Source organism: Streptomyces sp. NPDC050535 (assembly GCF_044457665.1).
GTDB lineage: Bacteria > Actinomycetota > Actinomycetes > Streptomycetales > Streptomycetaceae > Streptomyces.
On record NZ_JBITHE010000001.1, the window covers coordinates 1,035,317 to 1,092,778 of the forward strand.

Sequence of the window (57,462 nt, forward strand, 5' to 3'; positions counted from 1 at the left end):
TATCCGGTCTGGACGGGCGCAGAACCAACACTCATTGCGTGGTGACAATCGAGCGCAAGGGTGGCGACCGGACGATGGAGAACCGCGGGCGGGGGTCCGCTTCGAGTCCTGAGGGGGGCGTGGAGATGCCTCCCGAAGACAGACCTCCGGGCCCTCTTCCCTATGAGGGGGTGTGGCGATTCACCGCCCCCGCCATCGACGCCTCGGTGCCGCAGGCGCGGCACGCCGTACGGGATCTGCTGGTCCGCCAGGGAGTGCCCGTCGCGGACGACATCGTCCAGGGGCTCCTGCTGATCGTTTCCGAACTGGTCACCAACGCGGTCCGGCACGCGGCGCTCCTCTCGCCGGTGCTTGCCGTGGAGGTCGCCGTCGGCGCGGAGTGGGTGCGGGTCTCCGTGGAGGACAAGCACCCCTACCGTCCGACCGCCCTGGAGGCCGACCACGGCCAGACCGGCGGCCGTGGCCTGCTGCTCGTGCGCGAGGTCACCAGGGAGGCGGGCGGGGTGTGCGACGTGGAGCACACAGCGAGCGGCGGCAAGGTGATCTGGGCCGCCCTGCCGCTCACCCCGAGCGTGACCTAGGGGGTGTCGTTTGGATCAGCCAGGCGTCGCGGACCCGGGCTGATCCAAACGACATCCCCTGGCCCGGCGGGATCCTCACCAGCCGGCGGCGGGGCCCGTCAGTTCCCTGACCGCCGGACGGGCCGCGTCCAGGACCGTCATGAACCACGAGGAGAAGTTCTCCTTCGCGTGCCGCTCCGCCAGCTCGGCGGCGCTCACGAAGGCCGTCGCCTCGACCTCCTCCGGGTCGGGGCCCAGCGGCGACTGCACCATTCCGACGAAGAGGTGGTTGTACTCCTGCTCCACCAGGCCCGAGTCGGGGTCCGGGTGGTTGTAACGGACGGTGCCCGCCTCGGCGAGGAGCGACGGGGAGACGCCCAGCTCCTCGTACGTCCGCCGGGCCGCCGCCGCGAACGGTGCCTCGCCCGGGTAGGGGTGGCCGCAGCAGGTGTTGGACCACACACCGGGGGAGTGGTACTTGCCGAGGGCGCGCTGCTGGAGCAGCATCCGCCCGCGCTCGTCGAAGAGGAACACCGAGAACGCCCGGTGCAGCTGCCCCGGCGCCTGGTGGGCGGCGAGCTTCTCCGCCGTACCGATCGTGTTGCCGTCCTCGTCGACCAGTTCCAGCAAGATCGCTTCAACGGTGCCGTTCGACGAACTGTGCGTCGCGGTGGCAGGTGTGATCGGCATACCCATCCTTCGCATCGGTCTTCGATCCCCAAGTCTGCCGTACGAAACCGGCACTCCCGGCACTTCGCGGCTCCCCGCATGTCCCGCTCCGGGAGCCCGGAACGGGGCGAGCGGGCCGACGTACGTCACACACCGCAAGCGCCGGACACCTGATCGTGCCCATGGTCGTGGACGAGGAACCGCTCCGGACGGGGGCGGTCAGATGTTCGGACGGCACTCCGAATCCGGGCCGGATGCCGTACGCCGAAGGGGGCGGACGGCGTATCGCGGGTACCGCCCGTGCGTCGTACCCGAACGGTCAGTGGCAGAGCTTCGCCTCGTGCTCGGCGTGCCCGCTCGGCTCGAGCTGGAACGTGCAGTGTTCGACGTCGAAGTGGTCGCCGAGGCAGACCTGGAGCTCGTGGAGCATCTTCTCGTGGCCGATGGCGTTCAGGATCTCGGAGCTGACGACCACGTGGACGGAGAGGACCGGCATACCGGAGGTGATGGTCCAGGCGTGCAGGTCGTGGATGTCCTCCACGCCGGGCAGCGCCAGTAGGTGCGCGCGCACCTCCGTCATGTCGACGTCCTTGGGGGCCGCCTCCAGGAGCACGTTCAGCGTCTCCTGGAGCAGCTTCCAGGTGCGCGGGACGATCATCAGGCTGATGACGATCGAGGCGATCGGGTCGGCGGCCTGCCAGCCCGACGTCATGATGACCACCGCGGAGATCAGCACCGCGAGCGAACCCAGCGCGTCCGCGACCACCTCGAGGAACGCGCCGCGCACGTTCAGGCTGTCCTTCTGTCCTCGCGCCAGCAGGGTGAGCGAGATCATGTTCGCGACCAGACCGACCAGGCCGAACACGATGGTCAGACCGCCCGCGGTGTCGGAGGGCGTCACGAAGCGCTGGATCGCCTCGTACAGCACGTAACCGCCGACGCCGAGCAGCAGCAGACAGTTCGCGAGGGCGGCGAGGATCTCGGCACGCGCGTACCCGAAGGTGCGGTTCTTGCTCGCCGGGAGGTTGGCGAAGTGGATGGCGAGCAGGGCCATGCCGAGGCCCAGGGCGTCCGTCGCCATGTGGGCCGCGTCCGCGATGAGCGCGAGTGAGTCGGCGAGGAGACCTCCGACGATCTCGACCACCATGACGGTGAGCGTGATCGACAGCGCGATGCGCAGCCTCCCGCGGTACGCCGCGGCCGCCGTACCCGTCGGGGGAGCGCCGTGCGCGTGCCCGTGGTCGTGCCCAGCCCCCATGAAAGCCGCCTCCCTGGTTCTCCGCGTTCCCCGCCCTGAATCACAGTGAACTACGGGCCGGGGGTATCCGGCAACGCGGGACTGAACACCGTTGTCATGTGCTCTGACCTGCGGAAACGTTTCGCAGGTCAGAGCACCGGCAAGATCACCGAACTGGTGTCCGGGCGGGCTGGGTCTGCCTGCCCCGCCACGCCGACGCGACCATTTCGCGCACCCCGCGGCGCGCGCTCCAGCCCAGTTCCCGCGCGGCCCGCTCGGCCGAGGCGACCGCGCGCGGCGCGTCACCGGGGCGGCGCGGCTCCACGATCGCGGGGGTGCTGTCACCGCTCACTTCCGCGATGAGCGTGATCAGTTCACGTACGGAAACACCTTCCCCGCGGCCGATGTTGACCGTCAGGTCGCCCGTCGGTCCCTCGGTGAGACGCCGGGTCACGGCCAGGTGGGCCTCGGCGAGATCGGCGACATGGATGTAGTCGCGTACGCAGGTGCCGTCCGGCGTCGGATAGTCGGCACCGAAGATCCGCGGGGCCTCGCCGCGGCTGAGCCGGTCGAAGACCATCGGGATGACGTTGAACACGCCGGTGTCGGCCAGCTCGGGCGCCGCAGCCCCCGCCACGTTGAAGTAACGCAGACACCCGGTCGCGATGCCGTGCGCCCGGCCCGCCGCCCGGACCAGCCACTCGCCGGCGAGCTTCGTCTCGCCGTAGGGGCTCATCGGGGCGCAGGGGGTGTCCTCCGTGATGAGATCCACATCCGGGTTCCCGTAGACGGCCGCCGACGAGGAGAAGAGGAAGCGGCTGACGCCGGCCTCGGCGACCGCTTCCAGGAGCGTCGCGAGAGCGCCCACGTTCTCCTGGTAGTAGTACGCCGGCCGTTCCACGGACTCGCCGACCTGCTTGCGGGCGGCGAGATGCACCACACCCGTCACGGCGCGTTCGGCCAGGACCTTCCTCAGAAGTTCCCCGTCCAGTGTCGAGCCCCGCACGAGCGGGATGTCCTCCGGGAGCCGGTCCGGAACGCCCGTCGAGAGGTCGTCGAGCGCGACGACACGCTCCCTGGCCTCGGCCATCGCCCGCGCCACGTGAGCGCCGATGTATCCGGCTCCGCCTGTGATCAGCCATGTCATGGGCGACAACCCTATGCCGGTACCGCCGCCCGGCAGCTCCACGCTCGCGGAGGGAGGGGCTGAACCCGATGCCGAAAATAGGACGATATGGCGGCACGGTTTGTGGCGTGGACCCCGAATCCCTGATGATGATCGCGGCGGAGGCGACTAGGCAGATCTGGTTGATCGGGCCTGAACGGTCGGTGAACAGCCGCTTCCATTCATCCGGTAGCCTCGCCGACACGCCGCCCGGACCAGCCCCTGGGCGCCCCAGATACGTACACGCCCGGCGCCAGGCCGCGCCGGCCACCCAGGGAGTGAGTTCGCTGTCGACCGCCATCCTCACCGGTCAGCCGGTACCCGGATCATCGCTCGAGGGCGATCTGCGGTCGCTAGGGTTCGACGTGCGGTTCGCCCACGACGCCGGTGATGCCGAGGCACTCCTGGCCGCCGTACCGGCCGACCGGCGGGTCGCGGTGGTCGACGCCCGCTTCGTGGGGCATGTGCACGCGCTGCGGCTGGGCCTCACGGACCCCCGGTTCCCCGTCGCCGCACTGCCCGGCGCCGTCTCCGTGCGGCCCGCCGCCCGCTCGGCGCTGACCAGGGCGGTTGCCCGCGAGACCTCCGCCGCGGGCGGCGTCGCCGTCGCCACGGAGAACCTCGCCGACCGGGTCACCGCGACCCTCGACGCCGATGGCGTGGCCGTCCACCGCACCGAACTCGGCACACTCGTCGCCGTCGTCCCGGCCGACCCGCAGGAGCGCAACGAGGCCCGCCAGGCCGTCGCCGCCGTGGACGACGAGGCCGTACGGCTGCGCGGCGCCGTGAAGGCCCGCGACGGCTTCTTCACCACCTACTGCGTCAGCCCGTACTCGCGCTACCTGGCCCGCTGGTGCGCCCGCCGCGGCCTCACCCCCAACCAGGTGACGACCGCCTCACTGCTCACCGCCCTGATAGCCGCGGGCTGCGCCGCCACCGGCACCCGCGCCGGCTTCGTCGCGGCCGGCCTGCTGCTCCTCTTCTCCTTCGTCCTGGACTGCACCGACGGGCAGCTCGCCCGCTACTCACTCCAGTACTCCACGCTCGGCGCCTGGCTGGACGCGACCTTCGACCGCGCCAAGGAGTACGCCTACTACGCGGGCCTCGCCCTCGGCGCCGCCCGCGGCGGTGGCGGCGACGACGTGTGGGCCCTCGCGCTCGGCGCGATGATCCTCCAGACCTGCCGCCACGTCGTCGACTTCTCCTTCAACGAGGCGAACGCGGACAGTACTGCCGTCACCGGCAACACCAGCCCCACCGCGGCCCTCTCGGACCGGCTCGACAGCGTCGGCTGGACGGTCTGGGTGCGCCGGATGATCGTCCTGCCCATCGGCGAACGCTGGGCCATGATCGCCGTCCTCACCGCGCTGACGACCCCCCGCGTCACCTTCTACGCGCTCCTCGTCGGCTGCGCCTTCGCCGCGACGTACACCACGGCGGGCCGCGTACTGCGCTCGCTCACCCGCAAGGCGCGTTACACGGACCGCGCGGCGCGGGCGCTGGCGGACCTCACCGACTCCGGGCCCTTCGCCGAACTGCTGGCACGCCTCACGCGACGGGTGAACCTGCGGGCACCGGCATGCGTCGCGCTGGTCGCCGGCGCCGTCGTGGTGCTCACCGCCTGGATCGCCCCGTACGGAAGCTGGTGGCCCGTCCTGGGCGCCGTCATCTACGTACTCCTGTCACCCGTGGCCATCGCCCGCCCCCTCACGGGCGCCCTCGACTGGCTGGTCCCGCCGGTCTACCGCGCGGCCGAATACGGCACCGTTCTGGTGCTGGCCGCCAAAGCGGAGGTGAACGGAGCGCTTCCCGCAGCTTTCGGCCTGGTGGCCGCCGTCGCCTACCATCACTACGACACGGTGTACCGCATTCGCGGTGGCGCCGGCGCCCCACCGCACTGGCTGGTACGGGCGACCGGCGGTCACGAAGGCAGGACACTGCTGGTCACCGTCCTTGCCGCACTGCTCGCCGCCGCGCAGTTCGAGGTCGCGCTCATGGCCCTCGCCGTGGCCGTGGCCCTGCTGGTGCTCGTCGAGAGCATCCGCTTCTGGGTGACCGCCCATCTGGGCGGTGCACCCGACGTACACGATGAAGGAGAACCCGCATGATCGGCCTCGTGCTGGCGGCCGGCGCCGGACGGCGTCTGCGCCCCTACACCGACAGCCTTCCCAAGGCTCTCGTGCCGGTCGGCCCCGCGGGCGCGGAGGACGGCATCACGGTCCTGGACCTGACCCTGCGCAACTTCGCGGAGATCGGTCTCACCGAGGTCGGCATCATCGTGGGCTACCGCAAGGAAGCCGTGTACGAGCGTCAGGCGGCCCTTGAGGAGAAGTACGGCCTCAAGCTCACCCTCATCGACAACGACAAGGCCGAGGAGTGGAACAACGCCTACTCCCTCTGGTGCGGCCGTGACGCCCTCAGGGGCGGCGTCATCCTCGCCAACGGCGACACCGTGCACCCGGTCTCCGTCGAGCGGACGCTGCTCGCCGCCCGCGGCGACGGCAAGAAGATCATCCTCGCCCTCGACACGGTGAAGAAGCTCGCCGACGAGGAGATGAAGGTCGTCGTGGACCCCGAGAAGGGCGTCCGGAGGATCACCAAGCTCATGGAGCCCGCCGAGGCCACCGGCGAGTACATCGGCGTCACCCTCATCGAGGGCGCCGCCGCCGACGAACTGGCCGACGCCCTGAAGACGGTGTGGGAGACGGACCCGCAGCAGTTCTACGAGCACGGCTATCAGGAGCTCGTCAACCGCGGCTTCCAGATCGACGTGGCACCGATCGGCGACATCCCCTGGGTCGAGATCGACAACCACGAGGACCTCGCCAAGGGACGTGAGATCGCGTGCCGGTACTGACGAGGCTCATCCCCTCGCCGGTCGTCGTCGACATCCGCCCGGGCGCCCTGGACGACCTGGCGGGAGTGCTCTCCGACGAGCGGATCTCGCACTCGGGGAAGCTGGCCGTCGCGGTGAGCGGCGGCTCCGGCGCCAAGCTGCGCGAGCGGCTCGCTCCGGACCTGCCCGGCGCCACCTGGTACGAGGTCGGCGGCGGCACCCTCGACGACGCGATCGAGCTGGCCGGCGCCATGAAGGCCGGGCACTACGACGCGGTCGTGGGCCTCGGCGGCGGCAAGATCATCGACTGCGCGAAGTTCGCCGCGGCTCGCATCGGCCTCCCCCTGGTCGCCGTGCCCACGAATCTGGCGCACGACGGCCTGTGCTCACCGGTCGCGACGCTCGACAACGACGCCGGGCGCGGCTCCTACGGTGTGCCCAACCCCATCGCGGTCGTCATCGACCTCGACGTGATCCGCGAGGCCCCCGTGCGCTTCGTGCGCGCCGGCATCGGCGACGCCGTCTCCAACATCTCCGCGATCGCGGACTGGGAACTGGCCAACCGCGTGAACGGCGAGCGGATCGACGGCCTCGCCGCCGCGATGGCGCGCCAGGCCGGTGAGGCCGTGCTGCGGCACCCCGGCGGCATCGGCGACAACGACTTCCTCCAGGTACTCGCCGAGGCCCTGGTCCTCAGCGGCGTCGCCATGTCCGTGTCGGGCGACTCGCGCCCCTCCTCCGGCGCCTGCCACGAGATCAACCACGCCTTCGACCTCCTCTTCCCCAAGCGCGCGGCGAGCCATGGCGAGCAGTGCGGCCTGGGCGCCGCCTTCGCGATGTACCTGCGCGGTGCGCACGAGGAGTCGGCGTACATGGCCGAGGTGCTCCACCGGCACGGGCTGCCGGTGACGCCGGAGGAGATCGGATTCACCGTCGACGAGTTCTGTCAGGTCGTGGAGTTCGCTCCGCGGACCAGGCCGGGCCGCTACACGATCCTCGAACACCTAGACCTGAAAACCCACCAGATCAAGGACATCTACGCCGACTATGCCAAGGCCATCAGTAGCTGAACTCCGCCCCGTCGTTCATCCCGAAGGGGTGAAGGACCGGCGCAGCGGTGAGCACTGGGCGGGACGCCTGTACATGCGAGAGATCTCGCTGCGGGTGGACCCGTTCCTGGTCAACGCCAGGATCACGCCCAACCAGCTCACGTACCTGATGGTCGTCGCGGGCGTCCTGGCCGGCGCGGCGCTGCTCGTGCCCGGACTGACCGGGGCGCTCCTCGGCGCGGTACTGATCCAGCTCTACCTGCTCCTCGACTGCGTCGACGGCGAGATAGCCCGCTGGCGCAAGCAGACCTCGATAACGGGGGTCTATCTCGACCGCGTCGGTCACTACCTGTCCGAGGCGGCCCTCCTGGTGGGCTTCGGACTGCGCGGCGCGGACCTGTGGGACGGCTCCGAGAGCCCCGAGTGGCTGTGGGCGTTCATCGGAACCCTGGCCGCGCTCGGCGCGATCCTGATCAAGGCGGAGACCGACCTGGTCGATGTGGCGCGGGCCCGCAGCGGCCTGCCCGCGGTCAAGGACGAGGCGGCCGCGCCGCGCTCCGCCGGGCTCGCCCTGGCCCGTCGGGCGGCCGCGGCCCTGAAGTTCCACCGGCTGGTGGGCGGCGTCGAGGCCAGCCTCTTCATCCTCTTCGTCGCGGTCCTCGACCTGATCGGCGGCGACCTCTTCTGGACCCGCCTCGGCATCGCGGTGCTGGCCGGTATCGCACTCCTCCAGACCCTGCTGCACCTCGTGTCCATCCTCGCCTCGAGCAGGCTGAAGTGAGCGCGGCGATGAGGGTCGGGGCGGTCATCATCACCATGGGCAACCGCCCCGACGAACTCCGGGCCCTCCTCGACTCGGTCGCCAAGCAGGACGGCGACGCGATCCAGGTCGTCGTGGTCGGCAACGGCTCGCCCGTGCCCGACGTCCCCGAGGGCATCCGCACGGTCGAACTGCCCGAGAACCTCGGCATCCCCGGCGGACGCAACATCGGCATAGAGGCGTTCGGCCCCGGCGGCGGCGAGGTGGACCTCATCCTCTTCCTCGACGACGACGGCATCCTCGCCCGCCACGACACCGCCGAACTGTGCCGCCAGGCCTTCGAGGCCGACCCGAGGCTCGGCATCATCAGCTTCCGCATCACCGACCCGGAGACGGGCGAGACCCAGCGCCGCCACGTTCCGCGGCTGCGCGCCTCCGACCCGCTGCGCGACTCCCGGGTCACCACCTTCCTGGGCGGCGCCAACGCCGTCCGTACGAAGGTCTTCGCCGAAGTCGGCGAACTCCCGGACGAGTTCTTCTACGCGCACGAGGAGACCGACCTGGCATGGCGGGCCCTCGACGCGGGCTGGATGATCGACTACCGGTCCGACATGGTGCTGAACCACCCCACGACCGCCCCCTCGCGGCACGCGGTCTACCACCGCATGGTGGCCCGCAACCGGGTGTGGCTCGCGCGCCGCAACCTCCCGGCTCCTCTCGTCCCGGTCTACCTGGGGGTATGGATGCTCCTGACGCTCGCCCGCCGCCCCTCGAAGCCGGCCCTGCGTGCCTGGTTCGGCGGTTTCCGGGAAGGCTGGACCAGCCCGTGCGGCCCCAGGCGCCCCATGAAGTGGCGTACGGTGTGGCGCCTGACCCGACTGGGCCGACCTCCTGTCATCTGACAAGCTCGTTTCTGAGACCATTCGTGGCCGTACCCCGGTCCCTGGCTCATGCCTACGCCCGACCAGGTTGTGCGCATCTTGAAGACGAAAGTTTCCACTTGTGAGTGAGACAACGCATGACGGCGGAGTCGCGGTGAGCGATCGACCGTCGCCCGATGACGGGCTCTCCGCGGCCGAACTGGCCGCCAAGTACGGGCTCGCGGTCAGCGGCGCCCGGCCGGGGCTCGGCGACTACGTGCGTCAGCTGTGGGGCCGACGGCACTTCATCCTGGCCTTCTCACAGGCGAGGCTGACCGCCCAGTACAGCCAGGCCAAGCTCGGCCAGCTGTGGCAGGTGGTGACGCCGCTGCTCAACGCGCTCGTGTACTTCCTGATCTTCGGCCTCATCCTCCAGGCCGACCGCGGCATGACGATGAAGGTGTACATCCCGTTCCTGGTGACGGGCGTCTTCACGTTCACCTTCACCCAGAGCTCGGTGATGACGGGCGTACGGTCGATCTCCGGCAACCTCGGACTGGTCCGGGCGCTGCACTTCCCGCGCGCCGCGCTGCCCATCTCCTTCTCGCTGCAACAGCTCCAGCAACTGCTCTTCTCGATGGTCGTGCTGTTCGCCGTGGCGGTCGGATTCGGCAGCTACCCCGGCCTTTCGTGGCTTCTGATCGTCCCGGTCCTCGCGCTCCAGTTCCTCTTCAACATCGGCCTCGCGCTGATCATGGCGCGGCTGGGCTCCAAGACCCCGGACCTGGCGCAGCTCATGCCGTTCGTGATGCGTACGTGGATGTACGCGTCCGGCGTCATGTACTCCATCCCTGTGATGCTCGCCGACAAGCCGCAGTGGATCGCCGACGTCCTCCAGTGGAACCCGGCCGCGATCTACATGGACCTGATGCGCTTCGCCCTCATCGACTCCTACGGCTCCGAGAACCTGCCCCCGCACGTCTGGGCGGTCGCCAGCGGCTGGGCCGTACTCGTCGCGCTCGGCGGGTTCGTGTACTTCTGGAAGGCGGAAGAGAGGTACGGCCGTGGCTGAGCAGCCCACCGCGTCCCACATCCCCACCGTCATCGCGGACGAACTGCACATCGTCTACCGCGTCAACGGCGCCAAGACCGGCAAGGGCAGTGCCACCTCGGCGCTCAGCCGCATGTTCAAGCGGAGCGAGGAGCGCGGGGTACGCAAGGTGCACGCCGTCCGGGGCGTCTCCTTCACCGCCTACCGGGGCGAGGCCGTCGGCCTGATCGGCTCGAACGGCTCAGGCAAGTCCACCCTCCTGCGCGCCATCGCCGGACTGCTGCCCGCGGAGAAGGGCAAGGTCTACACCGACGGCCAGCCCTCACTGCTCGGCGTCAACGCCGCCCTCATGAACGATCTGACGGGCGAACGGAACGTCATATTGGGCGGCCTCGCGATGGGGATGTCCCGCGAGCAGATCAAGGAGCGCTACGAGGAGATCGTCGACTTCTCGGGTATCAACGAGAAGGGTGACTTCATCACCCTCCCCATGCGCACCTACTCCTCCGGCATGGCGGCCCGGCTGCGCTTCTCCATCGCGGCCGCCAAGGACCACGACGTCCTGATGATCGACGAGGCACTGGCCACCGGTGACCGCAAGTTCCAGAAGCGTTCCGAGGAGCGCATCCGGGAGCTGCGCAAGAGCGCCGGCACGGTGTTTCTGGTCAGTCACAACAACAAGTCGATCCGCGACACCTGTGACCGGGTGCTCTGGCTGGAGCGCGGCGAACTGCGTCTTGACGGCCCGACCGACGAGGTCCTCAAGGAGTACGAGAAGTTCACGGGCAAGTAGCCCATTTCGCCCAGGGCCCCGCCGGAACTCTTCGGCGGGGCCCTGCGTCTGCAAAGGAAACGCCAACTCCTGGCAGCCTTAGGAATCTTGACGCCAATCGGTGTGTTCTTGTGATGTGCAGTACACCCTGACGGAGTGCGCCGCGTTGTACAACGTAAGCTGTACCGGTGCCGATTCGCGGCAAGTAGGGCGATAATGCGCGCACCCGGCACGGCTGCGCCGCGCGGAGGTCCGGGCGGCGTGTCCGAAATGGGCACTATTGAGTCAGCAGTGTAGAACGGGAGATGTGACGGCAATGGCTACGGAAACTCTCCAGCTCCGCGATGCGTGTGCCGTCCCCGCGCCGGGCGGCGAGCGGTGACCGAAGCCGGGACGACCCGCACCGGAGACCCGGGGCGCGGCACCCTCGACAAGGCCGCGGACGAGAACTTCCCCGTGGCGCCCTTCTTCCTGCCCAAGGTCTGGCGCGACGATCTGATGGCCGTGTACGGCTTCGCCCGCCTCGTCGACGACATCGGCGACGGGGACCTGGCCCCCGGCGGCGAGGACGCCCGCCTCCTCGGAGTGCCGCCGGAGCGGGCCGAGGACCGCCTTGCCCTCCTCGACGCCTTCGAGGCCGACCTGCACCGCGTGTTCGACTCGACCCCGAGCCACCCGCTGCTGCGCCGCCTCCAGCCCACGGTCCGGCGCGCCGCTCTCACCCCTGAGCCCTTTCTCGGCCTGATCGCCGCGAACCGCCAGGACCAGGTGGTCAAGCGGTACGAGACCTACGACGATCTCCTCGCCTACTGCGAGCTCTCCGCCAACCCCGTCGGCCGCCTCGTGCTGGCCGTCACGGGCACCGAGAGCCCCGAGCGGGTCCGCCTCTCCGACTCCGTGTGCACGGCGCTGCAGATCGTCGAACACCTCCAGGACGTCGCCGAGGACCTCGGCCGCGACCGTGTCTATCTCCCCGCCGAGGACATGAAGCGCTTTCATGTCCAGGAAGCGGATCTGGCCCTGCCCACAGCAGGCGCATCGGTGCGCGCACTGGTTGCATACGAAGCAGAACGCGCCCGGAACCTCCTGAATGAAGGCACCCCCCTCGTGGGTAGCGTCCACGGCAGGCTGAAGCTGCTGCTCGCGGGGTTCGTTGCGGGGGGAAGGGCGGCAATCGGTGCGATTGCCGCCGCTGAATACGACGTACTTCCCGGCCCGCCCAAGCCCGGCAAGCTCCAGTTGCTGCGCGAGGTGGGAGTGACCCTGCGAGGAAAGGGGTGATCCGGACCGTGGAGTCAGAGCAGCACGTGCCCGCACCGGTACTCGCCGCCTACAGCTACTGCGAGGCGGTGACCAGTCAGCAGGCCCGTAATTTCGCGTACGGCATCCGACTTCTGCCGACATCCAAGCGGCGTGCGATGTCGGCGCTCTACGCGTTCTCACGGCGTGTCGACGACATCGGCGACGGCGCGCTCGCGCCGGACGTCAAGGCGTCCCGGCTCGAGGACACCAGGGCGCTGCTTGCCCGGGTCCGTGCGGGATCCGTCGAGGAGGACGACACCGACCCGGTCGCGGTCGCCCTCAGCCACACCGCCGAGTACTTCCCGGTCCCCCTCGGCGGCCTCGACGAACTCATCGACGGCGTTCTCATGGACGTACGCGGTGAGACCTACGAGACGTGGGACGACCTGAAGGTCTACTGCCGGTGTGTGGCGGGGGCGATCGGGCGGCTCTCGCTCGGCGTGTTCGGCACCGAGCCGGGGGCGCGCGGAGTGGAGCGCGCGCCGGAGTACGCCGACACGCTCGGGCTCGCGCTGCAACTCACCAACATCCTGCGGGACGTACGTGAGGACGCCGAGGGCGGGCGCACCTATCTGCCCGCCGACGACCTCGCCAAGTTCGGCTGCTCGGCCGGCTTCAACGGGCCGACTCCACCGCCCGGCTCCGACTTCGCGGGCCTCGTGCACTTCGAAGTGCGTCGGGCCCGCGCTCTTTTCGCCGAGGGCTACCGGCTGCTGCCCATGCTGGACCGGCGCAGTGGCGCCTGTGTAGCGGCCATGGCCGGTATCTACCGACGGCTCCTGGACCGCATCGAGCGCGAGCCGGAGGCCGTGCTGCGCGGCCGGGTCTCGCTGCCGGGGCGCGAGAAGGCATACGTCGCCGTGCGCGGCCTCTCGGGCCTGGACACCCGGTATGTATCCCGACGGACCGTCAGGAGGCGGACCTGATGGACAAACTGGGCCAAGGTGATTCCACTAGCGAAAAGTGGCACGCAACCCTCCGGAGCCGCGCGGCGTCCCTGACTTCAATGGTCTGCCGCACACCGCTCGATCACCGCGGCACGGCCGAGGGGGAGGGTGCACGATGAGCTATGTCACGCAGCCCGCGGAGTCCGCGGAGTCCGCGGGCCGCCCGGGCACGGCGGCCGCCGTAGTGGTCGGCGGCGGGCTCGCCGGGATCACCGCCGCGCTGGCGCTCGCCGACGCCGGAGTGCGCGTGACGCTGCTCGAGGGCAGGCCGAGGCTCGGCGGGCTCGCCTTCTCCTTCCAGCGCGGCGAGCTCACCGTGGACAATGGACAGCACGTGTATCTGCGCTGCTGCACCGCCTACCGGTGGTTTCTCGACCGCGTCGACGGAGCCCCGCTCGCGCCGTTGCAGGATCGTCTCGACGTGCCCGTTCTCGACGCGGAGGGCAGACCGGGGCGGCGGCTCGGCAGAATCGGCCGCACCGCTCTGCCGGTCCCTCTGCATCTGGCGAAAAGCCTCGCGACGTATCCCCATCTGTCGCTCGCCGAGCGCGCCAGAGTCGGGCGTGCCGCCTTGGCGCTCAAGGGGCTCGACCTCGCCGATCCGGCGCTCGACGCGCAGAACTTCGGCAGCTGGCTGGCCGCGCACGGTCAGTCCGAGCGTGCCGTCGAGGCACTGTGGGACCTGGTGGGGGTCGCCACCCTCAACGCGGTTGCCCAGGACTCCTCGCTCGGGCTCGCCGCGATGGTGTTCAAGACCGGTCTGCTGTCCGACCCGGGCGCGGCCGACATCGGCTGGGCGCGCGTCCCGCTGGGCGAACTGCACGACACCCTGGCCCGCAAGGCGCTCGACTCCGCGGGCGTGCGTACCGAAGTCCGTACACGCGTCACCTCCATCTCCCCCAACGGAAACGGTCGTTGGAGGGTTCAGGTTCCCGGCGAGACACTCGACGCCGACACGGTGGTCCTCGCCGTACCGCATCGCGAGGCCCACGATCTGCTGCCCGCGGGTGCGCTCGACGCCCCGGAGCGGCTCCTGGAGATCGGCACGGCTCCGATTCTCAACGTGCACGTCGTCTACGACCGCAAAGTGCTCACGCGGCCGTTCTTCGCGGCGCTCGGCTCCCCGGTGCAGTGGGTCTTCGACCGCACCGAGTCCTCCGGGCTGAAGGAGGGGCAGTACCTGGCCCTCTCGCAGTCGGCCGCGCAGGACGAGATCGACGAGCCGGTGTCCGCACTGCGCGAGCGCTATCTGCCGGAGCTGGAGCGGCTGTTGCCCGAAGCGCGCGGCGCGCGAGTGAACGACTTCTTCGTGACCCGGGAGCGTACGGCGACGTTCGCCCCCACCCCAGGCGTCGGGCGGCTGCGGCCCGGCGCTCGCACCAAGGCTCCCGGTCTCTATCTGGCCGGGGCGTGGACCGCCACAGGGTGGCCCGCGACCATGGAGAGTGCGGTCCGCAGCGGTGTCAGTGCGGCGGGAGCCGCGCTGGGCGCCCTGGGCCGGCCCCGCGACCACCTCCTCGAGGTCTTCGAGGGGGCGGCCCGTTCCATCCTTCCGGAGGACGACCTCCGGGCCCTGGGCCATGAGCCCGAGGGAACCGGCGCCGCCGTGCGAGGTGGCGTCCGATGAAGCTGGAGCAGCGCGCGGCGGACCCCCGCACCTCCGGTACCGCAACAAGAGGAGAGACTGTGCCCACTGTGCCCCCGGCCGAAACGGCTGCCGACGCGGTGGACGTGACCGCGCTCCTGGAGCGCGGCCGGACCCTGGCCACACCGGTGCTGCGGGCGGCCGTCGACCGCCTGGCACCCCCCATGGACACTGTCGCCGCTTATCACTTCGGCTGGATCGACGCCGACGGAAAGCCCGCCGCCGGCGACGGCGGCAAGGCCGTACGCCCCGCCCTCGCCGTCCTGTCCGCGCAGGCCGCCGGCGCCGCCCCCGAGGTGGGCGTCCCGGGCGCGGTCTCCGTCGAACTGGTGCACAACTTCTCGCTGCTGCACGACGACCTGATGGACGGCGACGAACAGCGCCGTCACCGCGACACCGTCTGGAAGGTGCACGGCCCCGCCCAGGCGATCCTCGTCGGCGACGCCCTGTTCGCGCTGGCCAACGAACTGCTGCTGGAGCTCGGCACCGCCGAGGCGGGCCGCGCCACCCGGCGCCTGACCGCCGCCACCCGTGCCCTCATCGACGGCCAGGCCCAGGACATCTCCTACGAGCACCGCGAGCGGGTCACCGTCGAGGAGTGCCTCGAGATGGAGGGCAACAAGACGGGTGCCCTGCTCGCCTGCGCCTCCTCCATCGGCGCGGTGCTCGGCGGCGCCGACGACCACATGGCCGACACGCTGGAGAAGTACGGCTACCACCTCGGCCTCGCCTTCCAGGCCGTCGACGACCTGCTCGGCATCTGGGGCGACCCGGAGTCCACCGGAAAGCAGACCTGGAGCGATCTGCGCCAGCGCAAGAAGTCCCTGCCGGTGGTGGCAGCGCTCGCCGCGGGCGGGCCCGCCTCCGAGCAGCTCGGCGAACTGCTCGCCGCCGACGCCAAGGCCAGCGACTTCGAGAACTTCTCCGAGGAGGAGTTCGCCGTGCGCGCCGCGCTCATCGAGGAGGCGGGCGGTCGCGACTGGACCGCCCAGGAGGCGCGTCGCCAGCACGTGATCGCCGTCGAGGCCCTCGACGCGATCCACATGCCGGAACACGTACGGGCCCAGTTCGTGGAGCTCGCCGACTTCGTCGTCGTACGAAAGAGATGATCAGTATCGGTCGAATAAACCTCGCGTAGTCGCCGGCCGGTGCCGCGGGAGAACGCGCACCGGCCGACGGCGGACCCACAGCAGAGACATGCCACTGCACGAAGGGGAAGCCATGACAGCGACGACCGACGGAAGTACCGGGGCCATGCCGCCCCGCACTGCCTCGGCCCGCGAAACCGCAGAAACGACAACTCCCGGGGCGGCCGGGACAGTCGAGACCCGAGACGCCGCCACGCGTGCGATAGAGCGCGCCACCGACTTCCTGCTCTCACGGCAGGACGCCCAGGGCTGGTGGAAGGGCGACCTCGAGACGAACGTCACGATGGACGCCGAAGACCTGCTGCTGCGTCAGTTCCTGGGCATCCGCGACGAGACGACCACCCGCGCCGCCGGGCTCTTCATCCGCGGCGAACAACGCGACGACGGCACCTGGGCCGCTTTCTACGGCGGACCCGGCGAACTCTCCACCACCATCGAGGCGTACGTCGCCCTGCGGCTGGCCGGAGACAGCCCGGACGAGCCGCACATGACGAGGGCGTCCGCGTGGATCCGCGAACGGGGCGGTATCGCCTCGGCGCGTGTCTTCACCCGGATCTGGCTCGCCCTGTTCGGCTGGTGGAAGTGGGACGACCTGCCCGAACTCCCGCCGGAGCTCATCTACTTCCCGACCTGGATGCCGCTGAACATCTACGACTTCGGGTGCTGGGCGCGGCAGACGATCGTGCCGCTCACCATCGTCTCGGCGAAGCGTCCGGTGCGGCCCGCGCCGTTCCCGCTCGACGAACTGCACACCGATGCCGGCAATCCCAACCCGGTCAAGTCCCTTGCGCCCCTGGCGAGCTGGGACGGCGTCTTCGAGAGACTCGACAAGGCGTTGCACCAGTACCGCAAGGTCGCGCCACGGCGGCTGCGCAGAGCCGCGATGAACACGGCGGGGCGCTGGATCATCGAGCGACAGGAGAACGACGGCTGCTGGGGAGGCATCCAGCCGCCCGCTGTCTACTCGGTCATCGCCCTCCACCTGCTCGGCTACGACCTCGAACACCCGGTGATGCGCGCCGGGTTGGAGTCGCTGGACCGTTTCGCCATCTGGCGGGAGGACGGGTCCCGGATGATCGAGGCCTGTCAGTCACCAGTGTGGGACACCTGTCTGGCCACGATCGCCCTCGCCGACGCGGGCGTCCCCGCCGACCATCCGCAGCTCGTGAAGGCCGCGGACTGGATGCTGGGGGAGGAGATCGTCCGGCCGGGTGACTGGTCGGTCAAGCGGCCCCATCTTCCGCCGGGCGGCTGGGCGTTCGAGTTCCACAACGACAACTATCCCGACATCGACGACACCGCGGAGGTCGTCCTCGCGCTGCGCCGGGTCAAGCACCACGATCCGGAGCGGCTGGAGAACGCCATCGGGCGCGGAGTGCGCTGGAACCTCGGTATGCAGTCCAAGAACGGTGGCTGGGGCGCCTTCGACGTCGACAACACCAGCGCCTTTCCCAATCGGCTGCCGTTCTGCGACTTCGGTGAGGTCATCGACCCACCGTCCGCCGACGTCACCGCGCATGTCGTCGAGATGCTCGCCTACGAAGGGCTCTCGCACGACCCGCGCACCCGGCGGGGCATCGAGTGGCTGCTCGCCAACCAGGAGGCGAACGGCTCCTGGTTCGGCCGCTGGGGTGTCAACTACGTCTACGGAACAGGGTCGGTGGTGCCCGCCCTGATCGCCGCCGGACTGCCCGCCTCGCATCCCGCGATCCGCCGGGCGGTGGCCTGGCTGGAGACCGTGCAGAACGACGACGGGGGCTGGGGCGAGGACCTGCGTTCCTACCACGACGTCGCCGAGTGGAGCGGCCGTGGCGCCTCGACGGCCTCCCAGACCGGGTGGGCGCTGCTCGCGCTGCTCGCGGCGGGGGAGCGCGACTCCAAGGCCGCCGAGCGCGGGGTGCGGTGGCTCGCGGAGACCCAGCTGGCGGACGGCTCCTGGGACGAGCCGTACTTCACCGGCACCGGGTTCCCGTGGGACTTCTCGATCAACTACAACCTCTACCGCCAGGTCTTCCCGCTCACCGCGCTCGGCCGGTACGTCAACGGCGAGCCGCTCACCGCGGCCCAGGGGGGCTGATGAGTACGAAGCCGGAACCGGCCCCGCTGCTCATCGCCTGCGCGCTCGGCATCGAGCACCTGGCGCTGCGCAGCGCCGGCCGCGGCGGCGCCGGCGGACCCGTCACCGTGCTGCGTACGGGCATGGGGCCCAAGGCCGCCGAGCGGTCGGTCACCCGGATCCTCGCGGACCCGGCACTGCGCGAGGCGGCCGTCCTGGCCACGGGATTCTGCGCGGGGCTCGCCCCGGGCATGCACCCCGGGGACCTGGTCGTCGCCGAGGAAACCCGGGACGCGCACGGCAGCACGCCGTGCGTGGGCACCGAACTGCTGGTCAGGGAACTGGTGCGGGCCGTGCCCGGGCGCACCGTCCACAGGGGGCCGCTCACTGGCTCCGATCACGTCGTCCGCGGTCACGAACGGTCGGATCTCTTCGCGACCGGCGCGATCGCGGTCGACATGGAATCTGCTTCCACGCTCCACAGCGCCGTGCGGACGGGCGCGCGCCCGGTTGCGGCCGTACGGGTGGTCGTGGACGCTCCAGAACATGAACTCGTCCGAATCGGGACGGTGCGCGGTGGAATATCAGCTTTCCGTGTTCTTCGTGCCGTCCTTCCCGCTTTTTTTGAATGGCACCGTTCTTTGCTGCTCCCTCGGAGGTGAGCCAGATGGCCATGCCGCTTCGGCAGTCCATGAAAGTCGCTGCATACCTGTTTGAACAGAAGCTCAGGAAGCGGGACAAATTCGCGCTGATTGTCGAGCTGGAACCCCTCTTCGCGTGCAATCTCGCGTGTGAGGGCTGTGGCAAGATCCAGCACCCCGCGGGGGTGTTGAAGCAGCGGATGCCCGTGGCCCAGGCCGTGGGCGCGGTCCTCGAGTCGGGGGCGCCGATGGTGTCCATCGCCGGCGGTGAGCCGCTGATGCACCCTCAGATCGACGAGATCGTGCGGCAGTTGGTGGCCAAGAAGAAGTTCGTCTTCCTGTGCACCAACGCGATGCTGCTGCGCAAGAAGATGGACAAGTTCAAGCCCTCGCCGTACTTCGCGTGGGCCGTGCACATCGACGGACTGCGTGAGCGGCACGACGCGTCCGTCGCCAAGGAAGGCGTCTTCGACGAGGCGGTCGAGGCCATCAAGGAGGCGAAGCGGCGCGGCTTCCGGGTCACCACCAACTCGACCTTCTTCAACACCGACACCCCGCAGACCATCATCGAGGTCCTCAACTACCTCAACGACGACCTGAAGGTCGACGAGATGATGCTCTCGCCCGCCTACGCCTACGAGAAGGCTCCCGACCAGGAGCACTTCCTCGGCGTCCAGCAGACCCGCGAGCTGTTCAAGAAGGCCTTCGCGGGCGGCAACCGGCGCCGCTGGCGGCTCAACCACAGCCCGCTCTTCCTGGACTTCCTCGAAGGCAAGGTCGACTTCCCCTGCACGGCCTGGGCGATCCCGAGCTACTCGCTCTTCGGCTGGCAGAAACCCTGCTACCTGATGAGCGACGGGTACGTACAGACGTACAGGCAACTCCTGGAGGACACCGACTGGGACTCCTACGGCCGCGGCAAGGACGACCGGTGTGCCAACTGCATGGCGCACTGCGGCTACGAGCCGACCGCCGTCCTCGCCACTCTGGGCTCCCTGAAGCAGTCCATCCGCGCCTCCCGTGAGACGTTCACGGAAAGCCGCGTGTGACGCCATGACCGCCGTTTCCTTGGGCCTCCCCGAGGTGCCGGTCCGACCGATCGCGGAGCGCCGCCTCTCGCGGCGGATCCAGGTCGGACCGGTGGCGGTCGGGGGCGGAGCGCCGGTGTCGGTGCAGTCGATGACGACGACGCGTACGTCGGACATCGGCGCCACCCTGCAGCAGATCGCGGAACTCACCGCGTCCGGCTGCCAGATCGTCCGCGTCGCCTGTCCCACCCAGGACGACGCGGACGCCCTCGCGACCATCGCCAAGAAGTCCCAGATCCCGGTGATCGCGGACATCCACTTCCAGCCGAAGTACGTGTTCGCGGCCATCGACGCCGGGTGTGCGGCGGTGCGGGTGAACCCGGGCAACATCAAGCAGTTCGACGACAAGGTGCGGGAGATCGCGCGGGCGGCCTCGGACGCGGGCACCCCGATCCGGATCGGGGTCAACGCCGGGTCGCTCGACCAGCGGCTGCTGAAGAAGTACGGAAAGGCGACGCCCGAGGCGCTCGTCGAGTCGGCGTTGTGGGAGGCGTCGCTCTTCGAGGAACACGGGTTCCGGGACATCAAGATCTCGGTGAAGCACAACGACCCGGTGATCATGGTCAACGCCTACCGGCTGCTGGCGGCGCGGTGCGACTACCCGCTGCATCTGGGTGTGACAGAGGCAGGACCGGCCTTCCAGGGGACCATCAAGTCGGCTGTCGCCTTCGGGGCGTTGCTCAGCGAGGGCATCGGGGACACCATCCGGGTGTCCCTGAGCGCGCCGCCCGCCGAGGAGTGCAAGGTCGGCATGCAGATCCTGGAGTCGCTCGGGCTGCGCGAGCGGCGCCTGGAGATCGTCTCGTGCCCGTCCTGCGGGCGCGCCCAGGTCGACGTGTACAAGCTGGCCGACGAGGTCACGGCCGGTCTGGAGGGGATGGAGGTCCCGTTGCGCGTCGCCGTCATGGGCTGCGTCGTCAACGGCCCCGGAGAGGCGCGGGAGGCGGACCTGGGGGTCGCCTCCGGCAACGGCAAGGGGCAGATCTTCGTCAAGGGCGAGGTCATCAAGACCGTGCCCGAGTCGAAGATCGTGGAGACCCTCATCGAAGAGGCGATGAAGATCGCCGAGCAGATGGAGAACGACGGCGTCGCCTCCGGCGAACCGGCCGTCACCGTGAGTTGATCAGCACGGACCGAGAGGGGGCCCGAGCGTGACGATTCTGGAGAACATCCGTGGACCACGCGACCTGAAGGCGCTGTCCGAGGCGGAGGTCGGTGAACTCGCCGACGAGATCCGGGAGTTCCTGGTGCACGCGGTCGCGAGGACCGGCGGTCACCTCGGGCCCAATCTGGGGGTGGTGGAACTCTCCATCGCGCTCCACCGGGCCTTCGAGTCGCCCGTCGACCGCATCCTGTGGGACACCGGCCATCAGAGCTACGTACACAAGCTGCTGACGGGACGTCAGGACTTTTCCAAGCTGCGCGGCAAGGGCGGCCTGTCCGGCTACCCGTCGCGCGAGGAGTCCGAGCACGACATCATCGAGAACAGCCACGCCTCCACGGCGCTCGGCTGGGCGGACGGCCTGGCCAAGGCCCGCCAGGTGCAGGGCGAGAAGGGGCACGTCGTCGCGGTCATCGGCGACGGCGCGCTCACCGGGGGCATGGCGTGGGAGGCGCTGAACAACATCGCGGCCGCGAAGGACCGGCCGCTGATCATCGTCGTCAACGACAACGAGCGCTCGTACTCGCCGACCATCGGCGGTCTCGCCAACCACCTGGCGACTCTTCGGACGACGGACGGTTACGAGCGGGTTCTCGCCTGGGGCAAGGACGTACTGCTGCGTACGCCCGTCGTCGGGAACACCGTCTACGAGTCGCTGCACGGCGCGAAGAAGGGGTTCAAGGACGCCTTCGCGCCGCAGGGCATGTTCGAGGACCTGGGGCTCAAGTACGTCGGGCCGATCGACGGGCACGACGTGGGGGCCGTGGAGTCCGCGCTGCGGCGGGCGAAACGCTTCCACGGGCCCGTGCTGATCCACTGCCTGACGGAGAAGGGGCGCGGCTATGAGCCCGCGCTCGCGCACGAGGAGGACCATTTCCACACCGTCGGTGTGATGGACCCGCTCACCTGCGAGCCTCTCGCGCCCGCCAACGGGCCTTCCTGGACATCGGTGTTCGGCGACGAGATCGTCAGGATCGGGGAGGAGCGGGAGGACGTCGTGGCGATCACGGCGGCCATGCTGCATCCGGTGGGGCTCGCCAAGTTCGCCGAGAGGTTCCCCGACCGGGTGTGGGACGTCGGCATCGCCGAGCAGCACGCCACGGTCTCCGCGGCCGGGCTCGCCACCGGCGGACTGCATCCCGTCGTCGCCGTCTACGCCACCTTCCTCAACCGGGCCTTCGACCAGCTTCTGATGGATGTGGCACTGCACCGCTGCGGTGTCACCTTCGTCCTCGACCGGGCCGGCGTCACGGGCGTGGACGGTGCCTCGCACAACGGCATGTGGGACATGTCGATCCTCCAGGTCGTGCCGGGCCTCCGGATCGCCGCGCCGCGCGACGCCGACCAGTTGCGGGCGCAGCTACGGGAGGCGGTCGCCGTCGACGACGCGCCGACGCTGATCCGTTTCCCGAAGGAGTCGGTGGGGCCGGCGATCCCGGCTGTCGACCACGTGGGCGGGACAGACGTCCTGCACCGGGGTGAGAGGCCGTCGGTGCTCCTGGTGGCCGTCGGTGTCATGGCGCCGGTCTGCCTCCAGGCCGCCGAGCTGCTCGAAGCCCGTGGTGTCGGGTGCACCGTCGTCGACCCCCGCTGGGTCAAGCCGGTCGACCCCTCGCTGCCGGGCCTCGCCGCCGAGCACCGGCTGGTCGCGATCGTCGAGGACAACAGCCGGGCGGCCGGGGTCGGCGCGGCGGTCGCGCTGGCGCTCGGGGACGCCGAAGTCGACGTGCCCGTACGGCGGTTCGGCATTCCGGAGCAGTTCCTCGCGCATGCCAAGCGTGCTGAGGTGCTGGCGGACATCGGGCTCACGCCGGTCGAGATCGCCGGGCGGATCAGCGCCGGTCTGGCAGTCAAGGACGAACTGTCCAAGGAGAAACAGGAATGACCATCCCTTCAGGGAAGGCGCCCTCGGAGGAGATCCCCTCCGAGGAGTCTTCATCCGCGAAGTCCCCTTCAGCGAACTCGCCTGCGGTGAACCCGCCCTCGGCGAACTCGCCTTCAGTGAATCCGATCTCCGTCAACTCCGCTTCCGGAAAAGGGGAGTTCGACCTCGGCGCGCTGCTCGCCGAACGCGGAGCCGAGCGCTACGAGCTGCACACCAAGTACCTGAACCACCAGCTCCCGCGCATGCTGCACACCATCGGCTTCGACAAGGTCTACGAGCGGGCCGAGGGCGCGCACTTCTGGGACGCGGACGGGAACGACTACCTGGACATGCTCGCCGGGTTCGGGGTGATGGGCGTCGGCCGCCACCACCCCGTGGTCCGCAAGGCGCTGCACGACGTCCTCGACGCCTCGCTCGCCGACCTCACCCGCTTCGACTGCCAGCCGCTGCCCGGGCTGCTCGCGGAGCGGCTGCTCGTCCACAGCCCGCACCTGGACCGGGTGTTCTTCGGCAACAGCGGTACGGAGGCTGTCGAGACCGCGCTGAAGTTCGCCCGGTACGCGACCGGGAAGCCGCGGATCCTGTACTGCTCGCACGCCTTCCACGGGCTGACCACCGGATCGCTCTCCGTGAACGGTGAGGACGGTTTCCGCGACGGCTTCGCGCCGCTGCTGCCCGACACGGCCGTCCCGCTCGGTGACCTCGACGCCCTGGCAAGGGAGTTGAAGAAGGGCGACGTCGCCGCGCTCATCGTCGAACCCATCCAGGGCAAGGGGGTGCACGAGACACCACCCGGATATCTGCGCGCCGCCCAGGAGTTGCTGCACCGGCACAAGGCGCTGCTCATCGTCGACGAGGTGCAGACGGGTCTCGGACGGACCGGGGACTTCTACGCCTATCAGCACGAGGAGGGCGTGGAGCCGGACCTGGTGTGCGTGGCCAAGGCGCTGTCCGGCGGCTATGTGCCGGTCGGAGCCACGCTCGGCAAGGACTGGATCTTCAAGAAGGTCTACTCGTCGATCGACCGGGTCCTGGTGCACTCGGCCAGCTTCGGGTCCAACGCCCAGGCCATGGCGGCGGGGCTCGCCGTGCTCTCGGTCATGGAGAACGAGCAGATCGTGGCCAACGCCCGTGCCACCGGGGAGCTGTTGAAATCCCGGCTCGCGGCGCTCGTGGACAAGTACGAGCTGCTCAGCGATGTACGTGGCCGCGGGCTGATGATCGGCATCGAGTTCGGGCGGCCCAAGTCGCTCAAGCTGCGCAGCCGTTGGGCGATGCTGCAAGCCGCGCGCAAGGGGCTGTTCGCCCAGATGGTGGTGGTTCCGCTGCTGCAACGGCACCGCATCCTCACCCAGGTCTCCGGCGATCACCTGGAGGTGATCAAGCTGATCCCGCCGCTGGTCGTCGACGAGCGGGACGTGGACCGCTTCGTGGACGCCTTCACCGCCGTGATGGACGACGCACACGGCGGGGGCGGGCTGATGTGGGACTTCGGGAAGACACTGGTGAAGCAGGCGGTGGCGAACCGTTGAGAGTTTTGCCCCTGAGGCAAGAAAATTGCCTCGGGGGCAACCCTCGGGCTCAATGGAGGCATGAGCACCGCCGAGGGTTCGAACCCTTCCCCGCGCAGGGACGCCGACGAGCTTCACGTTGTCGCACCCCAGCTCCGTGAGCTGCGGCGCCGTGCCTCGCTGACCCTGGAGGCGGCGGCCCGTGACGCCGGGCTCTCGCCGGCCCACCTCTCGCGCCTGGAGACCGGCCGACGCCAGCCCTCACTGCCGATGCTGCTCGCGCTCGCGCGTATCTACGGTACGACGGTCTCGGAGCTGCTCGGCGAGACGGTCGCCGAACGTGACGCCGTGGTGCGCGCCGCCGACATGGAGCCGACCGCGGCGGGCGGCTGGACCTACTGGCAGGCCGGCGGTTCCGGCCGCGCGATGCAGGCCCTGCGTGTGCACGTCCCGTACGGCTCGCAGGGTGACGTCGTGCGGGTCCACCCCGGTGAGGAGTGGCTCCACGTCCTGCGGGGACGGCTGCGGCTGCGCCTGGGTGACACCGCGCATGTGCTGGCGCCGGGTGACAGCGCGCACTTCGACTCGCTCACCCCGCACCGCATCGCCGCCGCCGACCGGGACGGCGCCGAGCTCCTCTTCGTACACACCCTGCTGCAGAGCCCCTCCGCCGCGCTGTGCCTCGGCCCGGCGACGGGGCACCCGACTCTGGGAGAGACGCCATGACCGAACCCACGGAACCCACCCCGCGCCGCTCCATGGAGGACAAGCTCCCGCCCGCGCTGTGGGTGCGGCTGCTCATCTACGTCGCTGTCGGCCACCTCTTCGCGGGCTTCGTCTACCTGCTCTTCACGCTGGGCGCGCAGAACCAGTAGGCATCCGCCGGCCCGGACCGGGACCGCCGCCCAAGATCCCGACCTGACCGGGAGGACCGTCCTTGAGGCCCGCGGCCCGCGGCCCGCGTCAGTCGAGGAGGCGTTCGCGCAGCCGGTCGCGCAGCTCCGGGGTGAGCCCCAGCGCCTTCTCCAGGTAGGCGTCGACGCCGCCCCAGGTCTCCTCGATCGTCTCGAAGGCCGCGGTCAGGTACTCGGCGCGGGCGTCGAAGAGAGGGCTGAGCAGCTCCATGACCTCGGGGGAGTACGCCGAGGCGGAGGAGCTGCTGCGGTGGACCCTGTAGCGCCGGTGCGCGGCGTTCGACTCCAGGTAGTCGGCCACGATGGCCTCGCGCTCGACACCGACGGCGAGGAGCGTCACGGCTATGGAGAGGCCGGCGCGGTCCTTGCCGGCGGCGCAGTGCATCAGCGCGGGGACACTGTCCTCGGCCAGCGAGCGCAGCACCTGGGAGTGCTCGGCGGTGCGGTCCCTGATGATCGCGCGGTAGGAGCTGATCATCCTGTTCGCCCCCTTGCCGTCCGCGAGGAGCCCGCGCAGCTGCTCCAGGTCGCCGTCGCGGACCATCCTCCAGAACTCCGCGCCGTCGGCCGGGTCGGACAGCGGCAGATTCACATTCCGCACGCCCGGCAGCTCGACGTCCGGGCCCTCCAGCTTCTGGTCCGACGCGTTGCGGAAGTCGAAGATCGTGTGCAGGCCGAGTGAGCTGAGGAAAACCGTGTCGTCCCCCGTGGCGTGCGCGAGATGCCCGCTGCGGAACAGCACCCCGTACTTCACCCGGCGGCCGTCCACGGTGGGCAGACCGCCCACGTCCCGGAAGTTGCGCACGGCGGCCAGCTCGGGCTCGGTCGACGGGACCTGCTGCGTCACGGGGGCTCCTCCCGGTCAGCCGTCGGCGCTGCTCGGCGTCGCCCGCCGACGGACGTTGCGCTCTCGACGATACGACATGGGTTCGTGGTGCATTGAGTTGTCCACAGGCGTTGTTCTCCCAGGTGCGGAGCCGTTGCCTTCAGGGCGCCGGGCGCGATGACGTCGGTACGGGCCGTGGCTCCCGCCGGGTCCCTCGGGCTCGCGCCGGGGACCTGCCGTGCAGCGGGATGCGGACGTGACGGGACGAGGAACTGGATGCGGCAGATATGCGACTGCGTCGCATGTGACTGTTCTGTCCGAATTAGCTGCTTCATTCCAACTGGCCCTGGAATAAGGCGCCCTGCGTCGACGTGCGTGAGCAGCGTCATATTCGTGACGATGTGTTGCGGCCTCGATTTGTCAACCTGCCAGAATTCCCGCGCCATTTGGCAAGGCGGAAAGGCCCTTTCTCCACGGAGGGTGACGGTGATTTCGGAATGGATCACGGATGGATCTTCCACAGAAAACCCACATGGTTGTAGACGCGGTCTCATCTCGCTTACGTTCACCCTCAATCCGGACGGACGCCCAATCCTGCCGCCGCCCGGAATCCGCACACTCACCCGTATGTGGCAGGAGCGGGGGACCCACAGGTATGACGCCTGTTCCGGTCTCCGGAACGGCTTGGGGTATAGCCGCGCAGCCGCGTGGCCGGGCATCTCCAGCCCGCACCCGACAGCTCACCTCGCAGGCGCCGGAGAGGAATTCGTCATGCCCGCGAAGGGTAAGCACCGCCGTCCCAAGTCCCAGCGTTTCACGCGCTCGATCGCCGTGGCCGGAACAGGCGGTGCCGCGCTCGCGCTGCCGCTGATGGGAGCCACCGGAGCCCATGCGGCGACCCCGGCCTCCACCGTTTCCGCGGCTACGGGGAAGACCGCCACGGCTGCCGAAAAGGCCGTCGCCGCGCCCGCCGCGGCTCGGAAGACCGCGACGAAGACCTACGCGGTCAAGGCCGGTGACTCGCTCTCGAAGATCGCCGACGACCAGAGTGTCAGTGGCGGCTGGAAGAAGCTGTACTCGGACAACCGCAAGGCCGTCGGCCAGGACCCCGCTCTGATCCACCCGGGTCTGAAGCTGGCGATCGGCAAGAAGGCCGCCGCGTCGAGCGACACGGCCAAGTCGTCCAGCGCCGAGTCGTCGAAGTCCTCCGAGTCGTCGTCGAAGTCGTCGGCCGAGACGGCGGCCGAGACCACGACCACGGCCACCGACACCGCGGACTCCAGCAGCTCCGGCTACACGCTGCCGGTCGAGGGCGCCACCATCGGCACCAACTACAAGGTCGCCGGCAGCATGTGGTCCAGCGGCTACCACACGGGCGTCGACTTCGTGGTCCCGACCGGCACCACCATCAAGTCCATCGCGGCGGGCACCGTCATCTCCGCGGGCTGGGGCGGCGCGTACGGAAACCAGGTCGTCATCCAGCACGCCGACGGCCAGTACTCGCAGTACGCCCACATGTCCTCCCTCTCCGTCTCGGCCGGCCAGACCGTGACCGAGGGGCAGCAGATCGGGCTCTCCGGTGCGACCGGCAATGTCACCGGACCGCACCTGCACTTCGAGATCCGCACCACGCCGGACTACGGCTCGGACGTCGACCCGGCCGCGTACCTGCGCTCGCACGGTGTGACCGTCGGCTGACGCCGCCCCCTCGCCGCTGAAGGCCGGACCCCACGATCCCCGGGGTCCGGCCTTCGGTGTTTCGTGATCGGCGCGTCGCGCGGCCGGTGTTTCGTGATCGGCGACGCGGCTCCGGCGTGGCCGGTCTCGTCGCTCAGCACATTGCGGTCTTGTGGCGAGCCCGGGGGAAGCGTCGACATGCCCGTCGCGGGGGCTGCACAGTGATCTCCGTAAGCGCTTTCCGCTGTGGACCGGACGTTCACCGCTGCCCCTCGTACGGAAGGTGTCCCATGACCACGCGCAGAGCCTTCGGAGCCCTGGCTGCCGGTGCCGCTCTCGCGGCGCTCGTCCCGCCCCAGGGTGCGAGCGCCGCACCGAGACACCGGCGCGGCCGGCTGATCGCCGCGGACGACTTCCGGCACGGACCGGGGCAGTGGGTCACCGAACTCCAGGACGGCGGCACGGTCACCGCCGCGCGCGGCGTGCTGGAGATCGACGTACCGAGCGGCGCGACCGTCTGGTTCAGGCGGAAGCTCCGCGGGCCGTACGTCATCGAGTACACCGCCACACCGGTCTCCGCGGGCGGCGTCAACGACCGGGTCTCCGACCTGAACAATTTCTGGAACGCAGTCGACGTACGTTCCCCGCGCGACCTCTTCGCCACCGCGCGGGGCGGTGCTCTGGCGGAGTACGACTACCTCAAGACGTACTACGTCGGTTACGGAGCCAACTCCAACACCACTACCAGACTGCGCAGATACGTCGGCGAGGCGGAGGTCCGTCCACTGGTGTACGACTACACGGAGCCGTTGCTCACGGCGAACCGGCCGAACCGCGTCCGGATCGTCTCCGACGGGTCCACCGTCCAGTGGTGGAACAACGGACGGCTGGTATTCGACTACCGCGACCCCGACCCGTACGCGAGCGGGCACTTCGCGTTCCGCACGACATGGAGCCACTTCCGGATTACGGACTTCCAGGTGTGGCGGCTGGTCAACCGCGCCTGAGCGGCCCTTATTCCAGGCTTGACCCAGACTTTATGAGTGGCTTATCTCACCACACGTCAACCCTTTCCTACGGTCGCGTAGCTCACATCGGAGGTGAATCATGGGCCGATGTGGCAGACGATTCGAAGAGTGGCAACAGATCAGTGATCGGGTCGTACGTAGCGGTGGGGGACAGCTTCACCGAGGGCATCGGCGACCCCGGGCCTGACGGCGCTTTTGTCGGTTGGGCGGACCGGTTCGCGGTACTGCTCGCGGACCGGCGGCCCGAGGGCGACTTCAACTACAACAATCTCGCCGTGCGCGGGAAACTGCTCGACCAGGTCGTCGAGCACCAGCTTTCGCGGGCGAAGGAACTGGCGCCGGATCTGGTGTCATTCTGCGCGGGCGGCAACGACATCATCCGGCCGGGCGTCGACCCCGACGAGGTCGCCGAGCGCTTCGAGCGAGCGGTCGCGGACCTCACCTCCGTCGTCGGCACCGTCCTGGTGACGACCGGCTTCGACACCCGTGGCGTGCCCGTGCTGAAGCACATGCGCGGCAAGATCGCCACGTACAACGGGCATCTCCGGGCCATCGCCGACCGGTACGGCTGCCCCGTCCTGGACCTGTGGTCCCTGAGGACGATTCAGGACCGCCGCGCCTGGGACGGCGACCGCCTGCACCTGTCACCCGAGGGTCACACCCGCGTGGCGCTCCGGGCCGGACAGGTCCTCGGCCTCGAGGTGCCGGCCGACCCGGACCAGCCGTGGCCGCCGCTCCCGCCGCGCGGCACGATGGAGGTGAGGCGCGACAACATCCACTGGGCGCGTGAGTACCTGGTCCCGTGGATCGGGCGGCGGCTGCGCGGCGAGTCCTCCGGGGACCATGTGGCGGCCAAGGGGACGCTCTCGCCGGACGACATCAAGACCTGGATCGAAGCGGTGGCCTGAGCCGGACCGGCGGTGCGCCGAGAGGTACGCGGCTCAGCGCACCGCCGCCGCCAACGCCTCCCGGCCGAGGCCGAGTTCGCGCGCGAGCGCCTCGTCCACCCACTCGTGGGCCCGGGCCTGCGACACGGTGCCCGTGTACGCGGTCATCTGTACGGCGAGTCCGTCGAGCAGCGCTGTGAGCCGGAGGGCCGTGCCGGTGGGGTCCGCGCAGCGGAACTCGCCCGCGGCTACTCCCTCCGCGATCACCTCGATGATCGCGGCCTTCCACTGCTTGTCGAGGTAGCGCGTGACCTCTCTGAGCGCGGGCTCGCGAAGTGCCGCGGCCCAGCCCTCGATCCACAGCCGCCAGCCCTTGGCCTGCCCGGTCGGCGCGTACCAGCGCACCGCCGCCCGCAGTCGGCGCAGCGCCGAGGTGCGACGGCCGAGCAGCTTGCGCAGATGGGCGAGATCGTCCTCGGCGGCGTAGGCGAACGCCTCGGCGAGCAGTTTCTCCTTCGTCGAGAAGTGATACAGCACCAGCGCGTTGCTCACCCCGAGCGCCGAGGCCACGTCGGCGATCCGTACCGCCGCCACGCCTCGCGCCTCGATCTGTTCGACGGCGGCCCGCAGCAACTCCTCGCGCCGCTCCGCCACGTTCAACCGCACTCTCGCCACGCGGCAACCCTAATCCCTCGCCGGCGGGGGTGTCGGCGCCGGGTCTCCAGGACGACTTGGGCGCTGTCGGCTGCCCGGCGCGGTCAGTTGTACCAGCCGAAGCGCTCCGCGATCACCGGCAGCCGGTCGGCGACGATGGCGTGCGCGGCGGCCCGCGGCGTGGTCCCGTCCGCCTCCGCGCGCGCCAGCATCTGGTCGATGAGGGCGCGCATCGAACGCCGCGTGTAGGCGAACGCCTCGTCCGCGTCCGCGCCGATGTCCCCGAACAGCGTCCACCACCACCAGGCGTTCGTCCCGGAGTTGACCACGACGTCCGGCAGAACGGTGACCCCGCGCGCGGCGAGCAGGTTCTCCGCCTCCGCCAGCACGGGCATGTTGGCCGCCTCGACGATCCAACGTGCGCCGATCTGCCGCTGGTTCACGGTGTCGATCGCGTACGACACCGCTGCGGGCACCAGCACCTCCGCCTCCACCGACAGCCAGGCGTCACCCGGCAGTTCACGGTCGGCCGGGCGCAGCACCGAGCGGTCGACCGTCCCGTACGCGTCCCGTGCGGCGAGCAGTGAGTCGACGTCGAGGCCCGCCGGATTGCCGATCGTGCCCTTGATGTCGGCCACGGCCACCACCGAGAGCCCCGCGCGCGTGAGGAAGCGGGCCGTGGCCCCGCCCATGGTGCCGAGACCCTGCACGGCGACGCGCGTCCCCGCGTACGGCATCCCGGCACGGTCCAGCGCCGCGAGCACCGACTCCGCGACACCGCAGCCGCCCACCAGCTCGTCGAGCCCGATCCCGTCCACCTCGACCGCGAACGCGTCCGCGAGCCGGCGTCTCGCCGTGACCTCGTCGTCGAGGAGTGGGTACACGGCCTGGATGGAGGAGACGAGACCCGCCTCCCCGGCCGCCCGGTCGACCAGGTCCTGGCTGAGGCCGAGGTCCTCGCCCGTGGTCCAGAAGCTCTCGATGTACGGGCGCATTGCGCGCAGGTAGCGCACCAGCAGGCCGTACGCCGCCGGGTCCTGGGGATCGCAGTCGATGCCGCCCTTGGCGCCGCCGAGCGGGATGTAGCGGCCCTCGGGGTGGTAGTGCAGGGCTTCCTTCATGGTCATACCGCGGGCCAGCCCGGTGACCTCGTCGAGCGTGCAGCCCGCCCGCATCCGGAGTCCGCCGCTGGCGACCCCTCGTACGAGCCGGTCGACCACGAGAAAGCCCTGGTGGCCCGTGACGTGGTCGGTCCAGGTGAGTGTCATCAGGGGTGCGGTCACGGAGGGCTCCTCGGGGTACGGCGATCGGGGGTGCTCGGCCGGCGCGAGGCCCACCGTCGTGGGGTGCCGGAGTCCTCGGGTACATGGTGTCCCCGAGAGCGGCCGGACGGGTGGGGCCGGATGGTCACAGTACGCGTACTGAATAGTCAGTCAGTAGTGGGCCTCGCGGCACGGAAGTGGGTCCCCGGGTGTGCGGGCGTCAGGAAGAAGGGCGCGCGCCGCGGGGTTGAGGAGACAGAGGCCGTACGGTCGCGGACATCGTGCTGTGACAGGGCCGACCCCGGCGCTGTCAGAGGCGGCGACCATAATGAAGACCTGACCGAACTCCACCTGGAGGTACTGTGACCGGTTTCCGTACCCTGAGCTCCGGGCTCCGCGCTCTGCGGCCCGCCGCCTTCGGCGCGGATCCCCGTGGTGAGCGACTGGAGCGCATCCGCAGATCGCCCAACTTCGCGGACGGTGTCTTCAAGAACCCGGAGGGTGCTCCACGTCCCGAGGGCGCCATGCGGGAGGTCGCGAAGGCCTTCTTCCGTAAGGAGGAGCGTGTTCTGCGGGCTCCGACGGGCACGGTGCCGGTGCACTCCACGACGCTCGCCGACCTGAGCGGCCCCGCGCCGAGCGGGCTGCGGCTGACCTGGATGGGGCACTCCAGTGTGCTCGCCGAGATCGACGGGCAGCGGGTGCTCTTCGACCCGGTCTGGGGCGAGCGCTGCTCCCCGTTCGACTTCGCCGGACCCAAGAGGCTGCACCCCGTACCGCTGCCGCTGGCCGCACTCGGCCCCGTCGACGTCGTCGTCATCTCGCACGACCACTACGACCACCTCGACCTGCCCTCCATCAAGGCGCTGGCCGACACGGACACGGTGTTCGCCGTGCCGCTCGGTGTCGGCGCCCACCTGGAGCACTGGGGCGTGTCGGCGGACCGGCTGCGCGAGCTGGACTGGAACGAGACGACGAAGGTCGGCGGCGTCTCCCTGACCGCCACCCCCGCCCGCCACTTCTGCGGCCGCGGCCTGCGCAACACGCAGCACACGCTCTGGGCGTCCTGGGCGGTCGCCGGTGACGAGCACCGGATCTACCACAGCGGTGACACCGGCTACTTCGAGGGCTTCAAGGACATCGGCGCCGAGCACGGCCCGTTCGACGCCACGATGATCCAGATCGGCGCGTACAGCGAGTACTGGCCCGACATCCACATGACGCCCGAGGAGGGCATGCGCGCCCACCTGGACCTTCAGGGCGGGCGGCAGGGTCTTGAGGGCAAGCCGCCCGGCGGCGTCATGATGCCGATCCACTGGGCGACGTTCAATCTGGCGACCCACCCGTGGGCGGAGCCCGGCGAGGGGACGGTCGCCGCCGCCGACGCGGTCGGCGCGCGCGTCGCACTGCCCCGCCCCGGTGAGCCCTTCGAACCGACGGCCGAGATCGTCCCGTCCGAGCCCTGGTGGCGAGCCGTGGCCGTCCCCCCGGAGGCCGGCTGGCCCGCCGTGGGGAAGAGCACGCCGGACACACCGAGTGACGTCGTGGCCGGAACAACGACGGACACCGGAGACCCGGAAGCGGTCCCCGCGGGCTGAGAGCCCGATCACCAGGACTCGGTTTCCGACCGATGGCGAGAGCCGAGGAGCACACCGCTCCTCGGCTCTCGCTATTTCCTGTCGACCACTTCTGACCAGCTCTGATCGAATCCATGCCCTACGGGAACACGCGGCCGCGGGGATTATCGGTCTGTCGTGCGACGGCTCATACCAGAGCGGGACCCTGACGGTGGGACTTTGTCAACTGCACACCGCACATGATGCGTTGCCGACTACTGTCAGTTGCCGTCGGGCGACGCGGGGCCGAATTCTTCGGCTCTTCTCGACCGGCACCGCGAAGACGCACGACCCGGTCGCGCAGATCCGCGGGAACCCCAGGGGATGTCCGACCCGTCGGCCCCCTGCCCCGACGTACCAGTACGAGGACGCCGATGTCTCACCTTCGCGCACCGGCCGCACGCGCAGACCGCCGTGAGGGCGGACGGCACGGCCGGCCGGTCGCCCACACAGCCCCGTCGCTGCCCGAGACCCACCTGCGGCCCCAGCTGCTGCGCCTGGCGGTGCTGCCGCCCACCGCGGTCGCCCTCAGCGCGTGCGCGGCCGTGCTGTTCACCGTCCGCTCCGCCGGAGCACGGCCCGGCCTCAGCCTGTGGGCGGTGCTCGCCGGAGCCCTGGGTGTGGCCCTCGCGGGCATCGTCATCGCCGCCGTGGCCGCCGACCGCGCCGCCGACTCCGTACGGGACCGGATAGGCGCCCTGCGTCGCACCAGCGCCCGCACCGAGGGCGATTTGCGCGCCCTGGTCGAGGGGCTGCGCCGCGGCGAGAGCCCGCCCGCGCGCAAGGCGCGCCGGCAGCCGCCCGCGGACGCCGACGACTTCGAGCTGCTCGCCGCCGACATGTCCCGGGCCCACGACGGTGCCGTCACGGCCGTCGTCCAGGCCGCGCAGCTCTCCAGCCACGCGGGCAGCGAGCAGAAGGTCGAGGTCTTCGTCAATCTGGCGCGGCGGCTCCAGTCCCTCGTACACCGCGAGATCTCGATCCTCGACGAACTCGAGAACGAGATCGAGGATCCGGATCTGCTCAAGGGCCTCTTCCACATCGACCATCTCGCCACCCGCATCCGGCGGCACGCCGAGAACCTCGCCGTGCTCGGCGGCGCCGTCTCGCGCCGCCAGTGGAGCAACCCCGTCTCCATGACCGAGGTGCTGCGGTCCGCGATCGCCGAGGTCGAGCAGTACTCCCGGGTCAAACTGGTGCCCCCGATCGACGGCACCCTGCGCGGGCACGCCGTCGCCGACGTCATCCATCTGCTGGCCGAACTCGTCGAGAACGCCACGGTGTTCTCCGCCCCGCACACGCAAGTCCTCCTGCGCGTCAACCTCGTGACCTCCGGACTCGCCGTCGAGGTCGAGGACCGCGGCCTCGGCATGCCGCTCGGCGAGCAGAACAAGATGAACGCCCTGCTCGCCGACCCTGATCAGGTCAACGTCGCCAGCCTGCTCCAGGACGGCCGCATCGGGTTGTTCGTGGTCTCGCAGATCGCCCGGCGGCACGGTATCCACGTACGGCTCCAGACCAATATCTACGGCGGTGTCCAAGCCGTACTCGTCGTACCGCAGGCCCTGTTGGGAACGGCGCAGGGCGACCCCACTGACGTATCGCGCGCACAGCCCCACGAGCCGGCCGGGGACCGGCGTCCGCAGGCCCCGGTGCCCTCGCCGCCCGGGAACGGCGCGGTTTCCGCGGTGCCCCGGCAGACGCAGCTCGAGCAGGCGCCACCGGGTGCCGGGACCGCGGGGCGCGGAGGCCCCGTGCCGCTGCCCACGCGCGGTACCCGAGTGGAGCGGCCCAACCCGGCCGAGGCCGTGCCCGGCATCCGTCCCGACGACCGGCACACGGTGACGGAGAACGCGGGCCTGCCGCCCACGGCACGCGGGGGCGCGGTCCGCGGCACCATGGGCAAGCCCCGGCTGCCCACGCGGCGCGCCCTGGAACACATCGCACCCCAGTTGCGCGACGCGCCCGCACCCCGCCAGGACACCGAGTTCGTCGCGGGGCACGACCCCGGTCTCATGGCGGCGTTCCAGCGGGGGATCGGGCTCGCGGAGGCGGTCCAGGCCGAAGCGGCGCGCGCCGTGCCTCCGGTCACCGACGCACGGATCCCGGGCGACCTGTCCGCGCTGCCGCCGCTGGAAGTCGTCCGGGTGGACGCGCCGCACGTGGGCGTCGCCCCTGGCGGCCACACCCGCGTGGACCCCCTCGGTGCTTCCCGTCCGGAGCAACCGCCCGTGGATGCACCGCACTTGGACCTCCCCCCCATGGGCGGGTCGCGCACGGATACGGACGGACCCGCCCGAATCGACGGGGCGACGTCCGCGGGCGGCGCCCCCATGGGCGTACGGCCTATGGAGGCGAGTCCGGCAGGGGGGCGGCCGTCAGGTGACGGGCCGCCCACCGGTCCGGCGTACATAGCCGAAGCGCACGCGGCCCACACGGCCGCGCCGCACGAGGTGCAGGGGGCGCGCGACGCCGCGCCCACGCCTGCGCACGGACAGGACTTCACCACCCGGCACGACGGGAGCACACCGGCCGGATGACCAGCGCACCCCCCACACCCACCCGCAGCTCCACCCCCGCTCGTACCTCAACCCCCGCCGCTCCGGCAGACCTTCGTACATCAAGGAGTCGATCCACCATGGCGAGCGATGCGCCGACCGGCCATGTATCCGATCTCGACTGGCTGATGAGCGGCCTGGTACAGCGCGTGCCCCACACGACGAGCGCGGTACTGCTGTCCTGCGACGGACTCGTGAAGTCGGTCCACGGCCTCGACACGGACAGCGCCGACCACATGGCCGCGCTGGCCTCCGGCCTCTACTCCCTGGGCCGCAGCGCGGGAATCCGCTTCGGCGACGGCGGCGACGTACGCCAGGTCGTCGTCGAGCTCGACTCGACCCTCCTGTTCGTCTCCACGGCGGGTTCCGGCACCTGTCTCGCCGTACTCGCCGGGCGGGAGGCCGACGCGGCGGTGCTCGGATACGAGATGGCGATGCTCGTCAAGAGCGTCCGGCCGTATCTGATGACCGCACCCCGGCAGCCCGCGGCCGAACCCTCGGGGATGAGGCCTTGAGCATGGTCGCGGCCGGCGACGGGCCCTGGCTCGACGACGCGGCCGGCCGGCTGGTGCGCCCCTACACGGTGAGCAACGGCCGGACCCGGCCCACCACCGCGCTCGACCTCCTGTCGCAGGTGATGGCCACCGGCGCCACCCCCCTCGGCTACCTCGGGCCCGAGCACACCCAGGCGCTCGAACTGTGCCGGGCGCCCATCTCGGTCGCGGAGATCGCCGCACACCTGAAGCTGCCGGCGGCGGTCACCAAGGTGCTGCTGTCCGACCTCGTGGACTGCGGGGCGCTGACGACGAAGCCACCCGTGTTCCACCACAACCCCACTGACCAGTCTCTTCTGGAGGCAGTGCTCGATGGACTACGACGACAGCTCTGACCCATTTCCCACCGCGCTGAAGATCCTGGTCGCGGGCGGATTCGGGGTCGGCAAGACGACCTTGGTCGGCGCGGTGAGCGAGATCGCGCCGCTCAGCACGGAGGAGCTGCTCACCACGGTCAGTGCCGCGACCGACAGTCTCGACGGCGTCGAGAACAAGATGGAGACGACCGTCGCGATGGACTTCGGCCGTATCACCCTCGATCCGGAGCATGTGCTGTACCTGTTCGGGACGCCCGGGCAGGAGCGGTTCTGGTTCATGTGGGACGAGCTCTCCGAAGGGGCGCTCGGCGCGGTGATCCTCGCCGACACGCGGCGCCTGGAGGACTGCTTCGCGGCCGTCGACTTCTTCGAACAGCGCGGTCTCGGATTCATCGTCGCGGTCAACGAGTTCGACGGCTCCTACCGCTACGAACCCGAGGAGGTGCGCGCGGCCATCGACCTGGACCCCGAGGTCCCCATCGTGCGCTGCGACGCCCGGATCTCCAGCTCGGGGGTGCAGACCCTGCTCGTCCTGGTACGGCACCTCCTCGCCCACGCGCCGGCCCACACGCCGAGCCACGGAGCCCACACATGAAGTCCACCCCGGACAACGGAGCCCTCTGTATGACACCCGACCCAAGTCGTGGAGCCCGTATATGAGTTATGAGCCCCGGCGGCCCGCCGGGCGTCTGCTGTTGACCCCGGACGACAAGGACGCCCCCGCCCGGGTGCGGCGGCTGCGCAGACTGGGCCTGGGGGAGCGCGCGGAGCCCGCCTTCGACGCTTTCGCGGACCGGCTCGCCGAGCTCGCCGCCGTGCCCTACTCGATGGTCAACTTCATTGACGAGAACAGGCAGTTCTTCGCCGGGCTGCACACCCCGGACGGCGGTGGCCCGGGTGCCGGCGGCTCGGGCGACCGGCTGATCACGGCCGCCACCGCGGCGGACGGCTCGGGCCTCGGCGTCGGCCGGTACCTGGCCCGCGACTACGGTTTCTGCCCCCATGTGGTGGTCAGGCGCAAGGCGTTGGTCCTGGAGGACGTCTGCGACTACCCGCGGTTCGCCGGGAACCCGGTCGTCGACGAGATCGGTGTCCGCTCCTACCTCGGCGCCCCGCTGATCGACCACACCGGCATCGCCCTCGGCACGGTCTGTGCCGTCGACATGGAGCCGCGCTCCTGGGGGAGAGCGGGTCTTGAGACCATCAAGTCGATGGCGGCGGAGCTGGTCGCGCAGCTCGAACTGAGGGAGAGCGGCCTGCTGCCGTAGCAGTGCGGCCCTGGGCGTGTGAAGCAGAGCTGTGGCCGAGCTTAAGAAATCCTCGATGGACCGGGGCGCCGTCGTACGGCAGATTTCTACGGGATCCCACCCCTCTCCCCGGTACGGGCCCGCTGTCTCGGCCTGCCCCGCTCCGGGACCTCACCCACAGGAGCCGTACCGTGAAGGCGCTGGTCAAGGAGAAGGCGGAACCCGGGCTCTGGCTCGTGGACGTTCCGGAGCCGCAGGCGGGCCCCGGCGACGTACTGATCAAGGTCCTCAGGACGGGGATCTGCGGCACCGACCTGCACATCAGGTCCTGGGACGGCTGGGCGCGGCAGGCCATCCGGACGCCGCTGGTGCTCGGGCACGAGTTCGTCGGCGAGGTGGTCGGGACCGGCCGCGACGTCGTCGACATCAAGGCCGGTGACCGGGTCAGCGGCGAGGGCCACCTGGTGTGCGGCAAGTGCCGCAACTGTCTGGCCGGGCGGCGCCACCTCTGCCGCGCCACGGTCGGCCTGGGCGTCGGCCGCGACGGCGCGTTCGCCGAGTACGTCGTCCTGCCCGCCGCCAACGTGTGGGTGCACCGGGTCCCCGTCGACCTCGACGTCGCCGCGATCTTCGACCCGTTCGGCAACGCCGTCCACACGGCCCTCTCCTTCCCGCTGGTCGGCGAGGACGTACTGATCACCGGCGCGGGACCCATCGGCCTGATGGCTGCCGCGGTGGCCCGGCACGCGGGCGCCCGCAACGTCGTCGTCACCGACGTCAGCGAGGAGCGCCTCGAACTCGCCCGCAAGATCGGCGCGAGCCTCGCCCTCAACGTCTCGCACGCGACGATCGCCGACGGCCAGCGCGAACTGGGACTGCGCGAGGGCTTCGACATCGGACTGGAGATGTCGGGGCGCCCCGAGGCGATGCGCGACATGATCGCCAACATGACCCACGGCGGCCGGATCGCGATGCTCGGCCTGCCCGCCGAGGAGTTCCCGGTCGACTGGTCCCGGATCGTCACCTCCATGATCACGATCAAGGGCATCTACGGCCGCGAGATGTTCGAGACCTGGTACGCGATGTCGGTCCTGCTCGAAGGCGGCCTCGACCTCTCACCCGTGATCACCGGCCGGTACGGCCACCGCGACTACGAGGCGGCCTTCGCGGACGCGGCGAGCGGCCGCGGCGGCAAGGTCATCCTCGACTGGACCCTCTGAGGACTTGAAGGAACTGATGATGTTCGATTCCGTACGCGACGATCTGCGCACCACCCTCGACGAGATCCGCGCCGCCGGACTCCACAAGCCCGAGCGCGTCATCGGCACCCCGCAGTCGGCGACCGTGAGCGTCACCTCGGGCGGGCGTCCCGGCGAGGTCCTCAACTTCTGCGCGAACAACTACCTCGGGCTCGCCGACCACCCCGAGGTCGTCGCCGCCGCCCACGAGGCCCTCGACCGCTGGGGCTACGGCATGGCGTCCGTGCGCTTCATCTGCGGTACGCAGGAGGTGCACAAGGAGCTGGAACAGCGGCTGTCCGCGTTCCTCGGTCAGGAGGACACGATCCTCTACTCCTCCTGCTTCGACGCCAACGGCGGCGTCTTCGAGACCCTCCTCGGCGCCGAGGACGCGGTCATCTCCGACGCCCTCAACCACGCCTCGATCATCGACGGCATCAGGCTCTCCAAGGCACGCCGCTTCCGGTACGCCAACCGTGATCTCGCCGACCTGGAGCGGCAGTTGAAGGAGGCGTCGAGCGCCCGGCGCAGGCTGATCGTCACCGACGGCGTCTTCTCCATGGACGGGTACGTGGCCCCGCTGCGCGAGATCTGCGACCTCGCCGACCGCTACGACGCCATGGTCATGGTCGACGACTCGCACGCCGTCGGCTTCGTCGGCCCCGGCGGCCGCGGCACCCCCGAACTGCACGGCGTCATGGACCGCGTCGACATCATCACCGGCACGCTCGGCAAGGCGCTCGGCGGTGCCTCCGGCGGTTACGTCGCCGCCCGCGCCGAGATCGTCGCCCTGCTGCGCCAGCGTTCGCGCCCGTACCTCTTCTCGAACACGCTCGCCCCGGTGATCGCCGCCGCGTCCCTCAAGGTCCTCGACCTGCTGGAGTCGGCGGACGACCTGCGGATCCGGCTCGCCGAGAACACCGCGCTGTTCCGCCGCCGGATGGCCGAAGAGGGCTTCGACATCCTCCCCGGGGACCACGCGATCGCCCCCGTCATGATCGGCGACGCGACCGTCGCCGGCCGCCTCGCGGAGCTCCTCCTGGAGCGCGGCGTGTACGTGATCGGCTTCTCGTATCCGGTGGTCCCGCAGGGGCAGGCGCGGATCAGGGTCCAGCTGTCCGCCGGGCACTCGACCGAGGACGTGAACCGGGCGGTGGACGCGTTCGTCGCCGCTCGGGGGGAGCTGGACGCCTGAGTCGCGCCGGTTCCGGTTCGGTTCGGCTGGGTCGGGTTGGTTCACCTGGGTTGGGCGGTCCGGTCCGGTGATCACCCGAGCTGGGCCGGTCCGGTTCGCCCGACCTGAGAGAATCGGGCACATGATCGAAGCGCGGCGGCTCCACATCCTTCGTGCGGTGGCCGACCACCGCACGGTGACGGCGGCTGCCGCCGCGCTCTACCTCACGCCCTCGGCCGTCTCCCAGCAGCTGACCGCCCTGGAGCAGGAGACGGGTCACCGGTTGGTGGAGCGCGGCGCGAAGGGTGTAAGGCTGACTCCGGCCGGTGAGATCCTGCTGAGCCACACCAACACGGTCCTCGCGCAGTTGGAGCGGGCGGAGGCGGAGCTCGCCGCCTACAGCTCGGGCGCGGCCGGCACGGTCACCGTCGCGTCCTTCGCGACCGGCATCGCCCTGGTCGTCGCACCCGCGGTGGCCCGCCTCGCCGTGTCGGCGCCGGGCATCCGCATCCGCGTCCAGGACGCCGAGGGTGACGCCAGCCTGCCGATGGTCCTCGACCGGCAGGTCGATGTCGCGGTCGCCGTCGAGTACCGCGGGGCGCCACGGGCCGACGACCCCCGCCTGACCCACGTGCCGCTGTACGCCGAGCCCTTCGACGCGGTGGTCCCGGTCGGCCACCGCCTCGCCGACGCCGACGAGGTGCCGCTCGCCGAGCTGGCCAAGGACACCTGGATCGGCCCCTACCCCGGCAACCCCTGCCACGAGGTGGTCGTCCTGGCCTGCGAGAGCGCCGGCTTCGAACCCCGCCTCGAACACTCCTCGGACGACTTCCGGGCGGTCGTCGCCCTGGCCTCGGCCGACGCGGGCGTGGCACTCGTACCGCGTTCGGCGCTGCGTGGCATGGACCTCACGGGTGTGGTCGTCCGCCCGGTGGACGGGGTGGCGCCGACGCGCCGGGTCTTCGCGGCGGTGCGGCGGGGGGCGGAGGGGCATCCGCTCATTCGGCCCGTGGTGGATGCGCTTCAGGGGGTTGCGGAGGGGTAGGGGCGCCGATTGTTGGTGCGGTGCGGTGCGGTGCGGTGCGGTGCGGTGCGGTGCGGTCGGGTGGCGGTTGGCATCGCTGGGCGTCGCTGGGCGTCGTTCGGTGTTTTCGGACGGCTCCCGAAGCCGAAAAGGGTGAAACGGCCGCCCGGCGTGATTGTCGGTGCCATTGGTTACGGTGCCTGTCATGCCGGATGCCGAAGACGTACGCCGTATCTCCCTCTCCCTGCCGGACACGACGGAGCGGATCGCCTGGAACATGCCCACGTTCCGGGTCGCGGGGAAGATGTTCGCCACGTTGCCCGAGGAGGAGACCTCCATCGCCGTGCGCTGTCCGAAGGAGGAGCGGGACGAGCTTGCCAGGGCCGAGCCCGGGAAGTTCTGGATCGCCGACCATGAGGCGGGCTTCGCCTGGGTCCGCGTCCGCCTCGCGGCCCTGGAGGACGATGCCGAACTCCGCGACATCCTCGCCGACTCCTGGCGTCAGGCCGCTCCGACCCGGCTGCTCGACTCCTACCCGGAGTTGGGCCTGCCGTCCGTCGGCTGAGACTCCCGAGGCGTTGTCAGAGCGCCGAAGTCCCTTCGCTCTGGTGCGGGCGAGTCGCCGGCCGTTGTCCAGGCGGGCCCCCTTCTGACGAACGTTCCTGATGAGCGCCTCTTCAGTCGCGTCCCACCGCCGTGCAGACACAGACTCTGTTTCCCTCCGGGTCGGACAGTACGGTGTACGACGGCGCGTGAGACCGGTCCACCACCACCCCGCCCGCAGCCACGGCCGCGCTGATCCGTCCTTCAGCTACCTCCGGCGCCAGCCACACATCCAGATGCCAACGCTGCCGTGGCACCGGATGGCTGTCGGTTGCCTGAAACCACAGGCAGGGAGCGCGATGGGTGGGGTCGAAGACAGAGTCGAAGACGGTGTTGCCGACATCGCCCGTGAGCAACGCGGCCCAGAAGGGGCCGGCCTTTGTGTCATCTGCCGTATCCAGGGCGAGCTCGATCTGCTGTACCTCGGTGGGCACAGGCGTCAGACCCGCGTCCCGGGCCAACCGTGTGACGGCGGATGCCAGCTCCAGGTCCTTCGCGGTGATCCAGCGTCCGCCGTTCTCGCCGACGCTGTACAGACGTACATCGACCAGGCGGCCTGCACATTGGATTTCCGGCACGTCATGCCCTGCCTGGGCGCCGGCCCGCGCGACGGCGGCGACGAAGGCCGCTGCGGACGTGGAGTCCGCCGCACGGTAACGCGCAGCGATCGGCTGAGCGAGTTTTCGCCAGTCTCCCAGATCCTTTTCGATGGCGTCGAGAACCTCGCGATCACTGATTCTGTCCATGGCCAAGTCGTTCCTCCAACGATTCGAGTAGTAGCAGCGCATAAAGGCTCAACGATCCTCCCATCAAGTCCGGACACCAAGATCTCCGACAGCGTCACCGCACTCAGGCGGTCGTCGAGCAAACGCGGGCGCGATCAGGGGCGCGAGTGCGGTATTGTTTCCGTGCGTGTTCGGCCAGGGGAAACCCCAGGTCAGACGAGCACCGGGACGTGGCGCAGCTTGGTAGCGCACTTGACTGGGGGTCAAGGGGTCGCAGGTTCAAATCCTGTCGTCCCGACTCGTGAGAGTCGTAGGTCAGGGCCGGTTTCGGAGGAATTCCGAAACCGGCCCTTGGCCGTTCCTGGGAACCGGCGTCCTTGACATCCCGTTCGGTCTTGACGCCGGGAGATCCGCCGAAGGCTCAGGCGGGATTCGCGGACGAGGCGTCCTGCGGCGCGGGGCCCGACGGGAGGCTCCGCGGATCGGCGGGGCGAGGGACATAGACGGGGGAGTCCGACTGGTAGAAGAGATCGATGTCGGCCTCTTCGCCGCCGACGATCAGGGTGTCCCACGCACCGCTCTCCTGGAGCGTGCGGAGCGTGGCGGGATCCAGCGTCGAGAGGTGGCTGCGCAGTTCCTCGTCGGAGGGCATACCGGGCATGCGGGGCGCGAGCCGCGCGCGTATCGCGCTCATCCTCTCCAACAGGGCGTCGAGATGGGCCTGTTGGGGCTCGGAGCCGACGCCGGGCACCGGTTCCATACTGCGGGCGATGATGTCCTTGATGGCGCGGGTGGCGCCCTGCTCATCGGTGGTGACCATGGCGTTCCAGGCCCGGCTCTTGTGCCGGTACTGCAGCATGGACATCGCCGCCTCGTGCCGGATGAAGTCGGCGTCACGCAGCGGCTTTCCCCGCCATGCGCGGCTGAGTGAGCGGGCCAGCGAAGTGGCGGAGGCGAAACCGCTGTTGAGGCCGCGGCCGGGCCAGAAGTGGATGGCGTTGGCCGCGTCGCCCAGCAGGAAGCCGTACGTCCCGGGAGTCGTCGAAGTCGTGCGGCTCAGCTGCGCCGTGAACCGCGGCCGCTGCACCATGTCCAGCCGGAACGACGTGACAGCGGTGAGCTCGTCCTCGGACATGCCGAACAGCTTGAGGCCCTCCCGGATCCGCTTCCACAGCGGCGAACTGCGCAGCAGGGCCGGCAGGAAGAGGGTTCCGTGCGTCGGGCAGCGGAACTCGTTGTCCTCCTCACGGCTCATCACGCAGGGGCGGGCGGCGATGCACTCCTCGAAGACCTGACGGACCGGATCGATGCCGACGACGTTCTTGGCCTCCTCGCGCGTGAGGCGCATGTTCAAGAAGCCTTCGCCGCGCAGCGAGTTGAGAAGGAATCTGTTCTGGGACACGGTCAGCAGCACGCTCATCGGATCGGAGAGCGGGGACTTCACCCGCAGCCCCAGCACCACGTCCTGCAGATGGTCGCCTTCGAGGGAATAGATCGAGGCGTCGGCCGCGCCGAAGCGGTCCTTGTAGTGCTCCCGGGTGCGGGACCGTCCGCCCTCGCAGACCACCAGAACGTGTTCCTGCGCGAGCCGCCCCTGGTATTCCGTCGGGTCGAACCGCTGCGGTATCAGCCGAATGGCGCTGCTCTTGTTCGCCAGGTCCAGCAAGCGGTCCTCGACGTACGCGATCCGGATGTTGCGGGGAGGCCTGCCCTCCACGGAGTCCGGTCCGACGGGCCACATCTCCGTGTAGTCACCCGAGTCGAACAGCGCCGACTGCATCTCCTCGGGCAGGGCGAGGTACTGCCGGCTCTGGATGGTCACGACCTGCTGGCGGCGGGTGTTTCCGTGGGTCTCGTCCTTCCAGACCACGGATGAGCCGTTCTTGATCCACCGGCCTTCGTAGATCTTGATGGCGACCCGCCCGCGCAGCGTGTTCTCCAGCATCAGCGCGAAGGCGAGGCCGACAGGCCCGCCGCCGGTGATCGTGACGCGGAGCAGACCGGGGTCCTCGGAGGCCTTGGCCCTGGGCATGTCGAGGAGGGAGAGGTCCATGACCGTCTCCATGGCCTCCTGCGACTCGAACAGGAAGGTCTCGTCACCGATCCGTATGCGGTCATTGGCTCGTAGTACATGCCGTGTGACGCGTTCGTCGTTGACGAAGGTGCCGTTCCGGCTGCGGTCGTACAGGACGAAGTCGGCGTCCTCCTGAAGGATTTCGGCGTGCAGACGGGAGGCGCTGACACTGACGATCACGACGCCGTTGTCGCTCTTGCGGCCGAACGTCAGTGGTTCAGCGCTCAGAACCACGCTCTGACCGGTGAAGGGACCCGTCTGGCCCACGATGACCGATGGCACTCATACTCCTAGCGGACGACACTCAACAGGTAAAAGGGGCCGCGTGACACGGCTGATCCGGCATGACGACGGAGCCGTCGCTCACGCGCACGTCAGTGACAAAGGCACCATGTTGGACCTGCCCTGAAGAGGGGCATTGAGCTCCACACCGATCGCGCTCTCGAACGTTCCGGCCTTCGCCCAGGTGGTCAGGCTGACACTGACCTGCTTGGTGAGGCTTCCGCCGTTCGGGAACGACAGCGTCCGCCACTCCTCATCGGTGACCGAGCCGTCCGTGGACACCCACCGGTAGGAGAACTGCGCCGGGAGCCGGTCCACCGCGAACGTCGCCGTGAAGGTGGGCGCTTCTCCGTCCGGGGGCGGGCACTGTCCCGAGTATGTCGTCTGGGAACCCGTCACCTTCATCTGCACCCCCTCGGAAGTGGAGGTGTCCTGCCCGCCGTCCCCCGTGTCGGGGGCGGCTGCTTCGTCGGCGTTCTGCGAGGCGTCGTCGGCATCCGAAGTGGTTGAACCGGCGCCTGCGGTGGTGTCGGACTTTCCGCCGCCGTCCCCGTTGTTCATGAGGGCGTATCCCGCTCCGGCCAGCGCCAGAACACACAGGACCGCGCCTGCCGCCACCAGGGCAGTGCTGCGCCGGCTGCGCCGCGAGGGGGCCGCGGGTGTTCCCGCAGCGGGGGAATCCGGTGCCGCGGGATACGTGGGCGTCGGCTGCGACGAGAGCTGCGTGGCGGCTTGCTGTGCCTGTGCCGCGGGCTGCGCGGCGATCGCCTGTGCCGCGGGCTGCGCGGCGATCGCCTGTGCCGCGGGCTGCGTGGCGATCGGCTGTGCCGGGGAATGCGTGGTGGAGAGCTGTTGCGAGGGGTGCGTGGCCGTGTGCCGGGTCTCGGCCTGGGCGGCGGGAGACGCCTGTGCCGTGTGCTGGGTCTCGGCCTGGGCCGGGGATGTCTGTGTCGTGTGCTGGGTCTCGGCCTGGGCCGGGGACGCCTGAGTTGTGAACTGCGTCTCGGCCTGCGTCAACGACGACTGCGTCGTCAACTGAGTCTCGGACTCTGCCGCGACGGACGCTGAGGAAGCGGCCTGCGGCACGGATTCCGCTTCGAGGTTGCCACCCTCACTGACCAACCGCAGCTCTCGCGCGGCCTGTTCGGCGCCGAGGCGCTCGTCCGGATCCTTGCGCAGCAGTCCTTCGATGACCGGGGTGAGGGCCCCGGCCCGGCGGGCGGGCGGCAACTCCGCGTCCACGATGGCCCGCAGGGTGCTGAGCGGGGTGTTCTGACGGAAGGGCGAACTCCCCTCGACCGCCGCGTACAGCAGCACGCCGAGCGACCACAGGTCCGACGCGAAGGCCGGCCGCTGGCCCAACGCCCTCTCCGGAGCCAGGAATTCGGGCGATCCGACGACTTCGCCGGTCATGGTGAGCGCCGTGCTGCCCTCGACCACGGCGATGCCGAAATCGGTGAGGACCACCCGGCCGTCCTTGGCCATCAACACGTTGGCCGGCTTGACGTCGCGATGCAGCACACCGGCCTCGTTGGCGGCGCGGAGCGCGGCGAGCACCTCACCACCGATCGACGCGGCGCGCTGAGGTGTGAGCGGGCCCTCGGCCTTGAGCAGGTCGGCCAGGGACTGACCACGTACCAGCTCCATGACGATCCACGGCAGGCCCTCTTCCATGGCCACGTCGTAGACGGTCACCACGCTGCGGTGCGACACCCGGGCCGCGGCCCACGCCTCGCGCTCCAGCCGCGTGTACATCCGCTCGATGGCGGACGCGGCCAGCCCGACGGGCGCCCGGACCTCCTTGATGGCGACCTCGCGCTGCAACACTTGGTCGTGGGCACGCCACACGGTGCCCATGCCGCCCGCGCCCAGCGGCGACAGCAGCGCGTAGCGGCCGGCGACCACCCGCGGGGGGCCCGACTCTTCGGTCCCGGAGTCCTCATTGGCCATCGGGGCGAATCTTCCTTTCGTCACGCAAGTGGCTCGGCGGAGCGCGGATGCGGCCGTTGGAGTCGATCCCTGCGCACGACCGCTCTCGGCGGAACCGTTGTCGTCCGCCGGATCGCAGCGCCGTGTCGTTGTCGCAAGATCAGGATGGTGTACGGGAGGACGAGCCCGCCCGCGTCCGTCCGGTGACGATCGTACTGCCGTGCGAGGGTGGTGAGTGCCGAAGTCTGCGCGGTTCCGCCTGAGTCTGATCGACCGGCAACTGGGCTCGTGGTCCAACCCGTTGATCGCCGACCGCGCTCCACATATTCAGTGGGTGGACCTCGATGGAGTGTTCGACCTCTGCCCCCGAGAACTCCTCTGCCCCCGGGAACTTCTTGGTCGCCTTCAAGGCGGCGCTCACCGGCGCGCGATCCACTGGCCATCGCCCCGTACCCCGGGTGGATGACGGGCCCCTAGTACCCGGGTACTAGCCGCACGGCCACATTCACCTCCGCGGTGCCGCCGAGTGGCCGCCAGGCGCTCCTAGCGTGATCGCATGAGGTCGCGTCGGCCTCTTTTCCAGCGTCTTCCCGCCCCCTGCATGTTCTTCGGGAGTGTTCCGTGGCCACGTTCCTCTACCGGCTCGGCCGGTTTTCCTACCGACGACGACGGCTCGTCCTGATGCTGTGGATCGCCGTGCTGGCCGTCGTCGGCATAGGCGCGGCCACGGTGTCCACCACGACGGCGGACACCTTCGCCGTCCCCGGCACACAGTCCCAGCGGGCGGTGGACCTGCTGAAGGAGGAGTTCCCGCAGGTGTCCGCCGACGGGGCCACGGCCCGTGTGGTGTTCGAGGCGCCGGAAGGCCAGACGCTGACCTCCGCGGCCAACAAGGCCGAAGTCGAGTCCCTGGTCGGCGAGTTGAAGGCGGCGTCGCAGGTCGCGAGCGTCGCCGACCCCTACACCGGTGCCGCCGTCAGCGAGGACGGCACGATCGCCTACGCCCAGGTGACGTACAAGGTCGCGGAGGCCGACGTCACCGACGCCGCCCGCGCCGACCTGGAGCGCGTCGCCGAGCAGGGCGAGCAGGCCGGCCTGGCCGTGAGCATGGGCGGGACGGCCGTCAACGAGGAGCCCGCGCAGAGCGCGGCCGAGCTGATCGGCATCGTGATCGCCGCCCTGGTGATGGTCATCACCTTCGGTTCGCTGGTCGCGGCCGGGCTACCGCTGCTGACCGCGGTCTTCGGCGTCGGCGCGGCCATCGGCGGCATCTCCGTGGCCGGCGCGTTCGTCGACCTGAGCTCCAACACCAGCACGCTGGCACTGATGCTGGGCCTCGCGGTGGCCATCGATTACTCCCTGTTCATCGTCTCGCGCTATCGCGGCGAGCTGCGGGAGGGGCGCGCGCCGGAGGAGGCCGTCGGGCGTGCTCTGGGGACGGCCGGATCGGCGGTCGTGTTCGCCGGGCTGACCGTGGTCATCGCGCTGGCGGGGCTGAGCGTCATCGGCATCCGGATCCTGACCGACATCGGTCTGGGCGCCGCGTTCGCGGTCGTCGTCGCCGTGGTCATCGCTCTGACCCTGCTGCCCGCGATGCTCGGATTCGCCGGTACGCGGATCACGGCGGGCAAGCTGAGGACGCGCCGTATGCGTGCGATCGAGGAGCGTGGCGAGGGCGAGCCGATGGGGGTGCGCTGGGCGCGGTTCGTCCTGCGCCACCCCGTGAAGGTCCTCGTGGGCGCCGTGGCCGCACTGATCCTGCTCGCCCTCCCCGCCTTCTCGCTGCAACTCGGCATGCCCAGCGACGCCACCGCCACACCCGACAGCACCCAGCGCACCGCCTACGACACCATCACCGACGGCTTCGGCGCCGGCTTCAACGGCCCCCTCACCGTCGTCGTCGACGCCCGCGCGGGCGACGACCCCAAGGCCGCGGCCGCCGACGCGGTCGCCCTGCTCGACAACCTGCCCGACATCGCCTCGGTGAGCCCCGCGACCTTCAACACGACTGGCGACGTGGCCCTGATCCGCGCCGTCCCGAAGAGCTCACCCACCAGCGAGGAGACGGTCGACCTGGTCTCCGACATCCGCGACCGGGGAGCCGCTCTCCAGGACGACACCGGCGCCGAGCTGATGGTCACCGGCACCACCGCCCTCAACATCGACGTGTCCAAGAAGCTGAGCGACGCCCTCATTCCCTACCTGACGATCGTCATCGGCCTTGCGCTGGTCCTCCTGCTGCTGGTCTTCCGCTCGATCCTGGTCCCGCTCAAGGCCGCCCTCGGATTCCTGCTCAGCGTCCTGGCGACCCTCGGGGTCGTCGTCGCCGTCTTCCAGTGGGGCTGGCTCGCGGACCTCTTCGGCGTCGACCAGACCGGGCCGATCGTGAGCGTGCTGCCGATCTTCATGGTCGGCGTCGTGTTCGGCCTCGCCATGGACTACCAGGTCTTCCTCGTCACCCGGATGCGTGAGGAGTACGTCCACGGGGCCGAGCCGCGGGAAGCGGTCCTCGCCGGGTTCCGGCACGGCGCCCGCGTCGTCACGGCGGCGGCGGTCATCATGATCTCCGTGTTCGCCGGATTCCTGTTCAGCGAGACGGCACTGGTCAAGTCGATCGGCCTGGGGCTCGCCGCCGCCGTGCTCTTCGACGCCTTCGTCGTCCGGATGACCATCGTCCCCGCGGTCATGGCCCTGCTCGGCCACCGCGCCTGGGCCCTGCCCCGACGAGTGGACCGGATACTGCCCAACGTGGATGTCGAGGGGGAGAAGCTGCGGCACCTGCTGGAACAGGACTCAGAGGAGACCGAGAAGACGCGGGAGACGACGCCGCTGCCCACCGGAAGAAGCTGAGGCACCGGCCGTACGATCCGCAGCAGGGCGTACGGCCCGCATCCGCCCTGACCACCCGCCGCTCCCATCCGTGAGGGAGCGGCGGGCGGCCCCCGCATCGAGAAGGCGTACGACGTGACCGCACCGACCGCTCCCGGGACATCGGATCCTTCCCTGGCGCTCCAGACCCTGCTGGACGGGCCGCAGCGCCGCTCCGACCTCGCGGTCATGCAGTGGCTCATGCGGGTGAGGCGGGCGGACCTGACACATCCGTGGGTCAGGCGATGGGCGATGCCCCTGCTCTGCGCGATACTCGGCGCCACCGCCGTGCGGGACTCGGCGGACGGCATCGGACCCGGCGTGCCGACGATGCTGGGGCTGACCGCCGGTCTGTGTGTCCCGCTGCTGTGGCGGACGCGGCAACCCGTCCTGATCTTCGCCCTCACCTCCGCCGTCTCCCTGGTGGCCCTGGCACTGGACGCCGACACGGCTTCGGAAGCCGCGCGCATCGTGGCACTGCTCAACGTGGGCCGAAGCGTCCGTCCCGTCCAACTGGCCCTCTGCCTGGCGGTGGCCGTCGCTCAGACCTCCGTGAGCGTCGTCGTCCGCGGCGGCCAGTCGTCCGACCTGCAGACTCCGGTGCTGGCCATCGTGCAGTCGGCACTGGTGGCGGCGGTCGCCGCGGCGGGGCTGGTCACCCGGGTCGTCAACGCCTACATCGCGGCGCTTCAGGAACGCGCCAAACGCCTTGAGGTCGAGCGCGACCAGCGCGCCCGCCTCGCCGCCGCGGCCGAACGCGCCCGCGTCGCCGGCGAGATGCACGACATCCTCGGCCACACCCTCGCCGTGATCGTCGGCCTCGCGGGCGGTGCCGCCGGCCTCACGGAGAACAATCCGCAGCGAGGCGCCGAGACCCTCCGCATCATCGCCGACAGCGGACGCGGTGCCCTGGCCGAACTGCGCCGTCTCCTCGCCGTCATCGACGACGAGCAAGACACCCCCGGTGACACCCCGCTCGCCCCTCAGCCGTCCCTCGCCGACCTCAGACCCCTGCTCGACCGGGTCCGCGCCGCCGGCCCCACCCTCACCCTGCACGCCGACGGTGACGCGACCGGCCTCGCCCCCGGCCTCCAACTCGCCGTCTACCGCGTGCTCCAGGAGGCCCTGACCAACACCCTCAAGCACGCCGGCCCCGACACCACGGTCCACGTGACCGTCACCGTCGACGACACCGCCGTACGCCTCGTGGTCGAGGACACCGGCCCGCCACGTACCCCGCCGCCACCCGCCGGTGAAGAGGACGGCGGGCAGGGGCTGGTCGGCATGCGGGAACGCGTAGCCCTCTACGGTGGCACCTTCGCCGCCGGCCCCAACCCCCGAGGCGGCTGGACCGTCCGCGCCCACTTCCTCCCCACCACCACCCCGCCGCCAGTCACGGAGAAGCGACTCGCATGACCACCGTCCTCATCGTCGACGACCAGGCCCTGCAACGCCTCGGCTTCAGCATGCTCCTGGAACAGCATCCCGACCTGACCGTGGTCGGCGAAGCCACCCACGGAGGCGAGGCGGTCCGGATGAGCGCCGAACTGCGCCCCGACGTCGTCCTGATGGACGTCCGCATGCCCGCCATGGACGGCATCGAGGCCACCCGCCGCATCGTCACCTCCGGCGGCCGCTCCCGCGTCCTCGTCCTGACCACCTTCGACCTGGACGAATACGCCTACGCCGCCCTGCGCGCCGGAGCCAGCGGCTTCCTTCTCAAGGACGCCCTGCCCGAGGAACTCGTCGCCGGTATCCGCGCGGTGGCCGCCGGAGACGCCGTCATCGCCCCCGGCCTGACCCGCAAGCTCATCGACGCCTACACCCACCAACTGCCCGGCGCCACCGCGGAACAGGAGCGCCGGCTCGCCGACCTCACCCAACGCGAGGCCGAAGTGCTCACCGCCATCGCCACCGGCTGGAGCAACACCGAGATCGCCGAGCGTTTCCACCTCGCCGAGTCCACCGTCAAGTCCCACGTCAGCCGCATCCTCACCAAGATCGGCGCGCGGGACCGGGTCCAGGCGGTCATCTTCGCCTACGACACAGGGCTCGTCCGCCCCGCCTGACGGACGATCACTTCGAACTCCGCAGCCGCGCCGGTACCGCCCACCACTGGTCGGGACGGTCCACCACCACCGCGTTCGGGCCCGTCTCCAGGAACCGGTCGAGGCGGAGGAGATACGCCGCGATGCCCGCCGCTCCCTGCATCCACGTCGTGCCCGGTGGCAGGAGCGGCGGGTCCGCGCGATGTTCCAGGAAGCGCCAGCGGGCCCCCTCCTGGTCTCTTTCGGCCCGTTCCACCAGCGCGTCGCCCATCGTGCGGGCCGCCTGGACGAAGGTGTCCGCGCGCGCCGTTCCGGCACAGTCCTGAGCCGCGTCCAGGAGTACGTCGCCCACGCCCGCCGTTCCGCAGCAGCGGCCGTCGTTGTCCCAGAAGCCGGGGCGCAGTCGCTCGGGGAGTCCCGAGGTGAGGACCGAGGTCAGACAGCGCTGCCGCAGCTCGTCGACGCCGTGGCCCGCGATTTCGGTGACGCCTGCGAGGGACAGGGCCGTGAACAGGTGCGAGGTACCGGTCGGACCGTGGCACCAGGTGTAGGTCACCGGTTCCACCTCCCGCTTGGACGGCGGGATCGTGTGCGGGACGACGAAGCCGTCGCCCTCCAACGAGCCCACCGACAGGACGTGTCGGGCTCCCCGCACGGCGGCCTCGACGAAGTCCTCACGGTCCAGCGCGGCGCCGGCCACCGCCAGCGCCGCGGCCACCCCGGCGGTGCCGTGCGAGTAGTTCGGCGCCCGCCACTCCGTGGTCGCCCCGATTCCCCAGTCCAGGCCCGCCGTCGTGCGGTCCGCCGCCCGCAGCAGGGCCTCGCCGCCCGTCGTCGCGATCCCCTCCGCGAAGTCACCGCCCGCCCAGACCGCGGTCAGCACGATGCCCGCGGTGCCCATGATGATGTCGTTCAGGGGCGCGTCCGAACCCGGTTCGAACTCGACGGTCGTCTTCCAGCCCTCGGGGGTCGTCAGGTCGGCCAGCCGCCGCAGAGCGACCGATTCACTGCCCGGATCGAGCAGCTTCAGCGCCGTCGCGTCGCCCGCCAGCCCGTCGTACAGCGAGGGTTCCGTCCTGTGCTCCGCCCCGGCCGACAGCCGGGCCACGATCCCCGCGGCCAGGGTCCGTTCCCGTTCGCTCGGCTCCCGGTACCGCGCGATCTCCGCCAGTACCGGGGCCAGGCCCGCGATCCCGGAGTACAGGCAGTCGCGGTCCTTCGCGGGCACCGCGTCGGGGCCGTCCTCCGTCACCGCCTCCGGCAGCCAGGGCCCCTCGTCGTCCCGCACCTGGTCCAGCACCCACGACCAGGCCGCCTCGCCCAGTTCCCGATAACCGCCGCTCTCCGTCACCGGGCCACGCTACAACCGCGTGATCGCGGGCCCGGTGGCACACCCTCGCCTCCGGGCCCGCCGAGTCACGCCGTGTCGTCGGGCGGATCGACCTCGTACCCGGCCACTCCGGTGACGAGGTACTCCAGGGCGGTGTCGACGGGCCCGAGCCGCAGTACCCACGTCATGACCAGGTACATCACGCCCTCGGCGTCGACGGCCAGGTGCATCTCGCCGTTCGCGTACTCGCCCGCCGGGCAGAACGCCCGGCCGTACCGGTCGGACAGATAGGTGAAGAGCTCCTCCTCGTCGCTGAGCAGGTCCGGGTCGGTGTCGAAGGGCTGGCGCGCACAGGTGATGCCCGGTCCGCTGATCCGCACCCGGAGGCCGCCGAACTCGCGGAGGAACTCCTCGGCCGCGCCGTGCAGGTGGAATCCGCGCAGCGAGCGCTGCCAGGGGCCGATGTCGATCCGGCGTCCCGGATACCACCCGGCGCCGCGCAGGACGGCCTCGACGCCGGGTGGGAAGCGGGGTGTGCCGGTGATGTCGGTCATCCCGTCACTTCACCACGTCCTTGGTCACGAACTCGATCTCGAACTCACGGACGAGTGGCTTGCAACTGGCGCAGGGGCCCAGTTCCGTCAGGTAACCCTTCTTGCCGGGCGGCCGGATCCGGAACGCCGCCGCGGTGGCACCCTGCGGATCGACGCCACTGGCCTTGAGGGCCGAGAGGCAGGCGGGCAGCCCGCAGCCTCCGTGGTTCGGCCCCTGCGCGGCCTTGGGAATCGCGCCGAGGACGCCCGCGACCTGTGGATCCGTCACCCGTCCCGCACCCTGCGCGGTTCCGACGCTGGTCCGGACGACCGAGGGCTGTCCGGGTACCTTCACCGCCTCGACCGCGCCGGGCTGCTGACCACGCGGCAGCTTCGACAGGTCGATGGCGTGACTGCGCGCCGCGATGTAGGCGGTGTCGACGGCCGTGGCCAGGCCCTTGCCGACCCGCGTGCCCACGTATCCGCCCACGGCGGCGCCTGCGAGCATTCCGCCGGCCTGGCCCGCCCGTTCCGCGTACTCCTGGTCGCCCAGTTGCCGGCCGGTCCAGGCCTCCTTGCCCGTGGTGAGTGTGTAGCCCTCCGTGGCCAGCCCGTAGGCGCCGGCGGCGGCCACCGTGGTACCGACCGCCCAGCTGGTCACCGTCGCCGCCGTGGCGCCCGCGGCCGCTCCCGCCACCGCTCCGACGCCCGCCGCCGCCACGGCCGGGAGTGCGACCACCGCAGCGGCCACGACCACAGCACCGACGACCGCGTAGCCGACGCCCTTGGCCGCGCCCCAGGCCACGTCACGCCAGGTCCAGTCGGCTCCCGAGGAGTCGAAGTAGTTCGTCGGACTGTTGTTGGCGTACGAGTAGGAGGCGAGGTTGGACGGTGTGTGGACACCGCCGTTCGGCGAGCCGTCCAGGTAGCTGCCGAGCGCCGGATCGGGCGACTGCCAGACGCCCGAGCGCGGGTCGTAGTAGCGCGCCCCGTGGTAGTAGTAGCCGGTCTCCGGGTCGAACTCCTTGCCGGTGAACTGGTACGGCGTCTTCTCGCCGTTGTACTCGTCGACCCAGGTCTCCCCGGACGGGAAGTAGTTGAGGTGCTCGACCAGGCGCCCGTCGTCGTCGGTGCCGAAGGCCGTGGAGCCCAACTGGTCGCCGTGGTAGTAGAACTGGTCCTTCTCGTAGAACGGCCCGTGCCGCGCGGTCTTGCTGGCGATGCGCGTGGTGCCGACGAAGATGTGCTTGAACTCGCTCAGGCTGCGTGTCGTGAAGTACTGGTTCGGATAGAGAGTGGTCTGCGCGCCGTCCTTGACGACGCGGTTGCCCTGGTCGTCGTAGAGGAAGCGGACGGTGGGAGGCCAGCCGGGCGCGTTGCAGGACGAGGGCAGTTGGGGCTGGGTGACGAGCGGCGAGAAGTCGTGGACGCAGGCCAGGCGGTTCTCCTCGTCCCAGATCTGCTGTCGGCGCGGGCCCAGCGGCCTGTCCGAGTCGCTGTCGATCTGGTTGCCGTTCGCGTCGTACTTCAGGTCGTCGTGGCCCACCTTGGACGGGGCGTGCGGACGTCCGCCACGGAAGGCGTACGCCTGGTCGTAGGTGGTGTTCTTCTGGACCAGTTCGTGGTCGCCCCCGAGGACGAGGGCGTGCCGCTGGTCCTTGCGGGTGGTGTTGTGGATGGTGTCGTACGAGGTCGACACCTGGTAGGTGTCGGTCGTGTGCTTGGTGACCTGGTACGAACCGCTCGCCCCGGTGAGCCGGTAGAGGTTGTCGTACTGGTAGGTCTGCACCGAGGGGCCGCCCGGCTTGGCCGGGAGGCTGCCCGACGGCTGCTCGGTGGTGTTGGCCTGCCGGGTGAGGTTGCCGACCTCGTCGTAGTCGTAGCTGAGCTTCTGGAAGGCGTATCCGGTGGGGAGTTCGGAGTCGAGGGTCGCCAGGCGGCGGTCCTCGGCGTCGTAGGTGAAGCGGGTGCTGGTGCCGTTGCCCAGCTTCATGGACGCCTTCTGGCCGAACTCGTCGTACGTCATCTCCTTGAGGTACGGGTAGCGGAAGCCGTTGTTGAGGCCGGTGGCCGCGCGGACCTCGCCGCCGCTGTCGTAGTCGTACGACAGCACCTCGCCGTCGGGATAGGTCAGTCGCAGGACCCGGCCGAAGCTGTCGTAGCGGTACTTCGTGGTGAAGGCGCGGTCGAGGATGCCGCTGGGGAGGGTACGGGTCTCCTCGACCGTCTCGCCGAGCGGTCCGTACTCACGCAGGGTCTTGCCGGCCGCGTCCTCGGTCTTGGTGATCCGGCCCGCGCCGTTGCCGTGCGCGCCGGGACCGCCGTAGGTGTAGCGGACGTCGTTGCCCTTGAAGAGCGGGTAGTCGATCTTCGTGAGGCGGTTCTGGTCGTAGGAGTAAGTGATCGCCAGGTCCTTGGACTTGGCCGCGAGGCTGGCGGTGACCTCCCGTATCACGTTGCCGGCGGTGTCGTAGGTCGTCGTCGTGCGGCCCGCGTCGGGGCTCTCGACCGAGGTGCGCCGGCCGAAGTTGTCGTACGAGGATCTGGTGACGTTGCCTTTGTCGTCGGTCACCTTGGTGGGCTCGCCCAGCGGGTTGTAGGTGTAGCTGGTCCAGATCGGGGCGTCGGCGTCGCGCGCTCCGGGTTCGCGTACGGCGGTCTGCTGCCGGCGCACGTCGCTGTAGGCGCGGCCCTGGTTACCCTTGGCGTCGGTGGCCAGCGTCTCGAACCGCACGGTGCCCGAGCGGTCCTCGCCGAAGCCGTACGCCGTGGTGGTGACCGTCTGGTCGGGCAGGACGGAGCGGACCGTGCGGTCCAGGACGTCGTAGGTGTTCGTGCTCGGCCGCACGTCGTCGAAGGCCGGGTTGAAGGCGGTGTTCGCGTCGCCCTTGGGCTCGGCGACCGGGTAGTACTGGCGGACCGTGCGGCCTAGGGCGTCGAAGACGGTCCGGCCGGAGACGGTCATGACGTCCTCGCCGCGGACAGTGGCGTCCTTCTTCGTCTGGACGACGCGGCCCAGGCCGTCGCCGAAGGCCACGGTGTCGATCGTGTCCTTCTTCACCGACCCGTCGGAGGCGCGGTCGAGGTGGCGGGTGACCGCGTAGGGCACCGCGGCGTCCGGGTGGTACGCGAACGCGATCGTCGGGATGTCGGCCTTCTCGTCGTTCGGTCCGGTGACCGAGGTGACCCGCCCGACGGCGTCGTAAGTGGTGACCTCCTTCTGCCCGTTGATGTCCGTGCTGGTCTCCGTCAGGCCGAACCTCAGGTCGTAGGTCGCCGTGGAGCGATAGCCGAAGCTGTCGTCGGTCGCCGTGACGTAGGTGCCGGTCGACTCGTCGTACTCGTAGCGGCGTTCGTAGCGCTGACCCCGGTGGTTGGCCGGTGACTTGATCGTCTTCAGCATGCCGTCGCCGTAGTAGGACAGGTCGGTGACCGCTGTGCCGCCGTCGGCCAACTCGGCCTTGTGCCGGGTGACATCACCGGTGGCGCAGTCCACGGTCTGCTCGGTGGAGCGCATGACCTTGCCGTCGCCGCGTACCTCGGAGGCGCGGGCGGTGCCCACGATGTGGGTGTCGGCGCACTCGGTGTACCGCGTGAGGGTCTCGACGTCGTCCTGCGGGCCCGCCTCCCCGAGGTCCAGGGTGCGCACCACGTTGCCGACATCGTCGTACGACATCACCGTGCCCGTCCGCTTGCCGGGCTCGGGCCGGCCCTCGTACCAGAGGGTGTCGGTGCGCACGAGTTGCGGAA

49 protein-coding genes, 1 tRNA gene and 1 riboswitch (1 of these 51 running past the window's edge) are annotated in these 57,462 nt (G+C 70.1%); of the genes, 38 read left to right on the forward strand and 12 right to left on the reverse strand.

All coding sequences use genetic code 11. The features are described from left to right. Positions 1-74: 74 nt before the first annotated feature. Positions 75-581 carry an ATP-binding protein gene (locus ACIBLC_RS04510; protein ID WP_399209283.1) on the forward strand — a complete coding sequence of 169 codons (507 nt, stop codon included), beginning with the start codon at positions 75-77 and terminating at the stop codon, positions 579-581. A 75-nt stretch (positions 582-656) separates the two neighbouring features. Here ACIBLC_RS04510 and idi read toward each other — a convergent pair whose 3' ends face one another. The 3 genes from idi to galE all read right to left on the reverse strand — a co-directional run bounded on the left by idi (position 657) and on the right by galE (position 3,613). Further along, positions 657-1,250 (reverse strand): isopentenyl-diphosphate Delta-isomerase, encoded by a 594-nt coding sequence (gene idi / locus ACIBLC_RS04515; protein ID WP_399209140.1) that lies wholly within the window; start codon positions 1,248-1,250, stop codon positions 657-659. Between the two features lie 298 nt (positions 1,251-1,548). Next, entirely contained in the window at positions 1,549-2,487 is a 939-nt protein-coding gene (locus ACIBLC_RS04520; protein WP_399209141.1) for a cation diffusion facilitator family transporter, read from the reverse strand. Positions 2,488-2,632: 145 nt separating this feature from the next. After that, positions 2,633-3,613: a UDP-glucose 4-epimerase GalE gene (gene galE, locus ACIBLC_RS04525; RefSeq protein WP_399209142.1), complete on the reverse strand. Its 981-nt coding sequence runs from the start codon at positions 3,611-3,613 to the stop codon at positions 2,633-2,635. A gap of 305 nt (positions 3,614-3,918) precedes the next feature. Here galE and ACIBLC_RS04530 point away from each other — a divergent pair, with 305 nt between their 5' ends. From ACIBLC_RS04530 to ACIBLC_RS04625, 20 genes are all read left to right on the forward strand, one after another. After that, positions 3,919-5,739 (forward strand): DUF5941 domain-containing protein, encoded by a 1,821-nt coding sequence (locus ACIBLC_RS04530; RefSeq protein WP_399209284.1) that lies wholly within the window; start codon positions 3,919-3,921, stop codon positions 5,737-5,739. After that, positions 5,736-6,488: a sugar phosphate nucleotidyltransferase gene (locus ACIBLC_RS04535; RefSeq protein ID WP_399209143.1), complete on the forward strand. Its 753-nt coding sequence runs from the start codon at positions 5,736-5,738 to the stop codon at positions 6,486-6,488. The genes ACIBLC_RS04530 and ACIBLC_RS04535 overlap by 4 nt, the downstream gene beginning before the upstream one ends. Further along, positions 6,476-7,537 carry an iron-containing alcohol dehydrogenase family protein gene (locus tag ACIBLC_RS04540; protein WP_399209144.1) on the forward strand — a complete coding sequence of 354 codons (1,062 nt, stop codon included), beginning with the start codon at positions 6,476-6,478 and terminating at the stop codon, positions 7,535-7,537. The genes ACIBLC_RS04535 and ACIBLC_RS04540 overlap by 13 nt, the downstream gene beginning before the upstream one ends. Further along, positions 7,515-8,297 carry a CDP-alcohol phosphatidyltransferase family protein gene (locus tag ACIBLC_RS04545; RefSeq protein WP_399209145.1) on the forward strand — a complete coding sequence of 261 codons (783 nt, stop codon included), beginning with the start codon at positions 7,515-7,517 and terminating at the stop codon, positions 8,295-8,297. The genes ACIBLC_RS04540 and ACIBLC_RS04545 overlap by 23 nt, the downstream gene beginning before the upstream one ends. An 8-nt stretch (positions 8,298-8,305) precedes the next feature. Next, a complete protein-coding gene (locus tag ACIBLC_RS04550; protein WP_399209146.1) occupies positions 8,306-9,178 on the forward strand; it encodes a glycosyltransferase family 2 protein in 873 nt (290 codons plus the stop codon). Positions 9,179-9,278: 100 nt separating this feature from the next. Further along, the gene (locus ACIBLC_RS04555; protein WP_399209148.1) at positions 9,279-10,208 is read left to right on the forward strand and encodes an ABC transporter permease; all 930 of its coding nucleotides are present in this window, start codon (positions 9,279-9,281) and stop codon (positions 10,206-10,208) included. Beyond that, positions 10,201-10,980: an ABC transporter ATP-binding protein gene (locus tag ACIBLC_RS04560; RefSeq protein ID WP_399209149.1), complete on the forward strand. Its 780-nt coding sequence runs from the start codon at positions 10,201-10,203 to the stop codon at positions 10,978-10,980. The genes ACIBLC_RS04555 and ACIBLC_RS04560 overlap by 8 nt, the downstream gene beginning before the upstream one ends. A gap of 357 nt (positions 10,981-11,337) precedes the next feature. Next, positions 11,338-12,240 carry a squalene synthase HpnC gene (gene hpnC, locus ACIBLC_RS04565; RefSeq protein ID WP_399209150.1) on the forward strand — a complete coding sequence of 301 codons (903 nt, stop codon included), beginning with the start codon at positions 11,338-11,340 and terminating at the stop codon, positions 12,238-12,240. Then, the gene (gene hpnD / locus ACIBLC_RS04570; protein WP_399209151.1) at positions 12,237-13,187 is read left to right on the forward strand and encodes a presqualene diphosphate synthase HpnD; all 951 of its coding nucleotides are present in this window, start codon (positions 12,237-12,239) and stop codon (positions 13,185-13,187) included. The genes hpnC and hpnD overlap by 4 nt, the downstream gene beginning before the upstream one ends. Continuing rightward, entirely contained in the window at positions 13,187-13,327 is a 141-nt protein-coding gene (locus tag ACIBLC_RS04575) for a DUF6380 family protein (protein WP_399209152.1), read from the forward strand. Before hpnD ends, ACIBLC_RS04575 begins: the two co-directional genes overlap by 1 nt. After that, positions 13,324-14,835, forward strand: coding sequence for a hydroxysqualene dehydroxylase HpnE (gene hpnE, locus ACIBLC_RS04580; protein ID WP_399209153.1), 1,512 nt, complete (start codon positions 13,324-13,326; stop codon positions 14,833-14,835). The genes ACIBLC_RS04575 and hpnE overlap by 4 nt, the downstream gene beginning before the upstream one ends. Continuing rightward, a complete protein-coding gene (locus tag ACIBLC_RS04585; RefSeq protein ID WP_399209154.1) occupies positions 14,832-15,962 on the forward strand; it encodes a polyprenyl synthetase family protein in 1,131 nt (376 codons plus the stop codon). Before hpnE ends, ACIBLC_RS04585 begins: the two co-directional genes overlap by 4 nt. A 112-nt stretch (positions 15,963-16,074) precedes the next feature. Further along, positions 16,075-18,078: a squalene--hopene cyclase gene (gene shc / locus ACIBLC_RS04590; RefSeq protein ID WP_399209155.1), complete on the forward strand. Its 2,004-nt coding sequence runs from the start codon at positions 16,075-16,077 to the stop codon at positions 18,076-18,078. Next, positions 18,078-18,719: a 1-hydroxy-2-methyl-2-butenyl 4-diphosphate reductase gene (locus ACIBLC_RS04595; RefSeq protein WP_399209156.1), complete on the forward strand. Its 642-nt coding sequence runs from the start codon at positions 18,078-18,080 to the stop codon at positions 18,717-18,719. Before shc ends, ACIBLC_RS04595 begins: the two co-directional genes overlap by 1 nt. A 5-nt stretch (positions 18,720-18,724) precedes the next feature. Beyond that, on the forward strand, positions 18,725-19,747 hold the full coding sequence (gene hpnH, locus ACIBLC_RS04600; RefSeq protein WP_399209157.1) for an adenosyl-hopene transferase HpnH: 1,023 nt from the start codon (positions 18,725-18,727) through the stop codon (positions 19,745-19,747). A gap of 4 nt (positions 19,748-19,751) precedes the next feature. Continuing rightward, positions 19,752-20,909, forward strand: coding sequence for a flavodoxin-dependent (E)-4-hydroxy-3-methylbut-2-enyl-diphosphate synthase (gene ispG, locus ACIBLC_RS04605; RefSeq protein ID WP_399209158.1), 1,158 nt, complete (start codon positions 19,752-19,754; stop codon positions 20,907-20,909). A 28-nt stretch (positions 20,910-20,937) separates the two neighbouring features. Further along, the gene (gene dxs, locus ACIBLC_RS04610) at positions 20,938-22,833 is read left to right on the forward strand and encodes a 1-deoxy-D-xylulose-5-phosphate synthase (protein ID WP_399209159.1); all 1,896 of its coding nucleotides are present in this window, start codon (positions 20,938-20,940) and stop codon (positions 22,831-22,833) included. Further along, complete coding sequence (locus tag ACIBLC_RS04615) at positions 22,830-24,365, forward strand: aspartate aminotransferase family protein (RefSeq protein ID WP_399209160.1); 1,536 nt, start codon at positions 22,830-22,832, stop codon at positions 24,363-24,365. The genes dxs and ACIBLC_RS04615 overlap by 4 nt, the downstream gene beginning before the upstream one ends. Positions 24,366-24,425: 60 nt before the next feature. Next, entirely contained in the window at positions 24,426-25,070 is a 645-nt protein-coding gene (locus ACIBLC_RS04620; protein WP_399209161.1) for a helix-turn-helix domain-containing protein, read from the forward strand. Next, positions 25,067-25,219: a DUF6126 family protein gene (locus ACIBLC_RS04625; protein ID WP_399209162.1), complete on the forward strand. Its 153-nt coding sequence runs from the start codon at positions 25,067-25,069 to the stop codon at positions 25,217-25,219. Before ACIBLC_RS04620 ends, ACIBLC_RS04625 begins: the two co-directional genes overlap by 4 nt. An 88-nt stretch (positions 25,220-25,307) precedes the next feature. Here ACIBLC_RS04625 and ACIBLC_RS04630 read toward each other — a convergent pair whose 3' ends face one another. Continuing rightward, positions 25,308-26,105, reverse strand: a complete 798-nt coding sequence (locus ACIBLC_RS04630) for a tyrosine-protein phosphatase (protein WP_399209163.1) — start codon at positions 26,103-26,105, stop codon at positions 25,308-25,310. 570 nt (positions 26,106-26,675) lie between these two features. Further along, positions 26,676-26,851, forward strand: a riboswitch (cyclic di-AMP (ydaO/yuaA leader). A gap of 4 nt (positions 26,852-26,855) precedes the next feature. On the opposite strand from ACIBLC_RS04630, the gene ACIBLC_RS04635 reads away from it, so the two are divergent. From ACIBLC_RS04635 to ACIBLC_RS04645, 3 genes are all read left to right on the forward strand, one after another. Further along, a complete protein-coding gene (locus ACIBLC_RS04635; RefSeq protein WP_399209164.1) occupies positions 26,856-27,782 on the forward strand; it encodes a peptidoglycan DD-metalloendopeptidase family protein in 927 nt (308 codons plus the stop codon). 269 nt (positions 27,783-28,051) lie between these two features. Beyond that, positions 28,052-28,768: a DUF6250 domain-containing protein gene (locus tag ACIBLC_RS04640; RefSeq protein WP_399209165.1), complete on the forward strand. Its 717-nt coding sequence runs from the start codon at positions 28,052-28,054 to the stop codon at positions 28,766-28,768. A 143-nt stretch (positions 28,769-28,911) separates the two neighbouring features. Beyond that, positions 28,912-29,697 carry an SGNH/GDSL hydrolase family protein gene (locus ACIBLC_RS04645; protein ID WP_399209285.1) on the forward strand — a complete coding sequence of 262 codons (786 nt, stop codon included), beginning with the start codon at positions 28,912-28,914 and terminating at the stop codon, positions 29,695-29,697. Positions 29,698-29,730: 33 nt separating this feature from the next. Here the strand turns inward: ACIBLC_RS04645 and ACIBLC_RS04650 are convergent, their stop codons facing one another. Both ACIBLC_RS04650 and ACIBLC_RS04655 read right to left on the reverse strand, forming a co-directional pair. Further along, positions 29,731-30,351, reverse strand: coding sequence for a TetR/AcrR family transcriptional regulator (locus ACIBLC_RS04650; protein WP_399209166.1), 621 nt, complete (start codon positions 30,349-30,351; stop codon positions 29,731-29,733). Between the two features lie 83 nt (positions 30,352-30,434). Beyond that, positions 30,435-31,613 (reverse strand): Glu/Leu/Phe/Val dehydrogenase dimerization domain-containing protein, encoded by a 1,179-nt coding sequence (locus ACIBLC_RS04655; protein ID WP_399209167.1) that lies wholly within the window; start codon positions 31,611-31,613, stop codon positions 30,435-30,437. Positions 31,614-31,954: 341 nt separating this feature from the next. Here ACIBLC_RS04655 and ACIBLC_RS04660 point away from each other — a divergent pair, with 341 nt between their 5' ends. The 10 genes from ACIBLC_RS04660 (at position 31,955) to ACIBLC_RS04705 (ending at position 41,885) form a co-directional block, all read left to right on the forward strand. After that, positions 31,955-33,190, forward strand: coding sequence for an MBL fold metallo-hydrolase (locus tag ACIBLC_RS04660; protein ID WP_399209169.1), 1,236 nt, complete (start codon positions 31,955-31,957; stop codon positions 33,188-33,190). 392 nt (positions 33,191-33,582) lie between these two features. Continuing rightward, the gene (locus tag ACIBLC_RS04665; protein WP_399209170.1) at positions 33,583-35,748 is read left to right on the forward strand and encodes an ATP-binding protein; all 2,166 of its coding nucleotides are present in this window, start codon (positions 33,583-33,585) and stop codon (positions 35,746-35,748) included. A gap of 98 nt (positions 35,749-35,846) precedes the next feature. Continuing rightward, positions 35,847-36,281 (forward strand): roadblock/LC7 domain-containing protein, encoded by a 435-nt coding sequence (locus tag ACIBLC_RS04670; protein WP_399209171.1) that lies wholly within the window; start codon positions 35,847-35,849, stop codon positions 36,279-36,281. Between the two features lie 2 nt (positions 36,282-36,283). Then, on the forward strand, positions 36,284-36,655 hold the full coding sequence (locus ACIBLC_RS04675) for a DUF742 domain-containing protein (RefSeq protein WP_399209286.1): 372 nt from the start codon (positions 36,284-36,286) through the stop codon (positions 36,653-36,655). Then, on the forward strand, positions 36,633-37,232 hold the full coding sequence (locus tag ACIBLC_RS04680; RefSeq protein WP_399209172.1) for a GTP-binding protein: 600 nt from the start codon (positions 36,633-36,635) through the stop codon (positions 37,230-37,232). Before ACIBLC_RS04675 ends, ACIBLC_RS04680 begins: the two co-directional genes overlap by 23 nt. Positions 37,233-37,293: 61 nt before the next feature. Next, positions 37,294-37,905: a GAF domain-containing protein gene (locus tag ACIBLC_RS04685; protein WP_399209173.1), complete on the forward strand. Its 612-nt coding sequence runs from the start codon at positions 37,294-37,296 to the stop codon at positions 37,903-37,905. A 170-nt stretch (positions 37,906-38,075) separates the two neighbouring features. Beyond that, the gene (tdh, locus tag ACIBLC_RS04690; protein WP_399209174.1) at positions 38,076-39,104 is read left to right on the forward strand and encodes an L-threonine 3-dehydrogenase; all 1,029 of its coding nucleotides are present in this window, start codon (positions 38,076-38,078) and stop codon (positions 39,102-39,104) included. A 19-nt stretch (positions 39,105-39,123) separates the two neighbouring features. Then, positions 39,124-40,317 carry a glycine C-acetyltransferase gene (locus ACIBLC_RS04695; RefSeq protein ID WP_399209175.1) on the forward strand — a complete coding sequence of 398 codons (1,194 nt, stop codon included), beginning with the start codon at positions 39,124-39,126 and terminating at the stop codon, positions 40,315-40,317. Between the two features lie 121 nt (positions 40,318-40,438). After that, positions 40,439-41,341, forward strand: coding sequence for a LysR family transcriptional regulator (locus tag ACIBLC_RS04700; RefSeq protein ID WP_399209176.1), 903 nt, complete (start codon positions 40,439-40,441; stop codon positions 41,339-41,341). 184 nt (positions 41,342-41,525) lie between these two features. Continuing rightward, positions 41,526-41,885: an MmcQ/YjbR family DNA-binding protein gene (locus ACIBLC_RS04705; protein ID WP_399209177.1), complete on the forward strand. Its 360-nt coding sequence runs from the start codon at positions 41,526-41,528 to the stop codon at positions 41,883-41,885. A gap of 112 nt (positions 41,886-41,997) precedes the next feature. Here ACIBLC_RS04705 and ACIBLC_RS04710 read toward each other — a convergent pair whose 3' ends face one another. Further along, positions 41,998-42,669, reverse strand: coding sequence for a VOC family protein (locus ACIBLC_RS04710; RefSeq protein ID WP_399209178.1), 672 nt, complete (start codon positions 42,667-42,669; stop codon positions 41,998-42,000). Positions 42,670-42,872: 203 nt separating this feature from the next. Between ACIBLC_RS04710 and ACIBLC_RS04715 the strand changes: the two genes are divergently transcribed. Next, a tRNA-Pro gene (locus ACIBLC_RS04715) sits at positions 42,873-42,946 on the forward strand. 123 nt (positions 42,947-43,069) lie between these two features. On the opposite strand, the gene ACIBLC_RS04720 is transcribed toward ACIBLC_RS04715, so the two are convergent. Together ACIBLC_RS04720 and ACIBLC_RS04725 are read right to left on the reverse strand one after the other, a co-directional pair. Continuing rightward, the gene (locus ACIBLC_RS04720; protein ID WP_399209179.1) at positions 43,070-45,004 is read right to left on the reverse strand and encodes an FHA domain-containing protein; all 1,935 of its coding nucleotides are present in this window, start codon (positions 45,002-45,004) and stop codon (positions 43,070-43,072) included. Positions 45,005-45,085: 81 nt separating this feature from the next. Beyond that, a complete protein-coding gene (locus ACIBLC_RS04725) occupies positions 45,086-46,954 on the reverse strand; it encodes a serine/threonine-protein kinase (RefSeq protein ID WP_399209181.1) in 1,869 nt (622 codons plus the stop codon). 600 nt (positions 46,955-47,554) lie between these two features. On the opposite strand from ACIBLC_RS04725, the gene ACIBLC_RS04730 reads away from it, so the two are divergent. The 3 genes from ACIBLC_RS04730 to ACIBLC_RS04740 all read left to right on the forward strand — a co-directional run bounded on the left by ACIBLC_RS04730 (position 47,555) and on the right by ACIBLC_RS04740 (position 51,870). Further along, complete coding sequence (locus ACIBLC_RS04730; RefSeq protein ID WP_399209182.1) at positions 47,555-49,783, forward strand: MMPL family transporter; 2,229 nt, start codon at positions 47,555-47,557, stop codon at positions 49,781-49,783. A 114-nt stretch (positions 49,784-49,897) separates the two neighbouring features. Next, positions 49,898-51,217, forward strand: coding sequence for a sensor histidine kinase (locus ACIBLC_RS04735; protein ID WP_399209183.1), 1,320 nt, complete (start codon positions 49,898-49,900; stop codon positions 51,215-51,217). Next, positions 51,214-51,870 (forward strand): response regulator, encoded by a 657-nt coding sequence (locus tag ACIBLC_RS04740; protein ID WP_399209184.1) that lies wholly within the window; start codon positions 51,214-51,216, stop codon positions 51,868-51,870. The genes ACIBLC_RS04735 and ACIBLC_RS04740 overlap by 4 nt, the downstream gene beginning before the upstream one ends. A gap of 7 nt (positions 51,871-51,877) precedes the next feature. Here ACIBLC_RS04740 and ACIBLC_RS04745 read toward each other — a convergent pair whose 3' ends face one another. From ACIBLC_RS04745 to ACIBLC_RS04755, 3 genes are all read right to left on the reverse strand, one after another. Further along, positions 51,878-53,200, reverse strand: a complete 1,323-nt coding sequence (locus ACIBLC_RS04745; RefSeq protein ID WP_399209185.1) for a lanthionine synthetase LanC family protein — start codon at positions 53,198-53,200, stop codon at positions 51,878-51,880. Between the two features lie 65 nt (positions 53,201-53,265). After that, on the reverse strand, positions 53,266-53,733 hold the full coding sequence (locus tag ACIBLC_RS04750; RefSeq protein ID WP_399209186.1) for an SUKH-3 domain-containing protein: 468 nt from the start codon (positions 53,731-53,733) through the stop codon (positions 53,266-53,268). A gap of 4 nt (positions 53,734-53,737) precedes the next feature. Then, positions 53,738-57,462 carry the end of a SpvB/TcaC N-terminal domain-containing protein gene (locus tag ACIBLC_RS04755; protein WP_399209187.1) on the reverse strand. It continues 5,086 nt past the right edge of the window, so only the last 3,725 of its 8,811 coding nucleotides appear in the window; its start codon lies off the right edge, out of view; its stop codon occupies positions 53,738-53,740.

Bases quoted from the DNA above. Each gene is read 5' to 3' on its own strand.
- ACIBLC_RS04510 (WP_399209283.1), top strand. From the start codon at position 75: ATGGAGAACCGCGGGCGGGGGTCCGCTTCGAGTCCTGAGGGGGGCGTG.
- idi (WP_399209140.1), bottom strand. From the start codon at position 1,250: ATGCCGATCACACCTGCCACCGCGACGCACAGTTCGTCGAACGGCACC.
- ACIBLC_RS04520 (WP_399209141.1), bottom strand. From the start codon at position 2,487: ATGGGGGCTGGGCACGACCACGGGCACGCGCACGGCGCTCCCCCGACG.
- galE (WP_399209142.1), bottom strand. From the start codon at position 3,613: ATGACATGGCTGATCACAGGCGGAGCCGGATACATCGGCGCTCACGTG.
- ACIBLC_RS04535 (WP_399209143.1), top strand. From the start codon at position 5,736: ATGATCGGCCTCGTGCTGGCGGCCGGCGCCGGACGGCGTCTGCGCCCC.
- ACIBLC_RS04545 (WP_399209145.1), top strand. From the start codon at position 7,515: ATGCCAAGGCCATCAGTAGCTGAACTCCGCCCCGTCGTTCATCCCGAA.
- ACIBLC_RS04550 (WP_399209146.1), top strand. From the start codon at position 8,306: ATGAGGGTCGGGGCGGTCATCATCACCATGGGCAACCGCCCCGACGAA.
- ACIBLC_RS04575 (WP_399209152.1), top strand. From the start codon at position 13,187: ATGGACAAACTGGGCCAAGGTGATTCCACTAGCGAAAAGTGGCACGCA.
- hpnE (WP_399209153.1), top strand. From the start codon at position 13,324: ATGAGCTATGTCACGCAGCCCGCGGAGTCCGCGGAGTCCGCGGGCCGC.
- ACIBLC_RS04585 (WP_399209154.1), top strand. From the start codon at position 14,832: ATGAAGCTGGAGCAGCGCGCGGCGGACCCCCGCACCTCCGGTACCGCA.
- shc (WP_399209155.1), top strand. From the start codon at position 16,075: ATGACAGCGACGACCGACGGAAGTACCGGGGCCATGCCGCCCCGCACT.
- ACIBLC_RS04595 (WP_399209156.1), top strand. From the start codon at position 18,078: ATGAGTACGAAGCCGGAACCGGCCCCGCTGCTCATCGCCTGCGCGCTC.
- hpnH (WP_399209157.1), top strand. From the start codon at position 18,725: ATGGCCATGCCGCTTCGGCAGTCCATGAAAGTCGCTGCATACCTGTTT.
- ispG (WP_399209158.1), top strand. From the start codon at position 19,752: ATGACCGCCGTTTCCTTGGGCCTCCCCGAGGTGCCGGTCCGACCGATC.
- ACIBLC_RS04615 (WP_399209160.1), top strand. From the start codon at position 22,830: ATGACCATCCCTTCAGGGAAGGCGCCCTCGGAGGAGATCCCCTCCGAG.
- ACIBLC_RS04620 (WP_399209161.1), top strand. From the start codon at position 24,426: ATGAGCACCGCCGAGGGTTCGAACCCTTCCCCGCGCAGGGACGCCGAC.
- ACIBLC_RS04625 (WP_399209162.1), top strand. From the start codon at position 25,067: ATGACCGAACCCACGGAACCCACCCCGCGCCGCTCCATGGAGGACAAG.
- ACIBLC_RS04635 (WP_399209164.1), top strand. From the start codon at position 26,856: ATGCCCGCGAAGGGTAAGCACCGCCGTCCCAAGTCCCAGCGTTTCACG.
- ACIBLC_RS04640 (WP_399209165.1), top strand. From the start codon at position 28,052: ATGACCACGCGCAGAGCCTTCGGAGCCCTGGCTGCCGGTGCCGCTCTC.
- ACIBLC_RS04665 (WP_399209170.1), top strand. From the start codon at position 33,583: ATGTCTCACCTTCGCGCACCGGCCGCACGCGCAGACCGCCGTGAGGGC.
- ACIBLC_RS04670 (WP_399209171.1), top strand. From the start codon at position 35,847: ATGGCGAGCGATGCGCCGACCGGCCATGTATCCGATCTCGACTGGCTG.
- ACIBLC_RS04675 (WP_399209286.1), top strand. From the start codon at position 36,284: ATGGTCGCGGCCGGCGACGGGCCCTGGCTCGACGACGCGGCCGGCCGG.
- ACIBLC_RS04680 (WP_399209172.1), top strand. From the start codon at position 36,633: ATGGACTACGACGACAGCTCTGACCCATTTCCCACCGCGCTGAAGATC.
- ACIBLC_RS04685 (WP_399209173.1), top strand. From the start codon at position 37,294: ATGAGTTATGAGCCCCGGCGGCCCGCCGGGCGTCTGCTGTTGACCCCG.
- ACIBLC_RS04695 (WP_399209175.1), top strand. From the start codon at position 39,124: ATGTTCGATTCCGTACGCGACGATCTGCGCACCACCCTCGACGAGATC.
- ACIBLC_RS04700 (WP_399209176.1), top strand. From the start codon at position 40,439: ATGATCGAAGCGCGGCGGCTCCACATCCTTCGTGCGGTGGCCGACCAC.
- ACIBLC_RS04705 (WP_399209177.1), top strand. From the start codon at position 41,526: ATGCCGGATGCCGAAGACGTACGCCGTATCTCCCTCTCCCTGCCGGAC.
- ACIBLC_RS04710 (WP_399209178.1), bottom strand. From the start codon at position 42,669: ATGGACAGAATCAGTGATCGCGAGGTTCTCGACGCCATCGAAAAGGAT.
- ACIBLC_RS04725 (WP_399209181.1), bottom strand. From the start codon at position 46,954: ATGGCCAATGAGGACTCCGGGACCGAAGAGTCGGGCCCCCCGCGGGTG.
- ACIBLC_RS04740 (WP_399209184.1), top strand. From the start codon at position 51,214: ATGACCACCGTCCTCATCGTCGACGACCAGGCCCTGCAACGCCTCGGC.
- ACIBLC_RS04750 (WP_399209186.1), bottom strand. From the start codon at position 53,733: ATGACCGACATCACCGGCACACCCCGCTTCCCACCCGGCGTCGAGGCC.